Annotated in this window: 60 protein-coding genes and 6 pseudogenes (2 of these 66 only partly in view); 40 read left to right on the top strand and 26 right to left on the bottom strand. The window is 38.4% G+C overall.

Annotated features, from left to right (window positions below; genetic code table 11):
* A protein-coding gene (locus AC3WTJ_RS30585) for a dicarboxylate/amino acid:cation symporter (RefSeq protein WP_181646597.1) crosses the window boundary here: on the top strand, positions 1-73 show its end. 1283 nt of this gene lie to the left of the window's left edge; 73 of the gene's 1356 nt are visible here — the last part of the coding sequence; the start codon falls outside the window, past its left edge; it ends in the stop codon at positions 71-73.
* 70 nt (positions 74-143) lie between these two features.
* On the opposite strand, the pseudogene AC3WTJ_RS30580 reads toward AC3WTJ_RS30585, so the two are convergent.
* Positions 144-692, bottom strand: a pseudogene (locus AC3WTJ_RS30580) (aminoacetone oxidase family FAD-binding enzyme); the annotation flags it as partial.
* A 126-nt stretch (positions 693-818) separates the two neighbouring features.
* Between AC3WTJ_RS30580 and AC3WTJ_RS30575 the strand changes: the two are divergent.
* Genes AC3WTJ_RS30575 through AC3WTJ_RS30555 form a run of 5 tightly spaced genes read left to right on the top strand, consistent with a single transcriptional unit; the run spans position 819 to position 7919 of the window.
* The gene (locus tag AC3WTJ_RS30575; RefSeq protein ID WP_492524914.1) at positions 819-2306 is read left to right on the top strand and encodes a tyrosine-type recombinase/integrase; all 1488 of its coding nucleotides are present in this window, start codon (positions 819-821) and stop codon (positions 2304-2306) included.
* Between the two features lie 13 nt (positions 2307-2319).
* Positions 2320-4422 (top strand): site-specific integrase, encoded by a 2103-nt coding sequence (locus AC3WTJ_RS30570; protein WP_492524913.1) that lies wholly within the window; start codon positions 2320-2322, stop codon positions 4420-4422.
* Positions 4422-7292: a tyrosine-type recombinase/integrase gene (locus AC3WTJ_RS30565; RefSeq protein WP_492524912.1), complete on the top strand. Its 2871-nt coding sequence runs from the start codon at positions 4422-4424 to the stop codon at positions 7290-7292. Before AC3WTJ_RS30570 ends, AC3WTJ_RS30565 begins: the two co-directional genes overlap by 1 nt.
* Positions 7285-7725: a hypothetical protein gene (locus tag AC3WTJ_RS30560; RefSeq protein WP_492524911.1), complete on the top strand. Its 441-nt coding sequence runs from the start codon at positions 7285-7287 to the stop codon at positions 7723-7725. The genes AC3WTJ_RS30565 and AC3WTJ_RS30560 overlap by 8 nt, the downstream gene beginning before the upstream one ends.
* Before the next feature lie 23 nt (positions 7726-7748).
* Positions 7749-7919 (top strand): hypothetical protein, encoded by a 171-nt coding sequence (locus tag AC3WTJ_RS30555; RefSeq protein ID WP_492524910.1) that lies wholly within the window; start codon positions 7749-7751, stop codon positions 7917-7919.
* Between the two features lie 43 nt (positions 7920-7962).
* Here AC3WTJ_RS30555 and AC3WTJ_RS30550 read toward each other — a convergent pair whose 3' ends face one another.
* Together AC3WTJ_RS30550 and AC3WTJ_RS30545 are read right to left on the bottom strand one after the other, a co-directional pair.
* The gene (locus AC3WTJ_RS30550) at positions 7963-9228 is read right to left on the bottom strand and encodes a BaiN/RdsA family NAD(P)/FAD-dependent oxidoreductase (protein ID WP_492524909.1); all 1266 of its coding nucleotides are present in this window, start codon (positions 9226-9228) and stop codon (positions 7963-7965) included.
* A 75-nt stretch (positions 9229-9303) separates the two neighbouring features.
* Positions 9304-9639 (bottom strand): helix-turn-helix domain-containing protein, encoded by a 336-nt coding sequence (locus tag AC3WTJ_RS30545; protein ID WP_492524908.1) that lies wholly within the window; start codon positions 9637-9639, stop codon positions 9304-9306.
* 136 nt (positions 9640-9775) lie between these two features.
* Here AC3WTJ_RS30545 and AC3WTJ_RS30540 point away from each other — a divergent pair, with 136 nt between their 5' ends.
* Together AC3WTJ_RS30540 and AC3WTJ_RS30535 are read left to right on the top strand one after the other, a co-directional pair.
* Positions 9776-10771 carry a DGQHR domain-containing protein gene (locus AC3WTJ_RS30540; RefSeq protein WP_492524907.1) on the top strand — a complete coding sequence of 332 codons (996 nt, stop codon included), beginning with the start codon at positions 9776-9778 and terminating at the stop codon, positions 10769-10771.
* Between the two features lie 362 nt (positions 10772-11133).
* Complete coding sequence (locus tag AC3WTJ_RS30535) at positions 11134-13224, top strand: catalase (RefSeq protein WP_492524906.1); 2091 nt, start codon at positions 11134-11136, stop codon at positions 13222-13224.
* A gap of 102 nt (positions 13225-13326) precedes the next feature.
* On the opposite strand, the gene AC3WTJ_RS30530 is transcribed toward AC3WTJ_RS30535, so the two are convergent.
* The 6 genes and pseudogenes from AC3WTJ_RS30530 to AC3WTJ_RS30505 form a co-directional block, all read right to left on the bottom strand.
* Positions 13327-13500 (bottom strand): ATP-binding protein, encoded by a 174-nt coding sequence (locus AC3WTJ_RS30530; protein WP_492525055.1) that lies wholly within the window; start codon positions 13498-13500, stop codon positions 13327-13329.
* A gap of 366 nt (positions 13501-13866) precedes the next feature.
* Positions 13867-14112: pseudogene (locus AC3WTJ_RS30525) on the bottom strand (HAMP domain-containing protein); the annotation flags it as partial.
* A gap of 172 nt (positions 14113-14284) precedes the next feature.
* On the bottom strand, positions 14285-15001 hold the full coding sequence (locus AC3WTJ_RS30520) for a VIT1/CCC1 transporter family protein (RefSeq protein WP_492524905.1): 717 nt from the start codon (positions 14999-15001) through the stop codon (positions 14285-14287).
* A gap of 290 nt (positions 15002-15291) precedes the next feature.
* Positions 15292-15423: a cytochrome bd oxidase small subunit CydS family protein gene (gene cydS, locus AC3WTJ_RS30515; protein ID WP_492524904.1), complete on the bottom strand. Its 132-nt coding sequence runs from the start codon at positions 15421-15423 to the stop codon at positions 15292-15294.
* Between the two features lie 3 nt (positions 15424-15426).
* Entirely contained in the window at positions 15427-16455 is a 1029-nt protein-coding gene (locus AC3WTJ_RS30510; protein WP_492524903.1) for a cytochrome d ubiquinol oxidase subunit II, read from the bottom strand.
* Complete coding sequence (locus AC3WTJ_RS30505; RefSeq protein ID WP_492524902.1) at positions 16452-17792, bottom strand: cytochrome ubiquinol oxidase subunit I; 1341 nt, start codon at positions 17790-17792, stop codon at positions 16452-16454. Before AC3WTJ_RS30505 ends, AC3WTJ_RS30510 begins: the two co-directional genes overlap by 4 nt.
* Positions 17793-18089: 297 nt before the next feature.
* Between AC3WTJ_RS30505 and AC3WTJ_RS30500 the strand changes: the two genes are divergently transcribed.
* Entirely contained in the window at positions 18090-18464 is a 375-nt protein-coding gene (locus AC3WTJ_RS30500) for a DUF2512 family protein (RefSeq protein WP_492524901.1), read from the top strand.
* Positions 18465-18552: 88 nt separating this feature from the next.
* On the opposite strand, the gene AC3WTJ_RS30495 is transcribed toward AC3WTJ_RS30500, so the two are convergent.
* Positions 18553-18747 carry a YgaP family membrane protein gene (locus AC3WTJ_RS30495; protein ID WP_492524900.1) on the bottom strand — a complete coding sequence of 65 codons (195 nt, stop codon included), beginning with the start codon at positions 18745-18747 and terminating at the stop codon, positions 18553-18555.
* 571 nt (positions 18748-19318) lie between these two features.
* On the opposite strand from AC3WTJ_RS30495, the gene AC3WTJ_RS30490 reads away from it, so the two are divergent.
* Positions 19319-20005: a DUF421 domain-containing protein gene (locus AC3WTJ_RS30490; protein ID WP_492524899.1), complete on the top strand. Its 687-nt coding sequence runs from the start codon at positions 19319-19321 to the stop codon at positions 20003-20005.
* A gap of 95 nt (positions 20006-20100) precedes the next feature.
* Positions 20101-20235: pseudogene (locus AC3WTJ_RS30485) on the top strand (IS66 family transposase); the annotation flags it as partial.
* A 692-nt stretch (positions 20236-20927) separates the two neighbouring features.
* Here AC3WTJ_RS30485 and AC3WTJ_RS30480 read toward each other — a convergent pair.
* Positions 20928-21233, bottom strand: a pseudogene (locus tag AC3WTJ_RS30480) (prolipoprotein diacylglyceryl transferase family protein).
* 86 nt (positions 21234-21319) lie between these two features.
* Positions 21320-21466, bottom strand: a complete 147-nt coding sequence (locus tag AC3WTJ_RS30475) for a prolipoprotein diacylglyceryl transferase family protein (RefSeq protein ID WP_492524898.1) — start codon at positions 21464-21466, stop codon at positions 21320-21322.
* A gap of 638 nt (positions 21467-22104) precedes the next feature.
* On the opposite strand from AC3WTJ_RS30475, the gene AC3WTJ_RS30470 reads away from it, so the two are divergent.
* The 13 genes from AC3WTJ_RS30470 to AC3WTJ_RS30410 all read left to right on the top strand — a co-directional run bounded on the left by AC3WTJ_RS30470 (position 22105) and on the right by AC3WTJ_RS30410 (position 29100).
* Positions 22105-22884 carry a sulfite exporter TauE/SafE family protein gene (locus AC3WTJ_RS30470; protein ID WP_492524897.1) on the top strand — a complete coding sequence of 260 codons (780 nt, stop codon included), beginning with the start codon at positions 22105-22107 and terminating at the stop codon, positions 22882-22884.
* 25 nt (positions 22885-22909) lie between these two features.
* A complete protein-coding gene (locus tag AC3WTJ_RS30465; protein WP_492525054.1) occupies positions 22910-24046 on the top strand; it encodes an MBL fold metallo-hydrolase in 1137 nt (378 codons plus the stop codon).
* A gap of 25 nt (positions 24047-24071) precedes the next feature.
* Positions 24072-24386, top strand: coding sequence for a rhodanese-like domain-containing protein (locus AC3WTJ_RS30460; protein ID WP_492524896.1), 315 nt, complete (start codon positions 24072-24074; stop codon positions 24384-24386).
* Positions 24387-24414: 28 nt separating this feature from the next.
* Complete coding sequence (locus tag AC3WTJ_RS30455; RefSeq protein WP_492524895.1) at positions 24415-24987, top strand: sulfurtransferase TusA family protein; 573 nt, start codon at positions 24415-24417, stop codon at positions 24985-24987.
* Between the two features lie 29 nt (positions 24988-25016).
* Positions 25017-25415, top strand: coding sequence for a DsrE/DsrF/DrsH-like family protein (locus AC3WTJ_RS30450; protein ID WP_492524894.1), 399 nt, complete (start codon positions 25017-25019; stop codon positions 25413-25415).
* Positions 25416-25537: 122 nt separating this feature from the next.
* On the top strand, positions 25538-25762 hold the full coding sequence (locus AC3WTJ_RS30445; protein ID WP_127458009.1) for a sulfurtransferase TusA family protein: 225 nt from the start codon (positions 25538-25540) through the stop codon (positions 25760-25762).
* Between the two features lie 6 nt (positions 25763-25768).
* Positions 25769-26179, top strand: coding sequence for a DsrE/DsrF/DrsH-like family protein (locus tag AC3WTJ_RS30440; protein ID WP_492524893.1), 411 nt, complete (start codon positions 25769-25771; stop codon positions 26177-26179).
* A gap of 15 nt (positions 26180-26194) precedes the next feature.
* Positions 26195-26578, top strand: coding sequence for a peroxiredoxin family protein (locus AC3WTJ_RS30435; protein WP_127458011.1), 384 nt, complete (start codon positions 26195-26197; stop codon positions 26576-26578).
* 111 nt (positions 26579-26689) lie between these two features.
* Positions 26690-27100 (top strand): rhodanese-like domain-containing protein, encoded by a 411-nt coding sequence (locus tag AC3WTJ_RS30430; RefSeq protein ID WP_492524892.1) that lies wholly within the window; start codon positions 26690-26692, stop codon positions 27098-27100.
* 67 nt (positions 27101-27167) lie between these two features.
* Complete coding sequence (locus AC3WTJ_RS30425; protein ID WP_127458013.1) at positions 27168-27650, top strand: DsrE/DsrF/DrsH-like family protein; 483 nt, start codon at positions 27168-27170, stop codon at positions 27648-27650.
* Positions 27651-27689: 39 nt separating this feature from the next.
* Positions 27690-27950 carry a metal-sensitive transcriptional regulator gene (locus AC3WTJ_RS30420; protein WP_127458014.1) on the top strand — a complete coding sequence of 87 codons (261 nt, stop codon included), beginning with the start codon at positions 27690-27692 and terminating at the stop codon, positions 27948-27950.
* Between the two features lie 22 nt (positions 27951-27972).
* On the top strand, positions 27973-28359 hold the full coding sequence (locus AC3WTJ_RS30415) for a rhodanese-like domain-containing protein (RefSeq protein ID WP_492524891.1): 387 nt from the start codon (positions 27973-27975) through the stop codon (positions 28357-28359).
* 357 nt (positions 28360-28716) lie between these two features.
* Positions 28717-29100 carry a DUF302 domain-containing protein gene (locus AC3WTJ_RS30410; RefSeq protein ID WP_492524890.1) on the top strand — a complete coding sequence of 128 codons (384 nt, stop codon included), beginning with the start codon at positions 28717-28719 and terminating at the stop codon, positions 29098-29100.
* A gap of 68 nt (positions 29101-29168) precedes the next feature.
* On the opposite strand, the gene AC3WTJ_RS30405 is transcribed toward AC3WTJ_RS30410, so the two are convergent.
* Positions 29169-29471, bottom strand: a complete 303-nt coding sequence (locus AC3WTJ_RS30405) for a LysR substrate-binding domain-containing protein (RefSeq protein ID WP_492524889.1) — start codon at positions 29469-29471, stop codon at positions 29169-29171.
* Between the two features lie 100 nt (positions 29472-29571).
* Here AC3WTJ_RS30405 and AC3WTJ_RS30400 point away from each other — a divergent pair, with 100 nt between their 5' ends.
* The gene (locus AC3WTJ_RS30400) at positions 29572-29940 is read left to right on the top strand and encodes a YidH family protein (RefSeq protein WP_246069331.1); all 369 of its coding nucleotides are present in this window, start codon (positions 29572-29574) and stop codon (positions 29938-29940) included.
* A 184-nt stretch (positions 29941-30124) separates the two neighbouring features.
* Here AC3WTJ_RS30400 and lgt read toward each other — a convergent pair whose 3' ends face one another.
* Entirely contained in the window at positions 30125-30922 is a 798-nt protein-coding gene (gene lgt / locus AC3WTJ_RS30395) for a prolipoprotein diacylglyceryl transferase (RefSeq protein ID WP_492524888.1), read from the bottom strand.
* 241 nt (positions 30923-31163) lie between these two features.
* Here lgt and AC3WTJ_RS30390 point away from each other — a divergent pair, with 241 nt between their 5' ends.
* The gene (locus AC3WTJ_RS30390; RefSeq protein WP_492524887.1) at positions 31164-31640 is read left to right on the top strand and encodes a ferritin-like domain-containing protein; all 477 of its coding nucleotides are present in this window, start codon (positions 31164-31166) and stop codon (positions 31638-31640) included.
* 144 nt (positions 31641-31784) lie between these two features.
* On the opposite strand, the gene AC3WTJ_RS30385 is transcribed toward AC3WTJ_RS30390, so the two are convergent.
* The 6 genes and pseudogenes from AC3WTJ_RS30385 to AC3WTJ_RS30360 form a co-directional block, all read right to left on the bottom strand.
* On the bottom strand, positions 31785-32219 hold the full coding sequence (locus tag AC3WTJ_RS30385) for a protein-tyrosine phosphatase family protein (RefSeq protein ID WP_492524886.1): 435 nt from the start codon (positions 32217-32219) through the stop codon (positions 31785-31787).
* A gap of 10 nt (positions 32220-32229) precedes the next feature.
* Positions 32230-32693, bottom strand: a pseudogene (locus AC3WTJ_RS30380) (ArsI/CadI family heavy metal resistance metalloenzyme).
* Positions 32694-32706: 13 nt separating this feature from the next.
* Entirely contained in the window at positions 32707-33135 is a 429-nt protein-coding gene (gene arsC, locus AC3WTJ_RS30375; RefSeq protein WP_492524885.1) for an arsenate reductase (thioredoxin), read from the bottom strand.
* Positions 33136-33171: 36 nt separating this feature from the next.
* Positions 33172-34584, bottom strand: coding sequence for an arsenic transporter (locus tag AC3WTJ_RS30370; protein ID WP_492524884.1), 1413 nt, complete (start codon positions 34582-34584; stop codon positions 33172-33174).
* Positions 34585-34592: 8 nt separating this feature from the next.
* Positions 34593-34916: an ArsR/SmtB family transcription factor gene (locus tag AC3WTJ_RS30365; protein ID WP_492524883.1), complete on the bottom strand. Its 324-nt coding sequence runs from the start codon at positions 34914-34916 to the stop codon at positions 34593-34595.
* 14 nt (positions 34917-34930) lie between these two features.
* Complete coding sequence (locus AC3WTJ_RS30360) at positions 34931-35350, bottom strand: arsenate reductase ArsC (protein WP_492524882.1); 420 nt, start codon at positions 35348-35350, stop codon at positions 34931-34933.
* A gap of 177 nt (positions 35351-35527) precedes the next feature.
* On the opposite strand from AC3WTJ_RS30360, the gene AC3WTJ_RS30355 reads away from it, so the two are divergent.
* The 7 genes from AC3WTJ_RS30355 to AC3WTJ_RS30325 all read left to right on the top strand — a co-directional run bounded on the left by AC3WTJ_RS30355 (position 35528) and on the right by AC3WTJ_RS30325 (position 42492).
* Positions 35528-36670, top strand: coding sequence for an RES family NAD+ phosphorylase (locus AC3WTJ_RS30355; RefSeq protein ID WP_492524881.1), 1143 nt, complete (start codon positions 35528-35530; stop codon positions 36668-36670).
* Positions 36671-36890: 220 nt separating this feature from the next.
* The gene (locus AC3WTJ_RS30350; RefSeq protein ID WP_492524880.1) at positions 36891-37232 is read left to right on the top strand and encodes an ArsR/SmtB family transcription factor; all 342 of its coding nucleotides are present in this window, start codon (positions 36891-36893) and stop codon (positions 37230-37232) included.
* A gap of 72 nt (positions 37233-37304) precedes the next feature.
* Complete coding sequence (locus AC3WTJ_RS30345) at positions 37305-37487, top strand: hypothetical protein (protein WP_492524879.1); 183 nt, start codon at positions 37305-37307, stop codon at positions 37485-37487.
* Positions 37488-37561: 74 nt separating this feature from the next.
* The gene (locus tag AC3WTJ_RS30340; protein ID WP_492524878.1) at positions 37562-38950 is read left to right on the top strand and encodes an FAD-dependent oxidoreductase; all 1389 of its coding nucleotides are present in this window, start codon (positions 37562-37564) and stop codon (positions 38948-38950) included.
* A gap of 382 nt (positions 38951-39332) precedes the next feature.
* Positions 39333-40244 carry an MFS transporter gene (locus AC3WTJ_RS30335; protein WP_492525053.1) on the top strand — a complete coding sequence of 304 codons (912 nt, stop codon included), beginning with the start codon at positions 39333-39335 and terminating at the stop codon, positions 40242-40244.
* 674 nt (positions 40245-40918) lie between these two features.
* Positions 40919-41608 (top strand): hypothetical protein, encoded by a 690-nt coding sequence (locus tag AC3WTJ_RS30330; RefSeq protein ID WP_127458032.1) that lies wholly within the window; start codon positions 40919-40921, stop codon positions 41606-41608.
* Positions 41609-41709: 101 nt separating this feature from the next.
* A complete protein-coding gene (locus tag AC3WTJ_RS30325; RefSeq protein ID WP_492524877.1) occupies positions 41710-42492 on the top strand; it encodes a hypothetical protein in 783 nt (260 codons plus the stop codon).
* 122 nt (positions 42493-42614) lie between these two features.
* Here the strand turns inward: AC3WTJ_RS30325 and AC3WTJ_RS30320 are convergent, their stop codons facing one another.
* The 3 genes from AC3WTJ_RS30320 to AC3WTJ_RS30310 are packed head-to-tail and all read right to left on the bottom strand — an operon-like array spanning position 42615 to position 43836.
* Positions 42615-42848, bottom strand: coding sequence for a hypothetical protein (locus tag AC3WTJ_RS30320; RefSeq protein ID WP_492524876.1), 234 nt, complete (start codon positions 42846-42848; stop codon positions 42615-42617).
* 7 nt (positions 42849-42855) lie between these two features.
* Positions 42856-42981 (bottom strand): hypothetical protein, encoded by a 126-nt coding sequence (locus AC3WTJ_RS30315; protein WP_492524875.1) that lies wholly within the window; start codon positions 42979-42981, stop codon positions 42856-42858.
* A gap of 12 nt (positions 42982-42993) precedes the next feature.
* Positions 42994-43836 carry an ATP-dependent DNA ligase gene (locus AC3WTJ_RS30310; protein WP_492525052.1) on the bottom strand — a complete coding sequence of 281 codons (843 nt, stop codon included), beginning with the start codon at positions 43834-43836 and terminating at the stop codon, positions 42994-42996.
* Positions 43837-44195: 359 nt separating this feature from the next.
* Here AC3WTJ_RS30310 and AC3WTJ_RS30305 point away from each other — a divergent pair, with 359 nt between their 5' ends.
* The 3 genes from AC3WTJ_RS30305 to AC3WTJ_RS30295 are packed head-to-tail and all read left to right on the top strand — an operon-like array spanning position 44196 to position 46213.
* A complete protein-coding gene (locus AC3WTJ_RS30305) occupies positions 44196-44564 on the top strand; it encodes a YhjD family protein (protein ID WP_492524874.1) in 369 nt (122 codons plus the stop codon).
* On the top strand, positions 44565-45836 hold the full coding sequence (locus AC3WTJ_RS30300; protein WP_492524873.1) for a DNA polymerase IV: 1272 nt from the start codon (positions 44565-44567) through the stop codon (positions 45834-45836).
* Positions 45833-46213 carry a YolD-like family protein gene (locus tag AC3WTJ_RS30295; RefSeq protein ID WP_492524872.1) on the top strand — a complete coding sequence of 127 codons (381 nt, stop codon included), beginning with the start codon at positions 45833-45835 and terminating at the stop codon, positions 46211-46213. Before AC3WTJ_RS30300 ends, AC3WTJ_RS30295 begins: the two co-directional genes overlap by 4 nt.
* A gap of 382 nt (positions 46214-46595) precedes the next feature.
* Here the strand turns inward: AC3WTJ_RS30295 and AC3WTJ_RS30290 are convergent, their stop codons facing one another.
* On the bottom strand, positions 46596-47060 hold the full coding sequence (locus AC3WTJ_RS30290; protein WP_492524871.1) for a CBO0543 family protein: 465 nt from the start codon (positions 47058-47060) through the stop codon (positions 46596-46598).
* Positions 47061-47364: 304 nt separating this feature from the next.
* Here AC3WTJ_RS30290 and AC3WTJ_RS30285 point away from each other — a divergent pair, with 304 nt between their 5' ends.
* From AC3WTJ_RS30285 to AC3WTJ_RS30275, 3 genes are all read left to right on the top strand, one after another.
* On the top strand, positions 47365-49437 hold the full coding sequence (locus AC3WTJ_RS30285; protein ID WP_492524870.1) for an ATP-dependent nuclease: 2073 nt from the start codon (positions 47365-47367) through the stop codon (positions 49435-49437).
* Entirely contained in the window at positions 49430-51352 is a 1923-nt protein-coding gene (locus AC3WTJ_RS30280; protein WP_492524869.1) for a UvrD-helicase domain-containing protein, read from the top strand. The genes AC3WTJ_RS30285 and AC3WTJ_RS30280 overlap by 8 nt, the downstream gene beginning before the upstream one ends.
* 366 nt (positions 51353-51718) lie before the next feature.
* On the top strand, positions 51719-54796 hold the full coding sequence (locus AC3WTJ_RS30275; protein ID WP_492524868.1) for an NACHT domain-containing protein: 3078 nt from the start codon (positions 51719-51721) through the stop codon (positions 54794-54796).
* A gap of 468 nt (positions 54797-55264) precedes the next feature.
* Here the strand turns inward: AC3WTJ_RS30275 and AC3WTJ_RS30270 are convergent.
* Positions 55265-55981: pseudogene (locus tag AC3WTJ_RS30270) on the bottom strand (BaiN/RdsA family NAD(P)/FAD-dependent oxidoreductase); the annotation flags it as partial.
* A 156-nt stretch (positions 55982-56137) separates the two neighbouring features.
* The gene (locus tag AC3WTJ_RS30265; RefSeq protein WP_492524867.1) at positions 56138-57019 is read right to left on the bottom strand and encodes an FAD:protein FMN transferase; all 882 of its coding nucleotides are present in this window, start codon (positions 57017-57019) and stop codon (positions 56138-56140) included.
* 220 nt (positions 57020-57239) lie between these two features.
* Between AC3WTJ_RS30265 and AC3WTJ_RS30260 the strand changes: the two genes are divergently transcribed.
* Positions 57240-57671: the 5' portion of a response regulator transcription factor gene (locus AC3WTJ_RS30260; RefSeq protein ID WP_127458044.1), read on the top strand. 252 nt of this gene lie beyond the right edge of the window; only the first 432 of its 684 coding nucleotides appear in the window; it begins with the start codon at positions 57240-57242; its stop codon lies beyond the right edge, outside the window.

Genomic DNA, 57671 nt, shown 5'->3' with positions numbered 1-57671 from the left:
GTCCGAAGGCGAATTCGATCGCGCGGCATTTGACCGTGACGAGGAAGATGACCTTGAAGCAGTAACAGCTTAATCTCTTGTAAAATGAAGAAGGACCTGCATCCGTTGGATGCAGGTCCTTTTTAGTTGGAGTAGAGAGCAATCTACTGCTGCGCCGCGCTTTGACCGGCCATATAGCCGGTAGAGAAAGCAGCGGTGATATTATAACCACCTGTATAGCCGTGAATATCCAGGACCTCTCCGCAGAAGTAAAGGCCACTCACCAACTTCGACTCCATTGTGCTGGGATCGACTTCTTTGAGATGCACGCCGCCTCCCGTAACGAAGGCTTCTTCAATCGAAAGCGTGCCGTGAATATGTACGGGAAAAGCCTTCATAAGCTTGCACATGTCGAGCCATTTCTGCTTCGGGATGTTATCGTGCGTAAGCTGCTCGTCGAGACCGGATCGCTCCAGCACCATAGGAATCAGACGCTCGGACAGGAGAGGCTTCAGCACGTTCTTAATTGCTTTCTTGGCCTCAGCCTTCGTGAGCGCCATGCTTTCTTTGTACAGCTCATCCATGCTCAGGTCAGGGAAAAGATCCACGGTGAGAAGAACTTCCTTCCGCTCGGCTTTCGCCAGCTCTTTGACGACGAACTGGCTGCAGCGCAGGGCGATGGGGCCGGACAGCCCGAGGTGCGTGAACAGTAATCACCCCCAAATCTATTGAAATCAGTTTACTCTATGAATATACTGGTAAAAGATTAATAATTAATACAGTTAAATTTAGTAGGGGAATTGAAAGTATAGATTCTATTATGGGAAAGGTGGGAGACCTTGGGGTATCAACAACTTCTTAAAATAGTAAATATAATGGACAATAAAATAAGGTTAGAAAGTTTTGCTAGGATATATACAGAAAAAAAGTTGGAAGGATCACATTATGCTAGTTTTCTTTCAGATAAGAATATTGTCTCCATCTCAAGACCTGATCATACTACGGTTCACGATGCTACTTCATTTCTTATATCAAGGAAAAGCAGTGGTAAGGCAATTAATACAGTAAGAAGTGAAGCGAACGACTTAAAAAAATTCTTAGATTTCATGTTGATTTGGGAGATTCAATTATTAGAGTCGGATTTATTAGTTGTTTTAGAAGGATTTACAGACTATTTGCAGCTAATTCGGACTGATGTTGGCATTGAGGATGCATTAGAATGGGTAATGCTAAGAGCTATTCCCTTAAATACCTGGGGCAGATCGGAGGGAAAAGTCACTGGTATTGAAAGAGATGAATTTGGTAAGTTACAACGTTCTGAGATTAGTAGTTACTCAAGTACGACTATAAATAAGATTGTTCGAACTACAGTGCAATATATTCAATTCCTGAAAAGAAAATCGTTGTACTACGCTTCGCTTCAAATTAACGAATTGCCACATAAGAGTAAAAAATTAAGAGGTTTTATATCAAGTATAGCTGGTGATAAACAAGTTTCAACAATTGATATCTCAACAATAACTAGAGATGTAGGAGTTAAAACCAAATACTATGGATTAAAAAGCTTAAAAGTAGATTCAATTTTTACATTGGAACAAACAGAACAATTTATAGAAGCTGCAAGTAGTTATCAGGATAAACTTCTTTTTAATATTTTACGCTTCTTAGGCCCTAGATCAAGCGAAGCAGCAGGTATCTGGATAGATCCTACTTCCATTCCAAACAATTTACTAAAGCTGGATTACCATAAGGCTAAACGGCTAATTAAACAAGGTATAAAAGGTGATATTGACTTTTACGAAAAAGATAATAAAGGATTCTGGGTTTGCAAGATAAGGGATAGGGATAATCCTGATTTTAGAGCAGGGCATAAAAGGGATGGGGAGTATAGAGAAATACCATGGCTATTTTCTCAAGAGGTTTTCTTAAATTTACTTTACGAAGCATTAAGGGAGCGTCAAATCTTGATGCGAAACATTGAAGTGGATCATGGATTTTTATTTGTAACCAGAAATAGAAAAAATAAGGGACAACCCATAACTGGAAAAGCTGTAGCAAAGAAATATGAAAATATAATTAGACAACTTCTACGAGAAAGAAGTGTAGATCTCTCTGAGTATAGTCCTCACACATTTAGGCATTTTTATGCTACCTACCTATTGAAAAAACTGAATATTCAAATAGATGATGTTAGTAGATGGTTAGGACATAGAAGTACGGAAACCACTCGTATAACTTATTCTCATTGGATGCCTAATACGATTAATTCAGTAAATGATTTAATAGCGCAAGATATATTAGAGACTTTCAAAACAACAAAACAATAAGGGAAAGTGCATAATGAGTTATCAATGGTTAGCCTGGGAAGATTTTTCAAAGCTTTATTTAGATGCATTTACTAATGTAAACAGATATCCTGATGGGGTACGAAGAAATTATATTAAAAGTAATTTGAAGCATTTGAAAATAATCGTGGAACAACTTCATAGTAAATTCAATGATGGGAAACAATGGTTAGAAGCGAGTCATGACGATAAGAGAGGTTTTAGAGAAGTTCATTTCACTGAAATGTGCTATATAATTCCATGGTACCTAACCATTTATCCTGAGCACAAGGATGAGATCGATCATGAAATGATGTTGAAATATTTCCAATCAGATAATACTTCTTCGCAAATACAGTATCATTGGTCCAAATTATTTGGTTTAATAACAGATCATGAAGATCAGATGATTTCTGAAACGGCTTCGTTTAAGCGCACTGGATTTAGGAAGTTTCTAGCCATACATACTATAATTACAAATAAGCCATTCCATACTTTTAACGACGATGATAGCAGATTCGCAACTACGATAAGTTATCCCAACGTAAATCGTTATAACCCTAAGGTGCTACAGGACCTACGTATAAAATTGGGGTATTCTAATGTTGTAATTTCGCAAAAAAAACAAACTAACTGGGATAAGCTATTTAATCACGTAAACCCTGTATGGGCAGATCTTGTTTCAAATTATTATAATTATCTGCAAGTCGCTGATGCTGGTGATAATTACTTAACCAGAATGAGTAATATTTTTAGCGAGTTATTTAATTATCTAGATGAAGAAAATAAAAATGATTGTACATCTTTTGATATAAGTGATTTCAGAAAATTAACCACTAAGTTTAAGCGTGGGCGTAAGAAAGAGATAGGTACAACATATCAAATAAGTAAAGTAATTCATTTAAGAAAGTTTTTTGAATGGGGAGTAGGGGCATTCCCTATATTTTTCCCAACTCATTTAAATTTTCCAGATGAGGAGTGGGCTAGTTTATCAAAAAAAGCTTCAAAGGAATATATAAATAATGAAGGATTTGCTCCTTCTTCTGATGAAATTGCAAAGAAAATGGTAGAGGGTATATATAATTATGTTCCTGAAAATGAAAGTGAGGAATTATGTAGATGGTTTTGGATGATAGTTGCTAGTTCTCCTCCAAGATTTAGTTTTGTAATGAATCTAGAAAGCAAACATGCATTGAGGCCGTTACCTAACCAACCTGAAGCTTTTGGATTATATTCGCAAGACGAAGATAAAGCAGGCAATAAGTATGGGCAATTTCCCATTCTTGATCCGCTTGGTTATGAAGCCATCACTGAATTACAGAAACGGGCGGACATACTCCAACTAAAACCAATATGGAATAAAAAATACAATAGAGAATTTATACACTTATTTCAGTTCAATCAATCACCATGGATGCTTTCAGATTCGGCTGTTCGACGTTTTTTCGATAAGGTGAAATTTGAGGTACTAAATGAAAATGAACTTTCTGAGCGAATAAGTGCTCACGGGTACAGGACTTTTTTATTAACTCATATAGCAATGAAAACCGGTAGTCTCGAGGCTGTTCGCATTGCTGCAGGACATAGAAATGAAGAAATGACAAGGCTTTATTTAAAGAGCAGGGTTTCGAGGAATGCTTTACTTCATCGTGTGCTTTCAAAATATGAGCAAGGTGAGGTGAGTGGTAAATTCTATGTAAGGTTGCTTCAGTTTCTCACATCTGAGGATCCACCAATCGAAGATGTTATGAAAGCGTTCACAACAGAAATGGCATTAGATGAATTTCTGCTTAAATATGGGAAACGAGTGGAAATGGGTTTTTGTTTAAGTCAAGAATCTTGTGATAACTGGTATAAATGCTGGGGGTGTCAGCATTTTTTAATGCGCCGCGAGGAAATACAAGATGCAATAGTGGTTCTAGTTAAACAAATTATTAACATGAGGGCAATGATTAAGCATAGTACTAATTACACGGCCAATAACTCCATAGCTGCTGGTCAAATGAGAACAATTTCTCTAATAATAAAGAGGTTAACTGAGCTTGGACTTACGGAGGAGAAGATAGACGAAATGGTTTTAGAAAACTTAAATAAATATAAAATAAAGGAAGCTAAATAATGAGTTCATTGGCAACAGTTGAAAGTATTCCGAAAAAAACATGTGAAGTGGGAGTTGATAGACACTTTACAAAAATTGAGTGGGAATTAATCTGCCCTAACTCCTGGAGTAGTATAGAATACCTTACAAAAGTTCCATTACATAAATTTATTAGTCTTACTTTGTATAAATCACTAAAACAACCTGGAAGACTCTATGTTAATTATTTATTGCTGTATCAACGAGTCGTGTGGTCATTGGATGATGCATTATCGGTTAGATTTTTCTCTCTTCCTTTAGAACAGATTCATAATTTTTCTTGGATGGAGGAGAAGGTTGAAAAGCATTATGAGGCACTAGACATTAAGAATGAGCATAAAAAAAGGAAATTTAAGTTTGATATAATGAGATTGACCTTTTGTATGTGGGCTGCTGGGTATGGGCTCCTTATGAGGGAAGGCAGGGAATATGTTGATCATGATTTCCTCAAGATCTTAAAAACAAATGTTGAGAAAAGACGTCATTCCCGTAAGAGTGGAGTTTTAAAAAAATTAAGCATAATTTTAGAAAAAGAACCAGAATCCCCTGTGACAAGTCCAATCATCACATGTGAAGTGGGAGTTGATAGACATTTTACAAAAATGGAGTGGGAATTAATCTGCTCTAACTCCTGGAGTAGAATAGAATATCTTACAAAAGTTCCATTACATGAATTTACTAACAATACCTTTTATAAATTACTAAGAGAACCTGAGAAACGTTATGTTAATTATTTATTACTGTATCAACGAATCGTATTGTCATTGGATGATGCGTTTTCATTTAGGTTTTTTAACTTACCTTTACAAGATATTCCTAATTTTATTTGGATAAGCAATAAGGTTGAGCAGCATTTTGAGTCATTATTTCAACTAGATATAAATAATGAATTTAAAAAGAAACAATTTGAAAATGATATTATGAATCTGACCCTATGTATTTGGGCTGCTGGGTACGGGCTAAATATAAATGAAGGCAGAAAACATGTCGATGATGAATTACTAGTTATCATTTATGAGAAGAGTAATGACGGCCACAGGAAAAGTACAATAAAAAAACTAAGCACAATTCTAGAAAAGGAAAAAGAATCACCTATAAGGAACAGGATAAATACAAGAAGAGTTCCAAAATCAAAAGTAGAGCTTGAAAAGGACGGTTGGAATATTATATTTAGTGAATATGATTCAGAATTGGCAAGAAGTTTTTATGAATTCATATTTAATTATAGGTTAATTTGCGTGAAGGATTTGGATGTAAAAGTAGCCCCTCAAATGGTTAATCAGGCAAAAGTAAGGACAGCATTAAGGCCAATAACAATATCTAGCTGGGCGAGTGAGTCTGCTATGATAAGAGGGTATTTAAAATTTTTTAATAGTTTTGGAGTAAATTCACCTTCAGAATTAATTTCAGGGGGGATAGAGAAAATACTAATTCATGCTAGTCGTAAATGGACTCGCCAAAAAAGAATTAATATTCGATATATACTAAAACAATGGTTACTATTTTACATAAATAAATATGATCTGAATTTAGTTGTTAACACAATAATTCCACACTCGATGAGAAGGAAAACAATGCAGTTTGGAAAGATATTAAACTTAGGTAATGCTTACACGTTAATCGAAGCCCTTTTAGATGAGCAATCACCTTTCGTTAATGAGAATGATGTTCTAGAGTTTCGTTGTAGAAGAGTATGTCTTATCCAATTAGCAACGGGATCTAGGGTCACAGCAATATGTTTATTATTAAAAGATTGCATAACAACAGACCATTATGGAAACAAATGGTTGCATTTGCATAAAACAAAAAACGGTAAGCCCCAGGTAGTTAAAGCTACTGAAGATGTTCAAAATTGGGTTGAGCAATCCGCTAAGTTTGCCCCAAAAGACAAGGTATTCTCATCTAAAAACGATAGGTACTACGGTGATGGATTAACCGAATACAGATTATTCGCAAATACATCCGATGTAGCTACTTTAACAAGTAACCAAATAGGTAAATTCTTAATTAAGATTCAAAAAAAACTTTGGCCTGATATGCCTAAAGACGAGTATTTCACCTCTCATGACTTTAGGCGAATGCATGCTATTTATATGGTTATGAAAAAGAAAAGCAAACATGAGATACAAGATCAACTAGGTCATAGTAGTTCCAAATCATTAATCCCTTATATAGCAACATCTTCACCTGAGGTTCAACAATATTATAGTGAGATTTATAAAGAGGGTATTTGGGGTAACGTTGTAAATAAACTAGAGGAACCAACTGACCTTGAACTCGATCCACTCCTTGAGCAAGCGGCAACAGTCATGCAAGCAGAAAATAAAGAACAATTTATATCTTCACTAATTGAGAAATTTAAGCATGAAGAAACTGAATTTGGTTTTACTACTGATGCGTTTATGCCAATAAATAATGTTTCAGCTGGGTTTCCGAGATTCACCCATAACTGTGTGGCACACGAAATGCTCAATTGTGGTCATACAGAACTTCATTGTTTCAAATGCGATTACTACAAGCCTGATGATGATAAATATAACGAACATATTGCTGAAATATTTAGGTTTATGTTGTTGGCATTGCGCGGGGAAGAAATGGCGAAGTCCAAACGTGACTCGATTCAAAAAGAACTAGTCAGTATACGCTCACATGACATTATAGAGTTGATTGACGAATCTTTTCCTAAGTTATTGGAGAAGAAGTTTTCAATTACCCCTAGAGAGATTCCAAAACTGAAAAAAGGTTTATGGGACAAGGCTAAGAGTTACTGGAAAAAATATAAGCAAACCAAGCCAATATTAACTTTTGAAGAAGCACTTCAATACTTGAAAGAAGGAAATTGGAATGGGTAGGAAAAGAAGCTTTACAATAAGTGAATTGAAATATGAAGCAGGGCAAGTTAAGAGGCATATTATTAACGAGTGCAAAAAGGGTAGATTATCAAAATTAGTGAAAAAGGACGTATTTCTACTCATAGCAAATCGTCCTAAAATCAATTTGAAAAGTGACCGTACTCTATGGGAGGGCGAAGTTTGGACTTACCTTGACGAGTGGTATTCGAAGTTAGAAAAAGAAGTAGAAGAAATTAAGATTTTTCTAGATCAACAAGGTGATGTGGAAGAAACCTCAGTTAATCATAAAGATTTAGCTGATCTTATGGATAAGAATCGCAAACAACGGGACTTAATCTCTGAGTACAAAAAAGCCCTACATGCATTAAGAGAAGAGAATGAAAAATTAAGGATATTAGTAATTGAGAAGCATGGCACTATAGATCTGGCATGACGGGAGAGTTAGGGGATGATGAATTGAATGAACAGGATGGATATGTAAAACAGTTGTGTGATGGAATTTCAGAGATGGAAGCTGCAGTTGAGAGGCTGCGTAAAGAGATTCAGGAGTTACAAACGGAGCGAGATGCTTTACTAAATGGAAATCTAACTTTATACGAACAACGATGCAAATTGCCTGATTTTTAAAATGAGCCCCTTCTCTTCTAAGAAGAGCAAGGGGCTCATTTGTTCATTGAGATAATGACATTGCTACATTTTTACCTGCAGTATAGCCTGAAGAAAAAGCAGCCGTAATGTTGTATCCACCGGTATATCCATGAATATCAAGAACTTCACCACAAAAGTATAATCCATTCATAAGCTTGGATTGCATTGTTTTAGGGTCGATTTCTTTTAGATTAACACCGCCGCCTGTCACGAAGGCTTCTTCAATCGAGAGAGTACCTGATATTCTGATTGGAAAGGCTTTAATTAATTTGCTCAATGCCATCCAATTTTGTTTAGGTATATTATCATGTGTTAGTTGTTCATCAAGTTCAGCCTTCTGTAGAAGCAATGGGATGACCCGTTCATTCAGATATCCTCTGAGAACGTTTTTAATGGCCTTCTTAGGCTCGTTCTTAGTTAAAGCGAGGGTTTCATCATATACCTCGCCAAGCGCTTTATTTGGCTGGAAATCAACTGTGAGGATAGTCTCTTTTTGCCCACTTTTGGCTAATTCCTTTACAACGAATTGACTACATCGTAATGCGATGGGTCCTGAAATACCAAAATGGGTGAACAGCATGTCACCACTGTGAGAAATTATAGGCTTACCTTTGCTATTCCATACCGTCAATGCTACATCTCTAAGTGAAAGCCCCTGTAATTCGCGACTTTTAATAAAAGAATCATTAGAAGTTAATGGGACTTCTGTAGGGAAAAGATCAGTAATGGAATGACCTGCATCTTTAGCCCATAGATAACCGTCTCCAGTAGAACCCGTATGTGGGACGGACTTGCCGCCGGAAGCTACAATCACATTCTTGCTACGAATGATTTCTCCAGATTTTAAACGTACCCCAGAGACTGAGCCATTATTATAATTAATGTTATCTACAGGACTATTAATCCTTATATCTACACCTTGTTTGCGGACTTGACTTACAAGTGCGTCCACAACCGTTTTAGCTTTATCACTAACAGGGAACATGCGACCGTTGTCTTCTTCTTTAAGACGAATTCCGAGGTTTTCAAAAAACTCAATGATATCCTTGTTACTAAAATTATTAAATGCACTATGTAAAAAGCGACCATTGCCAGGGATATGTTTGATTAATTCATCTGTTTCTTTATTATTTGTTACATTACATCTACCGCCACCAGAAATCCCAAGTTTACGCCCCAATTTATCTCCCTTATCCAGGAGAAGAACTTTAGCTCCATTTAAGCTGGCTGCTATACTTGCCATTAAACCGGCAGATCCTCCACCGACTACAATTACATCGTATGCCATACAAAACTCCTTGATTCATTTTTGCAAATTGTATCATTAATTAGAACGAAACCCAAACGGGATACGTATGCAAGGCTATTTAAACAACAAAATATCCTTAATAATTCTGTATATAGTCTTCAACTCATCTATTTTTAGATTAACCAAAAGAAGTTCTATTTTATTAAGGATTTCACTTTTTTCTTTATTCGTTCTTTCTTCCACTACCTCAAATAATTGATAGGGATAAATTTTCAATACTTCAGATATTTTTTGTATCGTTTCAAGCGTTATATTTACTTCTCCTCGTTCTATCTTACCGAGATAGGATTGATCAATGTTTAGAAGTGCCCCAAGTTCTTCTTGTGATAGTTGCGCAGCTTTTCTGTAGAATCTAACTCTTTTTCCAACACTAGCAAAGAACTTCGACATATGCTCACCTCTCTATTAACAGAGTAGGTAAGTCCATATAAAGTATGAAGTACAATATACTACTTAATACCATTTGAAAATAGGTGTTATATAACCTAAAATAAGATTACACTAATGTATTAAGGAGAATAACACCATGAGCAATTTAATGAGCCATCACGTTATTGAAAACGTGATTCAATATAAAATGCGTGGAAAAGTTGCTTATCTAGGTAACTTATCTACGACATCTGCCTTACAACTCACTTATGTGAAGCCGTATGATCACCCTTCAGGTAAAGGATATCAACGTCCCGTTGACATTAAAAGATGTAATGATTTTGCCATGTATCTTTCAAAAGGTGATAATGCGTTGTTTACTCCAATTTTGTTAAATGCGGAGTCAAAGTGGGAGTTTTCAACTTATGATAAAAGTAGGCCGTCCTATGGAAGGTTAATTTGCAAGGAGAAGGCTTCCTTAATGGATGGCCAACATAGACTAGGTGGAATTAAACGGTATGCACAGGATACCAATTCAGAAATCAATGTCCCTTTCTTGGCATTTCACTATCTCGATGAAGATGAAGAAATTCAGCTATTTGATACAATAAATACAAAGGCAAAAGGAATCGGCATTTCTCTAAGTAGATATTTACGCAGATATTCGGATGATTTTAGTTGGATAGCTACCGAACTTATTGTTCGAAGTGATAGTCCTTTTCATTACATTGGGACGATCACTGGTAAAAGGAGTTCTGGTAGACATGTTACCTTGCAGAATCTATATAAAATATTAGAGTTTATTTTGAAGGCAAATCATGTGGCGAGTTTATCTAAAGATGAAAAACTTATGATCGTTTTGGTGTATTTTAATGCTTTTAAAGAGCATTTCAATATGGAATGGTTAGATTATAAGGAATATAGAATAACTCATATCGTTTGCTTAAATGCTCTTGCAATGGCGGGGGCTGTTATTTTTGCAAAGTGTGTTTCTGAAGAAAAGAAACAAATTGATTATAAACGTATGGCGAGTTATGTGAAGAAACTTAAAACTATTGATTGGTCCAGTTACGGCCCATTTAAGTATATTAAGGGAATAAGTGGGTCCCGAACGTTAGCGGCAGAATTGGTATCACAGATGTTAACGGAATAATTCCTGTACAGGATGAGAAATGCGGGTCCTAATCGTTGCAAGACTTACCGAAATTGGTGGAGGTTATCTCGTTTTTTTATGTATCACATTCATTATAAAATAGCGCAGCAAACCAGCTTAACGATTCAAGAAATTGGCTTGGCTTACTGCTCGAAAGGTTCGATACGCTCCCGCCATTAGAGCGATGGTAGGAAATGTCGCGAGAAAAACGTACGCAGCTGGAAGAGAAAAAGAATAAAATTAACTCCATGATACAAATAGAATCTTTAGTTTAGGACCATCTGCTTCTTATATCCATAAAAGGATAAACTAGGATGGGACTGCGGATACTATGCCTAATCTTGAAGTAGGAGGGGTTATATGTGAACGATAAAGATACCGTAAAGCAAAAGCAGTTGGATACCTATCGTGTTACGGATAAAGGTGAGGCTCTAACAACGAATCAGGGATTGCGAGTCGAGGATGACGAACACTCTCTTAAAGTTAGTCCGCGCGGACCGACCATAATGGAGGATTTTCACTTTCGGGAGAAAATGACTCATTTCGATCATGAGCGTATACCTGAACGTGTCGTACATGCGAGAGGTTTCGGCGCCCATGGCGAATTTGAGTTGTACGAATCACTCGCTGAGTACACAAAGGCGAAGTTTTTAACCGATACTTCGATACGGACGCCTTTGTTTGTTCGATTCTCCACCGTGGCAGGATCAAGGGGCTCAAGCGATACAGTACGAGACGTACGTGGTTTTGCAGTTAAGTTCTATACAGAGGAAGGAAACTACGATCTCGTCGGAAACAATATGCCTGTGTTCTTTATACAAGATGCAGTTAAGTTTCCCGACTTCATACATGCTGTTAAGCCTGAGCCGCCCAACGAGATTCCACAAGCTTCGTCGGCACATGATACGTTTTGGGATTTCGTAAGTACGAATACTGAATCTGCTCATATGATCATGTGGATAATGTCAGGACGAGCGCTTCCTCGTAGTTTTCGTATGATGGAAGGATTCGGCGTTCATACGTTCCGATTCATTAATGAGCATGGCAAGTCACATTTTGTTAAGTTCCACTGGAAGCCGAAACTGGGCGTACACTCGCTGGTATGGGATGAGACGCAAAAGGTAGCTGGCAAAGACCCGGACTTCAATCGCCGCGATCTGTGGAATGCGATCGAGCAGGGGAACTATCCTGAATTCGAGCTAGGCGTTCAAATCTTGAAAGAGGAAGATGAATTCAACTTCGACTTTGATATACTGGATGCCACGAAACTATGGCCCGAAGAGATTTTGCCGGTGCGAATTGTTGGGAAAATGACTCTGAATCGGAACACGGATAATTTCTTCGCAGAGACAGAACAGGTAGCCTTCCATGTCGGTAATCTTGTACCGGGCATCGATTTCACGAATGATCCATTGCTGCAAGGAAGGCTATTCTCTTATACCGACACGCAATTGCTTCGCCTCGGTGGACCGAATTTTTCGGAAATTCCGATTAATCGTCCGATCGCACCAGTACATAACAATCAACGGGATGGCATGCATCGCATGACAATTAATCAGGGGCAGACGAGCTATCATAAAAACAGCTTGGCGAACAATGATCCTGCGCAAGTACCGCCAAGTGAAGGTGGTTATCGCCATTACGAGGAGAAGGTGGAAGGTCGGAAGATTAAGGCTAGAAGCAATAGCTTTGAAGATCATTTTAGCCAAGCTTCGATGTTCTGGCATAGCATGTCTCCGATCGAGCAAAGTCAGATCGTAGACGCATTCCGGTTCGAGCTAGGCAAAGTAATGTCTAAAGAGATTAGGCAGCGTGTGGTGGATGTGTTCAGCCAGGTGGCAGAGGATCTTGCGGAGCAAATAGCCGAAGGCATCGGTGCAACGTCTACAAAGGGCGTCGCTGTGACGCCGACCGCCATATCTCCTGCGCTCAGCATGATGACCAAGGCGAAGACAGCTGCTACACGTAAGGTGGCGGTGATGCTCGGAACGGGCTATCACGCGGCAGAGGTACAAGCACTGCTAAAAGAGTTGACCGCATCGAAAATAACGGCAGAGATTGTGAGTAAAACAATTGCTCCAGTAAAAGGTGCTGACGGTACGCTTATCGAACCTCAGCAATCGCTGCTAACGGCTGCTTCCGTGTTGTATGACGCCGTCTATGTTTCCGGCGGAGCTCAAGGTGTGGACGAGTTGCTTAGCGATATTGCATCAACGGGATTTGTTCGTGAAGCATTTCAGCATTATAAGGCTATAGCCGCTGTAGGCGACGGTGTTCGTCTGCTTATTTCGGCAGGGGCCGTACAGGCTGTAGGAGAGAAAGATACTCAGTTGAATGGCGTTTTGATCACCGATGAACAAAGTACAGACAAAGCATTCTACAAGTCATTTATAGATGCAATTGCCCAGCATCGGCATTGGGATCGAATTATTCAGCCGTACCCGATAAAGTAGAATTAATCCAAGAAGCCCACACCTTTTATGTATAGGTGTAGGCTTCTTTAACAGCAGCTAATCAGCTACTGTTTTTTTGAAGCAAGGGCAAGAAGGGTTTCTCTAGGAAATAATGACCTCAGTTCCGCAATTCCTATCGCAATTCATTTGGAGGGTCCCGTGGTGCAGATTCAAGATAGCTTTCGCAATGGCAAGATCTAAACCAGAATCGGAAGCGCCTGTTTGCCGGCTTCTAGATAGGTTAACACGATAAAACCGTTCGAAGGTGAAGGGCAGTTCTTCTAAAGGGAATACCTATACCATCATCAACAATTCGGATACTTAGGTGTGAAGCCAGGTCTTCAAGGTGAATATCAATTCTTTGGTTAGCATATTTCAATGTATTATCCCAGCGTAATTAAAAGTACCTTTTTAATTTGTACTCGATCAGCACCTATTAGAAGGCCTTACTAGAACAAGGGTTTCTTTGTTAGAGAGTGGCTCAGAAGCTACATAGTCTCTTTACTAGCTACACTAGATCAATGACGCTTATGGAAAGTTTCGTGTTGTGTTCTACTTCAGCCCATTCGAGTAATTGATATGTCACTTGCTTTATTCGGTTACACTCTGCAAGAACAGTATCAAGAGCTTACATTTGAAAGTCTATGTTTTCGAATCCCCATCTTCGTATACGTGATGTGTAACTTTCAATGATGGTAAGCGAAGTCTTGAATTCATGTGAAGTATCGGTAATAAAGTGCGCTGTGTTTCCGCATACTTTGTCTCAATACGTTCCATCATATGATTAAATGTTTCAGAAAGCTGATAAAGCTCATCCTTCGACTTTTGATTCAAAGGCAAGTTTTCTAAGGTGCTGCTGATTGCGATTAACTTATTTAATTGGTTATTGAAGTAACGGAGAACTAAAGCACAATAATAAACAGGCTGCCACTATGCTGGCAGCCTGTTCAAGTAACGGGCAGAAGAGCACAAGATTCGAGTCGCAGGATTATGCACCGACAGGTCTAGAATTGGTTCAAAGCATCCCTCAGATACTTCCATAATTTCTCCTTTAGTAAAACTAAGAAATAAGTTTAGCTATTAGAAAAGCAAAGCCTGCCGCTACCCCCCCTACTAATGTTGTTTGCCAGGCACTTTTGATTGGTTTGGATCCGGTGAATTTCCCCTTTATAAAGCCAAATATAAATAGAGCAATTAGTGTGACAAAACACGAAACGATCAGTGCAGATTGCGGATTTTGAATGAATATATAAGGAGATAAAGGAATGATGCCGCCTACAATGTATGACAATCCGATCGATAATGAACTATTTCGAGCTCTTTTAGGCTCGGGTTCCTCCAGTCCCAGTTCGTGTTTCATCATGAAATTAACCCATACTTCCGAATCTTCGCTAATTGCTTTTACGACAGCGATAACTGTTGGCTCAGGAAGGTTCAATTCGCGCAAGATGACTGCTACCTCTTCCCGTTCCCGTTCGGGTAAATCAATAATTTCTCTTCGTTCACGTTCCAATTCAGATAAATAATGTTCCCGATCCGTACGCGCAGCAAGATATCCACCTAGTCCCATTGCAATAGATCCTGCCGATATTTCTGCCACTCCCGCAATAACAACTAGACTTGTGTTAGAAATGGTTCCGGATAATCCGGCAGCAAGGGCAAATGGGACGGTCAATCCATCCGCCACCCCGATCACAATATCCCGAATAAGGTCTGAAGCCAAAAAGTGTTTTTCTTCATGCCTCTCTTTTTGTATAACATTTTCTTGTTGTTGCATGAAGTTTCTCCCTTCGTATAGACGCATTTGTAAACTTTGTTGTGCTAACGCAGAACGAATCAATAAAAAATAGTCTAGGACTTTATTTTCTCGTCCGATGCTGTCGCTGTTTCTTTTTATTGAGTAAGTCTAAAACTCATTTTACGAAGTCCGCCAATTTCGTATTTCTAAAACCCGTGTGGGATCAGCAACTCCAGTCTAAAACTTTATTTTCAACGAACACTTTAGATGCAAAGATACAGGAGGCGGGAATTATAAGTGGACGATGTCTGATATCCGACTTTCTTTGTCTAAACACTTCTTTCCTCATAATTTTCGTCACCTCTAACTCTTTCTTTACCCATCCTACCCCAGCCAAAAACGACCGTAAGAGAGGCTATAACAATAATTGGCGGCAAAATCATTATTAATAGGAATTCCAACTTCTATTCTCCTTTCGGGTGCATCTGACCCCGCACATATCTGATATTAAATAAAAACAGTTTCATTAAAAGAAAGAGTGAAGGAATTAGCAGCAATAGTCCGGTCAAAAATGCAATAATTAAGGCTACTGCCATGGACTGATTAGTAAAATGTTCATACATAGATAAGTACGGGTAAAGGAGATATGGTAAGTGAGATGCCCCATAACCGTAAAAAGCAAATGCAAATTGAACCATCACGAAAATAAAGGACAACCCATAATTCTTTTTCTTCCAAACGAAATAAACAGCTGCAATAAAGAAGAAAAACGAACATGCAAACATCCAGTATAACTCCGTGATAAGCTGATAATGTTCGGGGTTATGCAAGTTAATCGAGTAAAAAACGATTAAACTGCATATGATCGTCGGTGCGCTCCAAATTAATGCCCATCTACGTACAATTTCCAGAGCTGGAAGGTCATTTGCTTTGGCCGCGTAAAATGTTAAAAACATAGCAGAAATATAAAGAACACTAACAATAGCAAGTAAAACAACGGACCATGAGTAAAGACTGAAAAACAGCTTGGTGTATTGAAATAAGACCTTACCATTCTGAATTTCAATAAAACCACCTTCTGAAATTGTAAGTACTGTTGATAATGAAGCAGGAATCAGAAGTCCAGTCGCACCATATAAGAATGCATAAATTTCTCGACTCTTTATGCCATATGTATTAAACGCATAGTAGGAACCACGTATAGCAAGAAGTATAATGGCTACGCTACCAGGAACTAATAAGGCTGTTCCATAGTAATATGCGGTATCTGGGAAAAAGCCTACGACCCCGACAATAAAAAAAATGAGAAAAACGTTAGTTACCTCCCACACAGGAGATAAATATCGTTTAATGATATTCTGTATCACGTGTTCCTTTTTTGTTCTGTAACTGTAATAACTAAAAAATCCAGCCCCAAAATCAATAGATGCTACAATTAAATACCCGTACAAAAAAGTCCATAGGACTGTAATTCCCACCACTTCCAAATTCACTTGAGAGCACTCTCCTTATTTTGCAACATAAGCTCGTCTTCAGGCGTATTATTTTTAAACATTTTTACTAAAACACGTAAACATGAAATCCCCAAAATCACGTACAAGGCGAGGAACACGACAAAAAGTAAGCCAACATGTTCAGAAGTCGTAGCACCCTGCTGCGTCTTCATATACCCACGCAAAATCCAGGGCTGTCTGCCTACCTCGGCATATATCCATCCATATTCAATGGCAAACATAGCGAGTGGAGCTCCGATGACAATCGCGGTAAGGAGCAGTTTGTTGTATGGATTCCCTTTTCGAAACCAAAAAGCAAGAATAAACAATAAAGGTATACTGGTTAGATATCCACCAATACCAACCATGGCATCAAAAGTGTAATGAATCCAAAGCGGAGGGATTTCATCCGCAGGAAAATCATTTAATCCCTTTACTTCGCTCTTAGGATTTCCATGAGCAAGCACACTTAATGCAAATGGGATTTTCCATCCATATTTAACTTCGTGTGTTTCGGTTAAAATACCACCTACAATTAAAGGTGCATGTGACATCGTTTCAAAATGCCATTCCCCAGCTGCCAGCTTTTCAGGCTGATATTTCGCCAGGTATTTACCAGACAAATCACCAATTAAGAAAGTGGCTATTGCAAAAACAAATGCTGCGAAAAGAGTCATGTTCAAAACTTTCTTATAGTAAATATGCCGTTTTCCCTTTAATAGGGCGTATGCCGCGCTCCCTGCAATAATAAAAGCAGACGTAAGATAAGCTGAAACCAATACATGGGAGACTTTAGTTGGACTTGCAGGAGTAAACATAGCCTTAAGAGGCTGTACGTTACCTATAATCCCATCAACAATTTCAAATCCTTGCGGAGCATTCATAAAGGAATTAACAAGGGTAATAAAAAGTGCAGAACATGACGCACCAATGACTACAGGAACAATAAACAAAAAATGAATTTTCGGTTTAAATCGATCCCATGTATACATATAAATACCAAGAAAAATGGCCTCGAAGAAAAAGGCGAATATTTCCATAAACATAGGTAAACCGATAGCTTGTCCAGCTATCCTCATGAAATTGGGCCACAAAAGGTTAATTTGTAGACCAAGAGCCGTCCCAGAAACAACCCCAACGGCTACTGTAATGACATATCCACGTGTCCACCTTCGTGCCATCAAGGTATAATGGGGGTCATTTCGACATATACCCATCCATTCCGCCAAGGCAATAAGAACAGGAATTCCGACTCCGATGGTTGCGAAAATAATATGAAATACAAAAGTCAAAGACATTAGTCCACGGCTGTAAATAACCGGATCATTAGCAAACATGAATTCAACAACTCCTTCAAATCATAGCGGTAATCTTCTTCATCTATGTACTAAAACAGATGGTGAGAAATTGATAATAGTAAGATAACTGCAATGACCAAACACAGAAAAATCAACTTTTTTTCCTGCTTTTGATAACGTTCCACAACAATCCCCTTTCAAAATTCGCATGTTCTTTAGTATCATCGAATTCATGAAAAATATGTACAAATTACCAATTAATATTACGTGCACAAAAGGGTAATAGTAAATAGTAAGAAACCGGAGTACATTCTTGTTGAAATAAAGGAAAAGATAATGCTGCGAATGCTTGGAAAGTTGTTTTTAAAGTTACTGTTAAATGGAATTTTTATAGTCCCTCTTTTGCTGTATTTAACGCAAGCAACTCTTATAGAGGCATTCTTTGCGACTTATACTTTTTCTCTAATGTCTTATGTTGCAATTGATCAATTGTTTTTAAGAGTCACCAACAATGCGGTAGCTACAATAGCAGATGTGGGAATGGCCTTTGTATTCTTTTGGCTAGTAGAGAAATTCTTCTTCAATTGGTCCATAAACTTTATGAATGTGGCGATAGTTGCTTTGGTTTTTGGCATCATAGAGTTCTTTATGCATAGCTATTTTCAGAAGGACAGGGGCAGACTTGATCGACATAGTTTTAAAGATAGCTAACTCTCAGTAATGTCTTGGTCCAATAAAATGGAAAGCAGAAGGAAAACTCAGATTCTGAGATTCCTTCTGCTTTTTTTAACAGTTTGTTTCAAGACTTACTATTAACTTTACAATTCGATATTCCCAAAACAGCATTCAGTGGACAATAACGAGTCGTTCCCGTAATAATTGGCGCTATTCCAATTAAGCCCCACCAACTTTTGTAATATAACCCAGCAAGAACAACGGCAGAACCAATTGTAATTCTTATAACTTGCTCCGTTTTTCCAACGTTACATTGCATGATAAAACCTCCGAAGTATGGTTAATGCTGTTACGTTCACAGCACATTGAATATGTTGTCCTTTTTAAGACAAACAATCACTCAAATGAGTTTGTAATTTCATGGGTTGACACAAATGAAAATCTTCTGATTGATGTAGGTGAGGCAGGCGAAGTAAATCAAGGCTACATCCTAGGTGAGTAAATACACTTGTTATTCCAAATGAAACAAAGAGTTTGCGAAATTCAAAAAAATGATCGTGTATATCTATCAATGTCAAAGTGGAATAAGCAGCAAGTATTTTTAAAAAATGGTTTTAACAATAGGGCGGAATTATGTACTGGAAAGAGAAGTTAATCAAATAATCGATAAATCATTAGCCTCCATGGGATAATGATTTTTTGTTTTACATGAGTTTGAAATTCTACGAATGATAGCCAATAAGAGTGCATTGTCCGCTATTAGGGTCTAACAGATATTTAAATACCACAACTTCGAGGTTTACATCTATAATAACCACCTTTTTCATACAATGGTGTAATAAGCACCTTATATGTTGGCAATAATATTACATAAAATGGTGGTGGATATAATGTCATTTGTTGAAGTTCTAATTCGCTCAATTCTTTCATTTATTGGAATATTATTTTTTGCTCGTATTATAGGAAAAAAACTAATCTCTCGTTTAACCTTTTTTGATTTCGTCGCTGGAGTGACATTTGGTTCTTTTGGCGGCCATCTTATTTACAACAAAAGTGTACCATTATTCGTTGGAATAATCGGTTTAACTATGTTTTCTGCACTAGTTATTATCTCTGACTACATTTCACTAAAAAGCATCATGGGAAGAAAAATATTGGAGGGTGAACCACAATTAGTTATCAAAGAAGGTCAAATATTGTTGGGGAACATGAAAAAATCCCGCTTAACTGTCAATGAACTCCTGATGCTTTTAAGAAAAAAAGATGTATTCTATATTGACGAAGTAGAATTTGCATATATTGAAACAGATGGAACTTTATCAATTATGAAAAAAACAAACAACATTTCGATAACACGAGAAGATCTAAAAGTACAAAGTCAATCACGTGGCATTCCTCAATCATGTATTATTGATGGAAAGATTATTGAAGAGAACTTACAAAAAATCCAGAAAGACACACAATGGATGATTAAATTTCTAAAGAAAGCCAATATTCAGCTTGAGCAAGTTTTATTAGTTCAAATTGATCAAAACGATCGGGTGTTTTTGAGTTTAAAAACGAACAATCATCTGTAAGTTATGATGAACGTGAGACAGCCCCCGTATTTGCTTGAAATCGCAGGCTCAAGCAGCAAAGGTCCCGAACGCTGCTGAAAAGTTTGCCCGGATAGGCGATTGCCTACAGTCTGAACCAGTGGGAGAAATTGACCGTGTTTCTGAATGGACGGTTGGAGATTGACAACAATTGTAGCGTGCGGTTGATCAAGCCGTTTGTGATCGGGAGAAAGAACTGGCTATTCACTTCCTGCTTTTTAAGAGGAGAAAAACTTTATGTATATAGGTTAATGCAGTCCAGACAGTAATAACTAAAATTCCTCTTAAGTACTCGTCCTGATAAATGAAATTAGTAATCGTTATCCCCAAAAAGACAATTGAGAGTAGATCAAACGTATCAAGTTCCGATACTCTGCACTTCTTCCAAAGCGAATAAACCGCAAATAAACAGAAACAAAAGAATATCTGCATCCACACAATGTTTGTAATTATGATCACTCCTCTAAAACTATTTTAGATCTGTTCACATGTCATCCTTGCCTCTTTTACAAATACCATACAGATCATACAGAATCAATTTGCGCACTCGATATTCCTCCCCACGGGGAATATGGGAAAGAGATATTAATACCCGTACTAAGTAAGCACCCTGAATTGTTGGCTTTAAAAAACCAAAAAAACAAATCGAATTTTCTTGATTAAGCGTTGAACATAGTTCATATCGAGTGATAACAAATAAAACCATAATCCCTATCCATGAAGTAAAAACAAATACAACACCAAACAAGGTTCGCTTGGGTCAATATGGGAGTTAAAGGCTTTTAGCCAGCCACCATGTTATTTTCATTTTTTCACTTTTACTTATTACACTGATACCGAGTCCTTCTGAGTCGGATATTTCAAGTGAAGATAAAGGCTGCTACTATACAAATCACAATAATGCTTACAGAGGTCCATTGAGCAGTAGTCCATCCCAACATACATTTTGGTGATCCCCTCGAAGCATTTCTAGTAGAAATCGTCCTATATTGTATAAAGTGTTTGTAACAAGGAATAAATATCCTCGTTTCAATCTTCTCTGTAAGAGCATCATAACAATTGCAAAGATGATAACATCTATTTGTCCTTCCCAAACTTCAGCGGGGTATAAAGGTTGATCTCCATAAGTTGCTCATGCATTTGTACCTTCTGGGTATAAAATGCCCCAATTTGCTCCAGTTGGATCTCCAAAAGCGTCGCCATTCATCAGGTTGGCATCCCTACCAATACTTTGCCCAAGAGTTAGGCCTGGCGCGCATAAATCGGCAACTTACCAAAAAGAAATTTTGTGTTTTCTTACGTACCAAATTCCAACATACCACCCTGGGTCGATAATCCGCCATGCCATATTGCGATTATTTCTTTTGGATGTTGGGAATAGTATGCCCAATCAAACAAAAAAACTTGCCAAAATCGCGAACCAATTATGGCTCCGATAAACATTGGAACTGCTAAACTTAATAGATGTTCGGCATAAACCTAATTATCGTAAGAGGTTTAATAACAAATTGGGAAGTCATGTAGAGAATACTATTGAAGAAGCATTTAAATTGTTGTAGAGGCTAACTATTTATTACTGTTGGTTTTGAGTAGATGGTCCTATATAGAAAAAAGGAAAGTGCGGACCAACTTTTGTTGATGCTTTTTTACTGTAATAATTCCTAGTTGGCTTGTTTTTTAGGTGTGGCGTATAGTTTGTGGATTTATAAAATTAATTATTTCACTGTGTGAGGTTAGAAAGGAAATGCACCCTAAATGCAGGAATTGCAAGTACAATATCCACATTTGCAATTGGGGTTGACGAAAAATAAAAAATTTATTATAGTGTTTATATACCCCAACGGGTATGGGTATTTATCGGAAGAGGGGTGACTAATGGCACTAGTTCATGCCACAGATTATTATTACACTCCATGAAGCTAATTCTTTCTGCAAACTTACTCAAGCTCAATGGGTGACTATGCAAAAAAACAAATTGAGAAATGGCAATTTTTTTTGCTCAAAAATATACCCTATGGGGTATATGATATTCGGTCATTTGAGCATGATAAACAGGAAATATTGTAGAAAGGCAGGAGTTTATGGATATAACGTGGATATTAACCATTTTCGTGATTGGCTTCCTTGGCTCATTTATCTCGGGTATGGTGGGTATCGGTGGATCAATCATCAACTACCCGATGCTGCTATTTATCCCTCCGGCATTAGGCTTCGCAGCTTTTTCCGCTCAGGAGGTATCAGCTATCAGTGCGGTTCAGGTATTCTTTGCAAGCTTGATGGGGATGCTTGTTTTCCGCAAAGGAGGACTTCTACACAAACAATTGGTTGCCTACATGGGAATTTCCATCATCATCGGTAGCTTTTTGGGAAGCTTTGTTTCAAATTCCTTGCCAAGCGCAGTTATCAATATGGTTTATGCGGTATTAGCACTAATTGCGGCAATCATGATGTTTTTACCTAAAAAAGGCAGTGATGCTCAAGATGTTAGTAAAGTTAAGTTTAACAAGCCCTTAGCTGTTATTCTTGCATTAATTATAGGAACCGTGTCAGGGATTGTGGGCGCCGCTGGTGCGTTCATTACCGTGCCAGTTATGCTGGTGGTACTTAAGATTCCAACAAGAATAGCGATAGCATCTTCCTTAGCTATTACTTTTATATCATCCATTGGTTCAACCACAGGTAAGCTGATGGGAGGGCACATGCTATTAATTCCCTCTATTGTACTTGTGTCTGCTAGCTTGATTGCTTCGCCCATAGGAGCCAAGTTAAGTAAAAAAATCAACACCAAAATGCTTCAATGGATTTTGGCGCTGCTCATAACAGCAACTGTGGTTAAAATTTGGATTTCAATCTTATTTTAGGAGGAAAATAAACATGGTAAATCAAATTCAATTGCAAGGAATGAGCGCGGCAGAATTAGCGAAAAAGGTTTTAAATAACGAGCCGATTTTTATCTTAGATGTGCGTAATGAAAGCGACTTTAATGATTGGAAGATTGAAGGTAAAAATGTTCATGTATTTAACACGCCATATTTTGACTTGATCGATGGGGTAGAGGCTGTGATAGATCAAATTCCAGATGATAAGGAAATCTTGGTCGTTTGTGCCAAAGAGGGCTCATCGAAATTTGTTGCGGAACAATTGATCGAACAAGGTAAACAACATATATCTTACCTGGTTGGAGGCATGAAATCCTGGAGTGAGCATTTAGAGCCTGTTAAAATCGGTGATTTAAAAGATGGAGGAGAAATTTTTCAATTTGTCCGGATAGGTAAAGGCTGCTTGTCCTACATGGTGACCTCGAACGGTGAAGCTGCCGTCATTGACGGTGTTCGAATGACAGAGGTTTTTGAAAACTTTGCAAAAGATAAAAACGTAACCATTAAACATACGATTGATACGCATCTTCATGCTGATCACATCTCCGGCGGGCGGCAATTAGCTGAAAAAACAGGAGGCACGTATTGGTTGCCGCCCAAAGATGCAGATGAAGTGGTGTTTCACTTTGAGAAGCTTGAAGAAGGAAACAGTCTTGTCGTAGGCGATACCGAAATTAAAATACAGCCTATTTATTCCCCGGGGCATACGATCGGGAGCACATCTTTAATCGTTGACAATCAATTCTTACTGTCTGGTGACATTTTATTTGTAAAGTCAATTGGTCGCCCTGACTTGGCGGGTAAAGCGGAGGATTGGGTAACAGACCTTAGAACAACGTTGTATGAACGCTATAAGCAGTTATCAGATGACTTAATCGTGCTTCCAGCCCATTTTGGCAAGGTAACAGAGCTAGGCGAAGGGGGCAAGGTGTCTGCCCGTCTCGGCGATCTGTATAAGGAAAATCCAGGCTTGAAAATAGAAGATGAGTCGGCATTCCGTCGAACTGTTACAGAGAATTTGCCGCCACAGCCTAATGCTTACCAAGAAATACGGCAGACCAATATGGGCAAAATTACGCCAACTGACGAGGAACAAAGAGAGATGGAGATTGGACCCAACCGTTGTGCGGTTCATGATGCTTAAACAGTAAATGATATGGAGGAGGTGCATGACCATGTATAAAGAGCAAATGCCGGAAGAAGTTTTAGCAAGAATCAACAGGAAGGAAAATTTAGTTATTCTTGATGTGCGGGAACATGATGAGTGGGAGTCCGGTCACATTCCAGGTGCCAAACATATTCCGTTAGGGCAAATCGCAAGAGCCCTCAACGAAATCGACAAGAAGCAAGAAACGGTCGTCGTCTGCCGTAGCGGTAACCGAAGTGGGCAAGCGTGTGATTTCCTCTCTTCAATGGGCTATACCGTGCTCAATATGCCAGGCGGCATGTCGAAGTGGACTGGGAAAATAGCTTACGGTAAATAAGCATTTTATATAAACGGAGGTTATGTTCATGACAACACTACAAGTGAATCGCCTATTAGAATGTGAAGGGCTTGCTTGTCCGCTGCCCGTAGTTCGAACCAAAAAGGCAATGGATGAGATGAACGCAGGCGAAGTATTGGAAGTGCGTGCAACAGATAAAGGGTCGATTGCCGACCTTAAGAGTTGGTCCAGCCGTACAGGACATCAGTACCTAGGGTTAAAAGAAGAAAACGGCGTGTTTCACCACTTTATTCGCAAAGCTGAATTAGCGGATACGAAAGCAGAAAAAAAATACCCGCATACCGCTACAAATGAAGAAGTTCACAAAAAAATTTCTTCAGGAGAAGCAATCCAAATCATTGATGTGCGGGAACCCGCTGAATATGCGTTTGGACGTATCCCAGGAGCCATTTCGATTCCTTTAGGCCAGTTTGAAGAAAAATTAACCGAGCTTGATCCGAGCAAAGATTATTATGTTGTATGCCGCACCGGAAATAGAAGTGATATGGCCTGCCAAATCCTAGCTGACAAGGGATTCCAGAATGTTAAAAATGTAACTCCTGGTATGACTGAGTGGAGTTATGATCAAGAGCAAGATTAAAAATAATAATAAAAAGGAGACGAATAAATATGTCAAATAAAAAAGTAGCACTTATTGCATCAACGGGTGGTCTGGAGACGGCATATAAAGTTTTGAATATCGCCACAGCGGCGGCAGCATTGGATGCGGAGGTAGCCATTTTCTTTACTTTCGAAGGCTTGTCCATTATTCATAAGGAATCGGAACACATACTACAGCTTAAGCCAGGTAATGAAGGACTGGTGGAGGGCTTTAAGAAGGCAAATGTACCATCTGTGAAAGATCTCATTGATATCGCCAAAGAATCGGGCGTACGTCTAATCGGTTGTCAGATGACGATTGATGTAATGGGGTTGGAAAAGGAACATTTTATCGAAGGAGTTGAACTCGGGGGAGCTGCGACATTCCTAGACTTTGCGTTTGATGCTCAAGTGAGCTTGAACTTCTAGGAGATAATTATCGCGCTATTAATCGAGGTGAAATCATGTCGAACCTTAATTTGCAGTAGAACTAAGATCGAATGGTTGTGAGTTTCATCATCTTGAATGAATAGAAAAGGAGAGATCATATAATGTCAAATTTAGTTGTAGATGCAAAAGGACTTGCTTGTCCTATGCCGATTGTTAAAGCGAAAAAAGGGATTGATTCGCTGGAACCTGGACAAATTATGGAGTTGCAAACAACCGATAAAGGTTCTATGAAGGATTTTCAGGCTTGGGTAAACCAAACCAAACATGAACTCATTGAATCCAAAGAAGACAATGGCGTATTCACCTTTATTGTTAAAAAGGGATAAAGAAAGTTGAAAAAAGCTACCACTTTAATCAGTGGTAGCTTTTTAAAAATCTCAAGAAATGAGGTTATGGTCATGAACAGAAGTCGAATGATCTACTTTGTTACATTGAGCTCAAACGCATCAATCGTTTTGAGGCAAGCTGTTGATCAATCTTCACAAAATGAAGTCTTTATTTTTTTTGATTTAGATGGCTCCAGGGTTTTGGATAAACGTTATCTTCATGAACTTAAAGAAAAAGAGGCAATTGATTTTAGCGACTTGCTGCATAAAGCATTAGATAAAGGAGTCAAGCTGTACGGATGTCAGATGAACATTATGTTTCAAAATGGTTTGGAGTGTATAGACGGAGTAGAACTCGCTGGTGTTGCTACATTTCTAGATCTAGCCTATGACGCGGATGCCGTTTTAAGTTACTAGAGGGAGTGGAATGAAATGGATCCTAAAAAAGTAATTGTTTTCGCACTGCATGACGAATTAGAGTCCGTATATCCACCTTTGAATATATCTATAGGTGCTGCGGCAACAGGTGCTGATGTCCTTTTAGCCTTCTCTAGAAGTGGTGTAAATATTTTGGATCACCATTATATCCCCATACCTTCAAGGGGCAAAGAATATCTAGCCAATGCTATACACGATTTTAAGGCTTCTTCTATTGGAGATCTTTTATCGATAGCTGTTAATTTAGGAGTTCGTTTTGTTGTTCCAGATAGTGACGCTCCAGATAGTAAGATTGTATCTGAGCTGCCTTTTGAAAAAGTACCTTTAAAATGGCTGTTAAACGAAGCTGCTACCGCAAATTTATTTGTACACTTTTAGATTTGTTCCTTTTCCAAAATTGCCACAATTCGTTCGTTGCATATATACCCTGTAGGGTATAATATTTATTTTGTGATTACGAACTAGGAAATTGAATAGGAGGGTTGCTGCTTGATTAAATACTTTATATTTTCGGTCCTCTTCGTTTATTTCATTCAACGTATCAGACCTGTAAAAGGTTTGAAAAAAATAATAGCATCATCTTTTTCTTATCTTATTAAGGACAAACCAGCTCATTTAAAATTACTTGATGTAAGAGATCAGTTTGATTTCTATGCCGGTCATATTGAAGGAGCACTTAATATCTCTCTTGGAAGATTGCCTTATGTTAAAACGTCGGAAATACATGTTGATGATGAAATCATAATAATTGCGGACTCGAATAACCACTGCAAGAGAGCAGCAAGAGCTCTGAAAAAAAGTGGATATCACCATCTAACATATCTAGAGGACGGTATGTCAGCTTATCAAAGATTTCAGGAGAATCATCAGAACTATAGTAAGCTTCAAACATGTGTGTAAATGTAAAATTTTTTTGATTTATATAATACCCATACTAGTATGAGTAACAGATGAGAGGATGATTTTCATGTTAGAAAACAAAGAAAAGTCGACGATTGTACTTTTTAGTGGTGAATTGGATAAGGCTATTGCAGCATTTATTATTGCAAACGGTGCAGCTGCTTATGACCATGAAGTAACAATCTTCTTTACCTTTTGGGGACTTAATGCGCTCCGTAAGGATGAATCAGTTCTTATCAAAAAAGGATGGTTGGAGTCCATGTTCGCCAAAATGATGCCGCGTGGTGCGAACAAGCTAGGATTATCCAAAATGAATTTCGGGGGACTAGGTCCCCAAATGATCAAGCATGTTATGAAAAAGCATAATGCTCTAACATTGCCGCAACTAATTGAATTAGCTCAAGAGCAAGGGGTTAAAATGGTAGCATGTACGATGACGATGGACCTGCTAGGATTGCAAAAGGAAGAGCTTCTCGATGGTATCGAGTATGCTGGGGTTGCTGCTTATTTAGGTGACGCGGCAGATGCAAAAGTGAATTTATTTATTTAAACTTATTACTGCTTATATAAATGAGAGGGAGGTCATTCTATGCAATATGATGATGATGTAAAAAAAAGATTAAAGAGAGTAGAAGGTCAAATTCGAGGTGTTTTAAAGATGATGGAGGAAGAGCAGTCTTGTAAGGATGTTGTAAGCCAATTATCCGCCGTAAGAAGTGCTGCTGATAAAGCAATTGCCTATATCGTTGCCGTAAATTTGGAACATTGCATTCTAGAAGAAAAAGAAGCAGGAAGAGATTCGAGTAAAATGGTCAAACAAGCAATCGATTTGTTAGTGAAAAGCCGCTAAGCACCAAGAAAAGAGGTCTGAAATGAATTATAATTCCATTATTAACATCGTAATGATTGTTCTCCTCGTCTGGTTTGTTTATTCCAGATTTGGCGGGGTAAAAGGTCTTAAGAATTTAAAGCCCGATCAATTTCAGGATGAGTTGAAGGAAAACCGTAATAGAATATTAATTGATGTCCGTGAACCCGGTGAATTAAAACAAGGTTATATTCCGGGAGCGATAAACATTCCCTTATCTCGAATAAAACGAAGAGTTAGGGAGATCCCAGCAAATAAAAATGTTTACTTGTATTGCCGAAGTGGTATGAGAAGCAAACAAGCAGCGCGAATACTTCAAAAGAATGGCTTCCGAGAGCTTTCACACTTGCAAGGCGGGATTATGTCTTGGAGAGGGAAACTAACAAAATGAATAAAAAATCATTAGCTCATGGAGATGATGCTAATGATTTTTTTGTGCTCTACATATATTTCAACCGTTTGCAAATACTTATGTTGTTACAACGTTATAATGCTCTACATAGCCCTCTAAGGATGGTATGAATTCCTTTTCGTAATGATCTTTTGGGCAGGACTTAATAATATGCGAAAGTAATGCATTTGATTTATGGGTGAGAAGTGTATCTTTGCAAATAGGGCACTTTTCTTGAGTGAGCTTATTTATAAATCCCATCCAGCATACCTCCTAATTCCGATTAGTATACTATGAATTATATTATGGAGTTGGATTAATTGTAAATAAAGAATTTGAAAGGGAGTTAAAACAAATATGTTTCATTACACCGTTGAAACAAAACAGACAGTAGAACAAGTCATTGAAAGTCTCGAACTTAATTTAAAGGAAGAAAAATTCGGTGTTCTATGGCACTTAAATATGCAGGAGAAGTTAAAGGAAAAAGGAGTTGAGTTCAATCAAAAATACCACATTCTTGAAGTCTGCAATCCTGTTGAGGCGAAACGTGTCCTTAGTGAAAATGCAATTGTTGGGTATTTTTTGCCATGTAAAATAACCGTATACGAGAATGAAGGAAAAACAAAAATTGGATTTCCCAAACCAACAGCATTAATTGGAATGATCGATAGCGAAAAGCTTCAAAGCATTGCGGAGGATGTTGAAAAACGATTAATTTCTTGTATTGATAAAACCATATAGTCTAAGTGGCCAAAGAGACCGATAATGTAGTGTCGGTCTTTTTGCAATATTATTTATTAATTTGTAGATTAAAGTATGAATATTTGAATAGCCATTGAACAAGAAAAATCTTTATTTTGAATAATCCAGAAATCGTGTTCTGTTAACTTGGGGCTGAGAGGGATAGCCGTAATCTCTCCAGCTTCTAACTCTTTGCGAACAATCCAGCGTGACTGATTGGAGATTCCCAAGCCAGCAGAAACGGCTTCTTTAACTCCTTGACTCATATGACTATTTAATTCGTAAACCGTTTGTATGGATGAACAAATCGATTTAAGACCGAGTACCAGACCATGTTCCCTGAGAATCCAGGTGGTCCGTATTGCTTTCAATACTAGGCTATCTCCTGATTGCTCTGTTTGGATTAGAGTAACAATATTGGTTTGAGCCTTTTATAATACTTTGGAGATAGTATAAACGAGGAGGATACATTTGGAGGAAGGGAACACACACGAATCGAAATTTGTCCAACAGCACCTTGCAAATGAGCGAACGTTTCTCGCTTGGGTCAGAACAGGAATCGCTGCCGTTGGAATTGGTTTTTTGGCTTCGGGAATCGTATTTCGAGCTACCCAATATTCCTATTATATTCATAAAATCGCTTCAATCGTAGGAATAAGCTCAGTTACTCTTGGCGTACTTGTTATTGTGTTAGCTACGCTAGATTATTTTTCTAAACGAAAAGGAATAAACAATGAGAGCTTTCGCTCGTCAAAAATAATTGTTGTGTTCATTTTTCTTTCTCTTATATTAATTGGTTTGATGTTGGTTTTACTTATTGTTCTAATAAACCCTTTGTAGGAGATTGCTTTGCAAGAGGGAAGGAATAAATAATCAAACCTTCAGATCACCTTCTCTGGTGATATGGACTATATTTTTTAGTTTAGTGATTTGTTTGTTTTGATTTTAGCTTTGGTCTTATTTGTTATTTTAAAAGTAAAAAAAAGAGTCCCACCAACATACATGAGTCTCGTTATTTAAAATGCTAGTTTGGTAAATCAGCCTCAGAGCGCTTTTTATCATTGTAGTGAAGATAAATACCAGCAAGGATACATAAAATAATGACACCTACAGCTGTCCACTGTGCGGTTGTCCATTGAAATAAATATTTTGGAGTATCTCCTCTAAGCATTTCTAACATAAATCTACCGGCGTTATAGATTGCGTTTGTGATTAAAAATAAGTATCCCCGTTTCATTTTTCGCTGAAGAAGAATCATGATAAGGGCAAAAATAATAATGTCCATTTGTCCTTCCCATACTTCTGCAGGGTAAAGAGGCTTATCCCCGTATGTATCCCTAGCGATAGTGCCTTCAGGATAAAGAATTCCCCAGTTTCCACCCGTGGGATCTCCGAAGGCATCACCATTCATCAGATTTGCATCTCTTCCGATACTTTGCCCTAATATTAATCCGGGAGCACACAAGTCAGCTAATTCCCAAAAAGATATTTTATGCTTTCTAACATACCAAATAGCGACTATAACTGCTCCGACAATTCCCCCTTGGATCGAAAGGCCGCCATGCCAAATGGCAATAATCTCTCCAAGATGCTGGGAGTAATAACCCCAATCAAATAAGAAAACTTGCCAAAATCTTGATCCCACAATCGCACCAATCATCATAGGAATCAACAAATTTGTAAGATGGTTTGCGAGTTCATGCTTCTTTTGCAATTTTGCTAAAGTAAGCGTTACCCCATAGCCCAAAATTATGGCGAGAACAAACAGAATGCTATAAGACCGAATCGGAAACGAACCTATGAAAGCTAAATATTGAAGCACTTTGGTAGCTCCTTTGCATTATGGTGCAATAATTATAACACTATTTATAACCTTGTCCTAAACAATATTAAGGCGGATTTCTTGTTACTATTTGTGTGTGCCTACACTAACGTACTTTGAATCGGTGATTCTGAAGGATTTTGTGACTTTCAAAGAAGGTTAACTTAATTATTTTGAACGGAATGGTGGTGGGTGAATATTCTAATGTGTAGATTACGCCATAAAGGAGAAGTGTTAAAACATGTATTACAACTTACAAGCGCCCACTTACGTCCCGTTTCAAGGTTATCTGGGGCATTTCGCACGTAGTGAAGATATGGTACTGAAAGTAATTCTTCAATCCATTTCTGGAGAAAGAAATGATGAGCTCTTCTATCAAGAGTTAATACAGCTTGCGCCTACTGAGAAAGAAAAGGAAGTAATTAGAGGGATTAGAGATGACGAGAGAAAGCATAATCAAATGTTTCGAAATATTTATACTCAACTTACGGGTACACCACCTACTGGGATAGAAGCAACGGAGCCCATTGAACATGTGAGCAATTACTTAAGCGGTATTGAGAGCGCATTGTTTGGTGAATTAAAGGCTTTTGAAAAATATCGCACTCTATATTTAAATATTCGTCCCCTATACCGCGATATGATCTTTGAGATCATGACGGATGAGATTAAGCATGCTAGTTACTATAACTGGCTATATGCCAAAAATAACAGATAGCATTAGCCTTGCACTTTGTAGTACGCCAAAAAATAATATTCTTCACATTGATACACTCTTATAAGAGGACGCACTTTCTTAAGTAAATCAGTAAAATAATTTAGGCTCCCATTAGCACAAATAGTGTCAGGGGGCCAAATAATATTACTTGTTAAATAATTTCTCAAGCACCTCACGTTGAGGCTGCCTAATACTAACAACTGGGCGAATGCTTTTGGCCAATTTTTCAGCATCTTCGATCTTTTCGCTTTTACCTAAAGCAATCAAAGTGCCAATTGCCACAGCGCCAGTACGACCCTTTCCACCACCGCAATGGAATCCAACCTTTTTACCGCTCTCATACGCCTCTACAACGTGATTTATAGCTTGTTGGAATAGTTGGTCTTGTGGACCTTCCGCATTGTCACCAAGCGGCACCTGAAGCCATTCTACGCCATCTGTAGGATAGGCACAGTCCGTAGCTTCACCACGCAAATCGACTACAACCTCAACGTTCTCGTTTTTAATCATAGCTTCTACGTCTGCAGCTCCGCCAAAAAATATTTTGTCATCAACAAGTGCTTGATAATTTTTCTCCATAATGATCTCCTTATTTTTTCTTAAAGGTTGTGAATTCAATTGTTACAGGCGAGGACTGTGCGGGGGGAGGTGCACAACATAGTGACATATCCTGCAATTCCCCTGCAGTTTCAAATTCGGAATCTTCTTTGGTGTAAAAGATTTCCACGCATTGCCATCAGGATCGTAAACCCAGACTTTATCCTGAACTGCATAACAGCAAGTTGTGTTCATTTCATCGATCAGAAGAAGTCCACTTTGTCTTAAACGCTCCCCCATGGCCAGAACCTCTTCTGTATTATCCACTTGAAATCCCAAATGATTAAGGACTCCTTTTTTCTCAAAAGGTCGAACATTTAGGGAAAAGTGAAGGGTAGGATCATCAAATTCAAACTTAGCGTAGTTGTCTTTTACTTTGGTAGGCTCTGTACCAAAGAAAGCACGGTAAAAATCAAGCGACTTCTGAAGCTCAGAACAGTTAACCGCAACGTGCATTCATTTGATCATCTTACTTGCCTTCTTTCACGAATTGTTCGATCCGGCTTTTAATAGAATCACGAACTTCACGGAATTTAGCTGTAATTTCTTCTTCCGTCCCAGTTGCTTTGGCAGGGTCATCAAAGCCCCAGTGCCATCTGTTAGCCTTATCATTACGGACAACAGGGCAGTGTTCGTCAGCATGACCACACAATGTAATAATGTAATCAGCGCGGCCTAGAATCTCGATATCAATCACATCAGAAGTATGGTTTGAGATGTCGATACCGTCTTCTTTCATTGTTGTAACTGCACGGGGATTTAACCCGTGGGCTTCCAAACCAGCACTTTTTACCTCGTATTTATCCCCGCCTAATGCTTTCAAATATCCATCAGCGATTTGGCTGCGGCAAGAGTTTCCAGTACAAAGAAAATAAACTATCGGTTTTTTGTTCTCCATGGTTTCATTTCTCCTTTTATATGGGATTATCTAGGCTTAAGCACCTTTTTGCCCTGTCTTAATTTGTTTTGCACCAAAAAAAGATTTTTTGATCAGTGCGGCGAGTACCAGAATTACTGCAATCGCAACAATTAGCAACCAAATATTCACGCTTGTTGTATTTATAACGTGAAGCCATAAATAAAGCCCAGTAAGGGTAATTAGAAGCGTTGGGGCAGTAAGGATGATACCTGTCTTAAAATAATTGCCCCATGTTATTTTTACACCTTTCGTAGATAGAACATGAAGCCATAAAAGGGTTGCGAGTGAACCGATCGGTGTTATCTTAGGTCCAAGATCGCTTCCAACAACATTGGCGTAAATCAGTGCTTCTCGTATAATACCGTCTGTATTTGTACCTTTAATGGCAAGAGCATCAATCATAACCGTCGGCATGTTATTCATAATGGAGGACAAAATAGCCGACAAGAAGCCCATTCCTACTGTTGCAACAAATAATCCTTGTCCTGCTAAGTTCTCAACCACCGTTCCTAGGGCATTGGTGAGACCGACGTTTTTAAGACCATAAACGACGACATACATGCCGATAGAGAATATGACAACAGCCCAAGGAGCATCTTTAATCACCCGTTTTGTTTCGATTACTTTGCTGGATCTAGCCATTAAAATGAAGATCAGTGCTACGACGCCTGCAATGATGGAAACAGGAATATTAATGAATCCGCTGCTTACATACGCGACGAGAAGGATAGCCAGGATAACCCATGACATTTTGAAAAGCTTAAGATCTTTGATCGCATGTGAAGGTTGCTTTAATTGTTTCATATCGTAACTCGTTGGGATGTCCTTATTGAAGAAAACGTACAAGACTACCAAACTTGCTGCTAATGAAAACAGGCTCGTGACAATCATGCGGCTTGCATAGGTGACAAAGTCGATACCGAAGAAGTCCGCAGAGACTATGTTCACTAAGTTGCTGACAATCAAAGGCAAAGAAGTTGTATCTGCAATGAAACCACTTGCCATGATGAAAGGCAAAATCATTTTATCGGGCAGCTTCAACGCTCGAACCATCGCCAATACAATTGGCGTTAGAATTAACGCTGCGCCATCATTTGCGAAAAAGGCAGCCACTGCCGCGCCTAATAAAATGACGTATATAAACATGAGCCGTCCGTTTCCTTTTGCAATCCTTGCCATATGCAAGGCAGCCCATTCAAAAAAACCGATATTGTCTAAGATTAAGGAAATGAGAATAATTGCAACAAAAGCGAGCGTGGCATTCCAAACGATGGATGTAACTGTCAATACATCGTGGAGAGATACGACTTGGAAGATAAGAGCTAGGATAGCGCCAGCAGAAGCAGACCATCCAATGTTGAGGCCCTTAGGCTGCCAAATAACAAAAGTTAATGTAATAAGAAAAATAAGTACCGCAATGTAAGTCATGGTTCCTCCTAATCACAACAATTTAGATCTTCACAAGATATGGCATCCACTTTTTCTTTTTGGGATGGCAGGTGTTGAAAAAACTCATTCAGATAGGGTTTATCCTCAATATTTAAAGAATAAAAAACCCATTGGCTCTTTTTGGCCTCTTTTACTAAACCGCCAGCCTTCAGTTTTCGCATATGCTGACTTACATTGGGCTGACTGGTTTGTAAGAGTTCAACAAGTTCATATACACATAGCTCACGTTCTTTGAGCAGAGAGAGAATCGTCAATCTCATTTTGTCTCCTAGCAGCTTAAACACTTCAGATAATTGTTCAATTTCGGACAAAATTACACGCTCCTTTAGATCGGTACATTCAAGCCTTTTAAGAGTTCAATCACTTTCGTTTGTATTGTGTCACGTGTTTGTCGAACTGACTGGATATCATTTGTAAGTAATGGATCCTCAATATCCCAATCGACGCTCGTGATGCCAAAGGGGACAATGGGACAACGTTCTGTAACTTGCTGGCAGAGCTTAACAATCACATTCGACGCGATAAAATACTTCATATCGATTTTATTAGAAGTATTCCCTGATAACTCAATCCCAACTTCCCTCATGACTTCTAAAGTTAAAGGATGAATATCATGTGGCTCTAGCCCTGCACTTTCGACGATAACGTTTTCCCCACCGTAATGTTTAGCAAATGCTTCTGCTATTTGACTTCGGCAACGATTTTGAATACATAAAAAGTAAATTCGAACTGGTTTCTTCATCATTATCTCAGCTCCAATATTATTTGTAGATGATTATATAATTATTCAGTTATATATAAAAGTTAAGGTTTTGTAAATTCAATATATAAACATAACTTTTCATGCGTATTGGAATATTGATTGCGATATTATCTATTAAATTTTACTATTACCTATATACGTTACTGGAGGTTGATTTTTATGTCAGTTTGTTGTGTAAAGTGTTTTCAAGATAATTTCATACGAAATAAAATATTTGGATACAAAACACGTGGCGATTGTAGTTATTGCGGTAATAAATCACAAAGTGTTATTCCAGTATATGAGTTAACTTCAGATTTCGAGGTGTTTTTTAATATTTATGATAGATCACAGAAAGGTGGGCATTGGGAAAGTTATATTCCTTCAAATGCTATCTTTGGAATAGACGATGTTGAAGATATAATTTTTAGTGATCTAAAGCCTTTACATCAACACATACAAAATGACTGGTCAGTATTTTCCGGAATTTTGCCAGAGGGGATTAGAATACAATTGTTATCCGATATTTATAGTTTTTCAAAGATAACGACTGATTGGAATCTCGGAGTAAAGTGTTCGAGTGTTACAACTAAAGAATGCGCACGATTCTACGATAATATTATTACGGATGACGATAAACGTTCACTTTGGGGTATTTTTTGTAAGGAAATCAAAACTCAAAATCGTTTTATTTTGAAATCCACGCCTATTAAGGAAATTATTGATCTGCTTGATACGAAACGAGTCAAACTTAATGTTGGAGAACACTTTTTTAGAGCACGAGTTGGATTTGATGTAGATAATAATAAAAACCCAATATCTTATCCTAAGGAAAAATTGGGTATGGCCCCAGCAAAACTAGTTTCAGATGGTAGAGCAAACCCTCGTGGAATCTCGTATCTTTATACTGCATCTGATATTGATACAGCGGTTTCAGAAGTACGTCCTTGGAAAAGTGCACTCGTCAGTGTAGCGACATTTAAACTTAATAAGGAATTGGAAATAGTCGATCTAACACTATCCGAAATAGAGTCTCCTTTTCAAACTGTTGATCTCCGTGATGCTATCCAATTACAACAATTACTCGAGGCAATAAGCATGGAATTTTCGAAACCGGTTGGCCCATCGGATTCCGGGATTGATTATCTTCCTACACAATATATAGCTGAGCTAATTAAGTCTAATAGATTTGCCGGTTTCAAATTTAAAAGCTCAATTGCAAATGGTAATAACTATGTTTTCTTTGGGAATGAAGCATTAGAAATTATTGAAACCTCTCTTCATAGGGTGAATGAAATACAGATTAGTCAATCACCGGTATAACGGAACGAATCACAATTACGGTAATTACAGGATAGCAAGAAACATTGATAAAATCAGCTGCTGCGAAGCAGCAGTGTTTTGTTTTGGAAATTGATGTGGGGTCTGAGAACAAAATATACTATTAATCAAATTATTTTGTATAAATCATTGCAATCCAATGTTCATTGGCATATATTAGTATTAATCAAAAATTTTTGATAAATGAATCGAGTGAGAACAAATGAAAACCATAATACCTATTCAAGAAGTAAAAACAAATACAACACCAAATGACTCATTTTTCACTTCATATGAGTCAAAATTTAAAGCCTTAGCTGATAGCAAGCGACTGCAGATTATGTATGAGCTAACCCAACGTGGTAAAACATGCGTTTGTGACCTATGTGATACCTTCGATATGGCTCAATCCAAACTGTCGTACCACTTAAAGATCTTATTAGATGCAAACCTAATTTCAAAAGAAGTCATTGGTACTTGGAGTTATTATGAGATTAATCAATCTGAAGTAAATGGAATATTGTCTGAGCAGCTTTGCTGCGTTTTTAGACCAAGCGGAAAGTAATTTTTTTAGGTTAATAATCAATTTTTTTTGATTAATATATCAATATTATTTGATTAAAGGAGGTGTTTTGCAATGTTACTTCACGATGTGAATCCGCAGCTTATGTATGTATCTCAGTTAGGTAACCAAGTTGACCAACTGGAGTTGAAAGAGCCTCAAAGTAATAAAACAAATATTATTAGCATCGATAAAATTACTAACTTATTCAAAACAAAACAATCTCAAGTCGCTTGCTGTGCACCAGTTTGCTGCTAAGAAACAACAATATTGAGTCCTTTGAAAGTAGTGTCCGTCATAAATATTAAAATATATTAATTGGAGGTTTCTCAATGTCTGAAAATAACTTGCTTTCTCTAACAAAACTACCTGTAGCTATTATCGGTGCCGGTCCTGTTGGGCTCGCCGCGGCAGCGCATTTAGCAACTCGCGGGGAGCCTTTCGTACTGTTTGAAGCTGGGAACGAGGTTGCTTCGAATATTGCCACATGGTCTCATGTGAGACTCTTTTCTCCATGGGAATTTAATATCGACAAAGCTGCTCGCCAGTTACTCTCCTCAAACGGCTGGAAAGCTCCAAATAACTCAGATGTTCCTTCTGGCTTTGAGATGATTGAAAACTATTTCAAACCCTTGGCTAACCTGCCTGAAATTAAACCTTACCTTCACTTCAGTGCAAAAGTGGTTGCTGCAAGTCGCAAGGGTCTTAACAAGGTAAAAACATTAGGCCGCGACGAGCTTCCTTTCGTCTTGCATGTTGAGAAAAATGGTAAACGAATGGTTGTTGAAGCCAAAGCTGTTATTGATGCCACGGGTACTTGGACGAACCCAAATCCCGTGCTATCAGAAGGAGTTTGGACGACCGAGGAGACTTCTTTAGGCAACCATATTTTCTACGGGATACCAGATGTTCTTGGCAAGCACAAAGAGCGTTATGTTGGCAAAAAGGTGCTAGTGGTGGGAAGTGGTCACTCCGCCATTAATGCGCTTTTGGAGCTTGGAGTACTCAAAGATCAAGTACAAGAAACTGAGATTGTTTGGGTACTCCGGAAGTCTAAGCTTAAAGATGTTTATGGCGGGCAAGAGCAAGATCAACTGGCAGCTAGAGGAGAACTTGGTACGCGTATAGGAAAACTTGTCGAATCAGGAAAAATAAAAGTTTTGACTCCATTTTATATTCAAGACTTAACAAACAATGGCGAGAAAATTCAAGTCACGGGCTCCTTTGAGAACGAGTTGATTTCTATTGATGGCATTGATGAGATTGTTTCAAATACCGGTTCCCGTCCGGATCTATCTTTTTTAAGAGAAGTCCGCGTCATTACGGATCCCAGTCTGGAGAGTACGTTGGAATTGGCACCTCTCATCGACCCTAATGTGCATAGCTGCGGCACAGTAAGACCACACGGGGAGAAAGAGTTAAGACAACCTGAAAAAAACTTCTATATCGTGGGTTCCAAAAGCTATGGTAGAGCGCCTACTTTCTTGATGGCCACAGGATATGAACAAGTTAGGTCCGTTGTAGCAGCTCTGGTCGGCGATTACGCGGCAGCTGAGAGAGTGGAACTTGAACTTCCTGAAACAGGTGTGTGCAGCATTCAGACTAATTCTTGCTGCGATTCGGAACAAAGTAACCCATCCCTTGTCAAACCAGAAGCAGTGAGTTCTTGCTGTTCAACAACCACCAAGCCGGTAGTGTCGAAGTCTTCCTGCTGCAGCTAAATTCTATAGGGCATTGTCCTTGAGGCAGTGCCCTTTCTTGAGGGAAGGGAGAAGTCTGTATCAGAGACCGGGAGAAAGAGAAGGCAAATATAAAACCCGTAATTATCCTTGCACTTATGACGGCCGTATCTCTTTTTGGGGATTCGATGCTATATGTTATTTTGCCGATCCATTGGAAAGAGGTTGGACTAACTTCACTTATTGAAGTTGGTATCCTACTGTCGGCAAATCGATTTATCAGGCTCCCCCTTGGGCCCTTCATAGGATGGTTGTACAAGAGAATTAGCATCAGAATTGGCATCTTTTTGGCTGTTCTTATAGCCGGCATAACCACGTTACTATACGGATGGGTTGATGGGTTTTACACTTGGCTTATTCTGAGGTGCATTTGGGTGTGGCTTGGTCTTTATTCCGGTTAGGATCTTATTTTATGATTCTTGAGCTGTCCGATGACCAAAATAGAGGCTATTTCATGGGGACCTACAATGGACTTTATCGTATAGGCAGTTTAGTAGGAATGCTTGCTGGCGCTCTTTGCGTCGAGTTATTCGGATTAAAGGCCGTTGCTACGACCTTCGGAGTCTTGGCTCTTCTAGTGCTTCCTGCTGCATATAAATTTGTTCCCCTAGCCAAAAATGAAATTCAATTAGAGAATACTTCTGTGCAAAAGTGGAGGATATTAAGAAATTCTTCACTTCAAGGGACTTTAATTTCTGTTTTTCTCATAGCTATGTGTCTCGAGGGGATGCTCACAGCAACTTTGAGTCACCTGATTGATGTTCACCAGAAGACATCTTGGATGATTTTTGAATTGGCTGTAGGGGCAGCTACCATTGCCGGTGCTCTCCAAGCTATCCGATGGCTGTTAGGTTCATTCATGTCTCCATGGTTCGGAAGGCTCACCAATTCGAGGTGGGGGCGGCGACCATTTCTTATCGGAACGCTTGCTTTAGCCTCAGTTTTTATGGCGATTTCGGATTTTAAAATTCCATTTGGAATTTGGTTATTAGATCTACTTGCACTTCTCATTGTTTCAAACATGTTAACCACTATCATCGATGCTTTGATTTCAGATATTGCGAATGGGACTTCACGTGCTTTTATCGTGACTACATATGTAGTGGTAACCGATGTAGGGGCATCACTGGGACCGAAGTTTGGTTATATATCTGAATATTATATTGGTCTTAGCATGACGTATTGGCTTTCTGCCGCTCTTCTTCTTACGTTAAGCACTACTTGGCTCGTAACAGGTAAAGTAAAAATGAGAAAAAACGCATTCATTAGTCGATAGTTGAAAAGTTCAATTATTTTCCTCCACAGATATGTGTACAATTAGCAGACAAATACAGTAATTGGCCGAATTAGATATGGTTATTAGAAACCCCTGATCCAAAAGATCGAAGGTATGTAGTGCTCTCATTGAGCGCGGAAGGTGAAGAAGTTAACGAATATATTTGCTTAGTCTATATTATTAAAATGCTAGACAGTATAGAAGTTAATATTCGAATAAATAAGCCCGCGGGGTATCCCCCGGGCTTATTGTATTTTTATTAACCTTGAGGAGAATATCATAATATTTCCAGTCTCGCTGCCGAAGAACACCGTCGATATCCTGCAGAAATGATAAGTGTGAAGTGATATAATTTAAAAAAATTGACAAAATACTTTGATAATTTAACACTAGTGTAAAAATTTAGGGGATAATATTTAAAATCAAATAATATTTTGGCGAATATTGTCAGGTATGATTAAAAGTTTCTAAAGTCATTGTTATTATACAAAAAAATTACATATACTGGTACCTGTCGGTAATTAACCGACGGTTTAATAGATTGCATGCAAATCATAAACTACTTTAGTTAAACTACCAGGGTCGCGAACTTGGTAGAAAAAATGTTTTTCGTTTCATTTTTATAATACGAGAATAACAAAACTATTATGGAAGAAAAGGTGATTTTTTTGAAAATGTTCAAAGTAATCGTTTCCACTGCACTTGCACTTGTAATTTCTATTCCATCAATAGCTTCCGCTGAACAAACTAAGGCGGTAAATAAAGATATTCAAGTGAATTTTGCAAATAACGTTACAAATAATTTATCAAAAGAAGATATTTCAAAAATCACTTCTCAACTAAGTCCAACTGCTACGAGTATAACAATAGTGGAATCTGCTCCTATTAATACCGTAAATAATGGGGGAATCTCACCATTAGGAAATCAATGCATGGAAGGTGCGGTATTTCAAAATGCTTCGCAAATAGGATCCTATCAGTTCAAGAAAAAGGGTACCGATGGCGACGGCACGCGCTATATTAATAAAACAGGTTCCAATATTTCATTTACCTCGACATTTTCAACTAGCTTCACAATGGGAGGGGAAATAAATGGTGAGGCAAAGTGGGGATGGGGACCGATTGAAGCAAAAGCAGGTTTTAAAATAAGCGGATCATATACTTGGAGTACATCCGAAGCCTCCACTGTTACTGTTAGACCGCATTATCAAGGATGGAATGAGTATGGTACACTGAACGATACTTGGACAGGATATTATGCGTATCTTAATACAGATTGCACTACAAGTAATGGAGTTTACATCACAGCTACCGGTCCACGTCAAAAAGCAGTGGTCGCAAATGAAATTTGGGCTAATTATTAAGCAGCGTTATACTAGTTGATAGAGAGCTATCCCTATAACAATAATAGGGGTAGCCTGTCTTTATACAAGAGCTAATAAAACTCTATGTTAGTGGTGAAAATGTGAAAATAAAAAACATTGCCTCTAGTCTTTCTATAGTTGTCATGAGCCTTTTTATATTGTTACAAGGATGTGACTCAAACAGAACTAACCTTTCTCAAACAAATAGTCCTGTTCCCAGCAGTAAAAATACAGATATAGGCAAAAATTCAAGCATTACTCTAAAAGAGATTATTGGAAATGAAGCAAGTCGTGAGCAAAAACAAACTCCCGATGAAGCGGTTATTAACCAGATACAATGGAAAATGTCAAATGACAAAATAATCTCAGCATCAAAGCAAAATATCATTGGGAGCTCAACGTTTGGAAAGAATAGTTTAGTTATAACCAAACTACCTGAGACAACTCTTCAATGGTATAATTTTGTGATACTTACGAATAAAGATCAGAAGTGGGACTTGTCAGGTGTAATTGATATGCCAATTGCTAAAACACTAAATAATGATAAGCGTGGACTTGCACTACCAATGGAAGAATTCGCTACTGCATCACTTGCTAGAGGCGGATCTGCTAAAAATGATATCTGGGCTTTTGCAAATGATAATAAATATGTTGTAATTGGAAAGTATCCCAGAGAGTCTATAGAGCCTGATAGCGGAACTGATAATTTAATTTTAGGTGAGCGTAAAGCATGGATAAAGACCGAAGTTAAGAATTCGTTTATCTTCTATTTCGATAAAGAATATCTTGTTTGGATTAGTGGAAATTTGACTAAAGATGAGATGATAAATTTAGTTAATTCTTTCCCCCCTGTTGAAACTGAGAAATTTCCAATAGCAAATTAGAAAAACCCCAACTAACTTCGGCTCAAGAAATGAAGTACTTGGGGTTATGGTAATATAAGCTTTTACCAAAGCATTGAACAAAGTTAAAGCCCGAGGAGAAGGTTTCCCCGGGCTTTTAATTATTATTCTATAACCTCAGAACAATACGCAAACACCCTCGACATGACTTCTCTTTCAAAATTATCTTTCACATAAAAACAATGACGTTTCCAGTCTAGAAGACGAAGAGCTCCGTCAATATCCCCTGCAATTGCATCATTAAACGCAGCATCAACTTGTTCCAAAGAAGGGACTCTTTGATGTTTACGGTGAAATCCAATAATTTTCGATAATTCACTACTCTTGAACTTCATCAATTAAGAATTATACCTCCATGTTTGTATCAAAAACAACAATGCGGTCATTTGCATCATAATCCATATCATTCACTTCTAAATGACTCAGCGTTTTCTCTTCGCCTGTCATTTTATGTCTTACTCTGTATTCCATAAATGCCATCTCCTAAATTACAAATTCCTCAAAGACTGGAAGCCGCATAGATCCAGAACTGTACCAATCCCTATATTTAACTCTGCAGCGCACCACAGGCTTGATATATACATAATCTTTGCTCTCACCACATTTAAAAGAATGGAAAACTGGCAGCATTGATTCACGAGCAGACTGGGTTATTCCAAGATCCATAGTGCCAATTTGACGGATACGTTGCCCTTCCTGATAACCAAGCAGCCAAGAACTTTGGTTCTTGCTATAACCGGTTATGTAAACCTCCGCAATTTGGTAGTTAATAACCTTTTGCCATGACCAGGAGCGTACACCTTTTTCGTATTTCGATTCTTTTTTCTTAATCACAATACCTTCAAGTCCATGCTGGCATACGATTTTAAAGAAATCCTTTGCGCTGCCTTTAATCGGCCGAACAATTCGATAATGTTCAGTTTCCTGTAGTGTCTCTTCAAGCAGCTGCTTGCGTCGCTCTAATGACAATCCAGTCACGTCTAAGCCATGGTGATACAAGATGTCGAAAGCCATGAATACAACTGGTTTACGCTTCTTACTAGATCGGAAACCTGCATTTGTTTCCTCGAAGTCCGCTCTACCCAACTCATCAAGGACAACAATCTCTCCATCGAGAATAGTCCCCTTCGGGATCGGAGGGTCGTGAAGCTCTGGATATTTTGCTGTTGCATTTGTGTTCTTTGTGTATAAGTTAAGCTCCTCCATGTTTGATACAATCAACCTAATGCCGTCCCACTTCAGTTCGGCAAATGTGGAAATACCATCAAACGGTTCATTGTTTCTAGCATATTGGAGAAGCATTGGAGGAATAAACATTTTCTTCATCACCCATAATAATGGTACACCTTAGAGCTATCTGTGACTAATGGAATTAGAAGGAAGCAAGGAGCAAAGTAAATGAAGAAATTAATTACCCCAAGTTCCTTTGTTTGTTTGAGTATAGCAACTGCTATCTCATTTCCAATGTATTACGTGCTTAGAAGAAGATGAAATATGCCGAGCACGAATTGTGTTCTTAGATTGGGCTTTTTTAAGCCAACTCGACAATAAAATGTGATGAATTTTTCCCCACTGGCTCTAATAGCTGGTGGGTATTTTTGTATTAATAAAAATCTCTTGCATAGCGAATACGTGTTCGGTATATAATAAAATGCAAACAAATGTTCTTATTTTGGGGTGATTAAATGAGTGTCATGACAAATGTTGAGACTGACGAGGATGTTCAATTAATCAAAGAATTTACTCTGCTTCCTATATTGCTTGATATGTTAGCAAGGGATTCAGAAGTGCTCAAGATTCACAAAGGTAAAATTATTTACAGTCATATTCTCTTTTATTTAAAAGAGGTTGAGAACGCCATTTATCCTGAAATTCAAAATATTAAAAGTACGATGAAGAATCGTGACATCAAAGTGTTGAACACATCAACGACGGCTCTAGGAATTAATGTTGAATATAAAGTTCGGGGATACGTCCACCATTTTACAATGCTAAGGAGCTTGATCAAGGCTGAACTTATGACAACATTAATGAGAATGCGGAGGTCGTTGTAAATGGTAATGAGAACGGATCGTACGATCTACCTCTCGGATTGCCAATCTTTTTATGCAAGCGTCGAAAAGGCTTCTCATCCAGGCTTAGATAACCTCCCGGTTGTCGTGGCTGGGGATCCGGCCAGAAGATCGGGTATTATTTTGGCTGCCTGCCCAATAGCCAAGAGCTTTGGAATTAGTACAGCACAGAGGCTTGGAGAAGCACTACAGTTATGTCCGAATGTGATTGTAATGCGGCCGCACATGCAACGCTATATTGATGTATCACTTGCGATTACGGATATTTACAAGGAGTACACAGACCTTGTGGAAGTATTTTCGATTGATGAGCAGTTTCTGGACGTGACAGGCTCGCTAAATCATTTTCGCTGTAATCCAGAAGAACTGGCAGCAATGATTCAAAAGAAGGTCGCGGCATCAACGAACATACGAATTCGTGTTGGCATCGGTCCTACTAAAATTCTTCATAAACAAGCAACGGACAACTTCGCAAAGAAAAATCAGAATGGTATTTTTACACTTGGTAAAGAGGATGTAGAACGTTTCTTATGGCCTTTAAGTGTAGATAAGATGTATGGAGTTGGGTCGCGCATGACGAGACATTTTGTTAATCTTGGCATGACCACAATCGGTCACGTTGCAAGGACACCATTGCATGTTCTCAAACAGAAGTTCCGTGCACGATTTGGTAAACAGTCAGACATTCAAGCGGAGGTCATGTGGCGTACAGCTAATGGTCTCGATGATAGTCCAGTCACGCCAGGAACGTTCAATGTAGCTCCGAAATCAATTGGTCACGGAATGACCTTGCCAAGAGATTATACGACGGCAGAAGAAGTAGATATTGTGCTTTTGGAATTAACTGAAGAAGTTTGCCGTGATGCGCGAAAGAAGGGTTATACGAGCGGAACCATTCATGTATTCTGTATGTGCTCACCGTACAATGCTCCTACCGGATTTAGTCAGCAGAGAAAAATGCCTTTTGCCACGAACAATACATTAAAAGTATTCGGATCAGTCCGTGAGATATTTCATCATAATTGGAATGGTCATCCGGTACGCAAAGTTGGTGTCACACTAGGGTCTCTTGATGACGAGGAAGTCACACAGCTGGACCTTTTCGAGGACGTGACGAAACTGCGTAAGCTAGATGGTGTATTGGATGGTATCAAGGATCGGTTTGGTAACACGGCCATTATTAGGGCTTCGAGTTTAATGAAAGCGGGTCTAGCAGCGGATAGAGCAGGCAAAATTGGAGGCCACTATAAATGAGTAAAAAATTAGAACTTAACGGACTTTGGGAGTCTAGCCGCATGATGCTTCCGCAGCATAAAGAAGCCGCGCTTAGAAATCGAAAAGAAAATCAACGAATGTCACGACCAATACGAGATGAGCAAGAAATTCAAAATATTTCATCAGTGCTGAGTTTGTCGCAGATGTATAAAAAACCACTTGTACTAACATTGTATGAAGAGTTTAATACTCGATCAGTTACCGGCATCGTAACGCGTAGTAAGCATGGTGAATTTCGATTAGACATAGTGGAAGCTCTTAGCGGAGCAGGGGATTGGGAATGGATCGCCTATAGAGATGTTCTTAAAGCTGAATTATGCGATGAATGGACAGAGGATGGAATGGTCGACCCATAAACAGATAAATTATTTAAGAGGGGTGACTGCTGAAAAGCCATAATCTTAATAATGAAGAATGATATCAGTCATCTATGGTACGGTTCTCCTGTACTGTCTGTATCGGCAAGTTTTAGGGACATCCTTGGGTGGATGGCCCATTTTTAAGTTCACATCATTCAACTATTGTCTCGTCATAATCTGCTTTAGGAGACAAGGTCATCATATCGTCTGGTAAAAGAGGGCTATGGCTCCAGAACCAAATGTCTTGTTTTCGATAAGTTTAAGATTGATCTTCTCCTTGAGACGTTGAAATAACGGCAGCCAATCCTGTCCTCATGGTCGGCTGCCGCGCTATCTTTAATCGACTATCGTTACTCGTGAAATAACGAACTATGATAAATTATTTATCACCAATTAACCATTGATAAATTCTCGAATGAAAAATTAAAAATACATAATAAATAAACAGGTACATAACAAATGAGTAAAATAAATTCCAATTATTATGCCATCTGATACCGACTTTTAGGGATAACCATTCAAAGGCTGTAGAAAATACCGCTATCCCAAAAAGATAAAGAATTTTTCTCCACTTTTTAGATTGGTACAGGTACATATTCAAAATTATAGTCGCTACTGCTGGATAAATTCCCAAATACACTAATAAGGCACTATATTCTACTTTATCGACGTCAAAAAATCCCCATGGTTTATAACGAAATCTGGCGTACACATCAACTACAGCGCAAACAATCAGAGCAAAATTTACAGTTGTATAAATTTCAGAAATCTTTAATCGTTTATGCATTGTTATTGCAACTGAATTAATAATTAATATTGAGAAAACAAGTACCAGCCACTTCATAACCCCTGTTCAAGCAATCAAATTATTCGTTTTACAGGGACTCTAACGGGAGCGATAGTTCAAAAGTCGCTGGCAACTAGGCACACGGATCGGCTGCTATTGCCCACTGTGTTTTGAGAAGAAAGGTTGAAAGACGTCTAGACACCCTGGCGAGCACTAGTCAATTTTGTATAACTATTTATGCGAAATTATTGCAACAGTCTGTTTATATCAGATGCTGATATATTTATATAGAAATTTCATGACAAATCCCATAAAATAACAAATGGAGTTCTAACAAATCATAAAAGGATGACTGATTAGAGTGTATCTTAGTGAACTGAAGATATGGGGATTTAGAAAGTATGGACTCAAAGGGGAAAACTGTGAACTTCCTGGTCTAGTTGTTCATTTCAATAATAGCTTTAATCTCCTAATAGGTGAAAATGACGCTGGAAAGACTGCTATTATAGACGCAATTAAACTTACACTAGGTACTTCAAGTGATGATGCTTCTAAAATTTCAGAAAAAGATTTTCATGTGCTTTCAACTGGTGATGTGTTAAAAGATATTAAAATCGAATGTACATTTACTGATTTAAGTGAAGATGAAGCAGGACAATTTCTTGAGTGGCTCTCTTTCGATGAACAAGGGGCATATCAACTTCAAGTGAGATTTCTAGCAAAATGGACCAATGACGTTATAACAGGAGAAAGAATAGAGAGAGTAGTTAAAGCAGGTCCTGAAAACAGTGCTTTACGATTAGAGGGAAGAGCACGAGAAATTATCCGCGCAACTTATCTCAAACCGTTACGCGATGCTGAAAATGAACTAAAACCAGGTATGCGTTCTCGTTTAGCTCAAATCCTTAAGAATCATCCTGCATTTTTAAATAGTAATCCGAGTGAACAACATGTACTCGAACAAGTATTTAAGAGAGCAAATGATGAAATTGAGGTTTTTTTTGAAAAACCTTACGACGGAGAAGCCACCATAAAATCTGAATTACAATATTACCTTGACCAGTTTTTTCACATTTACAAAGAGGATGAACCTAATAAAAATCCTCAGTTTAAGATAACTCAAGTTAAATTAAATGAGATTCTAAAAAGATTGAGTTTGAGCTTAGATGACACCTCTTCTGGTCTTGGAAGCTTAAACCTCTTGTTTATCGCTACCGAATTATTGTTAATTACTGATGTTGTCAATTTCGGGGCTAATATTACATTAATTGAAGAGATTGAAGCTCATCTTCATCCTCAAGCACAGTTGAGATTAATAAAGTACTTGCAGAGTAGAAATTATGAAAATACTAATGGGCAGTTTATTCTTTCGACCCATAGTACAACTTTAGCTGCATCTACAGCCCTCAAACACATTATACTAGTTCAAAGCGACGTTGCTTATCCGATGAGTTCTGAAAATACTCAATTGGACGAAGGGGATTATCGATTTTTGGAAAGGTTTCTGGATTCTACAAAAGCCAACCTTTTCTTTGCTAAAGGTGTAATATTTGTAGAAGGTGACGCGGAAAATTTATTGTTACCGACCTTCGCAGAGTTGTTGGACAGGCCTTTACATAGGTACGGTGTAACAATCGTGAATGTGGGGAATACAGCCTTTAGTCGTTACGCAAAAATCTTTGGTAGATCAGAACAGTGGTTGGCTAAGTACCCTTCATTAAATATGCCTGTCTCTATTATTACGGATGTTGATGTCCGCCCATATGAATATTATGTCGATAAAGAAACAACTGGCACTGTCTATGCATTCCAAACTGAAGACCAGTTGCTAGAAGTTTCTAGACTCGTAGACTTAGATGTAGATGATTTGCGTCATTTAGAGAGCGTTGCATTCCTTACGAAAAAGGAAATGAAAGAAGCATTGAGTTTATTGAATGATGATATTTCGCAATCTGTATACAAACAAATCTATGAGATTACAAACAACACTATTACAGATGAACTCATCGAACAACTAAAGGAGAAGAAATCAAAAGCAATAAACAGTAATCTTCAAATAGAAAATTCCAATATAAAAGTTTTTGTGGCGCCGAACTGGACGTTAGAATATGAAATAGCTTTAAGTGCAATATGGAAATATGCTGCGAAATCTATACACAATGTTAAGTTTAAGGATCCTACGAGTGAAGTGAATATTAGGAAGCTAGATAGACAATTTCATGAGTTAGAAGGACAGGATATTCGGGCAAGAGCATACGCCTTGTATAAACCTCTACTTGATAAAAAGGTTTCTAAAGCTTCGGTAGCTCAGGAGCTAGCTGATCTATTACATGCTAATAAGTCTGATATTGCGGATATAATTTGTGGGGAGCCGTATTTGGAATATCTTAGGGAAGCTATCTTTCATGTAACGGGAGGAAATCCGAGTGTTTGAAATTAGTCAAGACGAAATCCAACAAATTGAACGGCTTCTCCTACCCCACGGTTGTAATTTTACTGAAGAACAAGTTAGAGTGTTGTGTTTGAATAATTCTTTTGATGTTGTCGCCTGTCCCGGTAGTGGGAAAACCGCTGTGTTGATTGCTAAAATAGCTATATTATTGAAAAAGATGTCAGACTCATCCAAAGGTATCTGTGTTATTACTCATACAAATGTTGGGGTAGAAGAAATTCTTAGGGAACTACAACGTGCCAATATTAATAATTTGTCTCACCCGCATTTTATAGGTACCATTCACGACTTTCTGAACACTTTCTTTGCAATGAGGGCATATAATCTGTATTTCAATAATAGTAAAAGAGTTAACATCTTAGATGATGATGACTACCAAAGATTATTTTCTAGACAATTTAAGCGAGTTTTACCGTGGTGGACTGTTAGAATTCCCATGGCTAGGAATCGTAAAGTCAATTTTGATAATAATGGTTCAGTAAATTTAATCGATTCAGACGGAAGTCAGCGTGATAACGCTATTGCTCAATCGATTAACGTCATGTTAGTAAATGGTTTTCTTCGTCATACCGACACTCTTACTTTATCTGAATGGTACATTAAAAACCATTTAGAGGATTTGCAGAAGGCTTTTAGAAGCAGGTTTCAGTTTTTGTTTATCGATGAAACTCAAGATACTAGTATTCAACAGTATGACTTGGTTTGTTCTATATTTAACTGCGAGATAGAACCTAAGGAGACCAATGTTATCATTCAAAGATTTGGTGATCCTTATCAAGCATTATATAACCTCTATAATGATGAAGATGACGCTTGGGTTCCTCGGGATGAGGATAGTATTCAAATAGCCACTAGTAATCGCTTTGGTGAAACTATTGCAACAGTATTAAGAACCACATGCATTAAGCCTTACACTATATTACAAGGGAATCCAGGAGTGAATTCTTATAAACCATATATGTTTATCTTCAATGAAAGAAATAAACAGAAGCTTTTAGAGACATATGCTGAGGTTATTTTAGATCTCGAAAAAACGGATGATTCTTTTAAAAACAGCAGCAAAAGAGTCTACGCTGTATGTAAAAATCATGATGATCTAATTAATTTTAGCTCGGATTATACAAAGAAAACCATTTCTAGTGGCATTGACTCTTCGGTTAAGCAATGCCATGATGAAATATTTAAACTGATAATAAAGATACTGAGACATTTTGATGTATCTTCAAAAGATAAAAAGGGATATTATACAGTTGATTCTTTAAAAGAATACCTGAGTGAATATCATGACTTAGAGTATATTCAACTCCGTAAAAATATTACCGCTTGGGTCAGAAGGCTGCATCCTTCTTCAGAAGAACAGTTCAATGATGTTGCTCGAGATATTAAATTAATCATTGAGGAACTTATTATAACTATTTGGAAAGTTACACTAGGCAATGATGTACCGGATGATGAATTTAGTTCCGTTGGGAAGAAATTTATAGATATCCTAGATAAGAAAAAGCAAAATGAAAAAGGTAACCCAAATGTTATTAATCATGAAGGGGTAATTATAAACTTAGATTCAATTCATGCTGTTAAAGGCGAGACACATCGAGCCACTCTTATTATTGAATCGACCAGTTTTCTGGAAGATGATATTCAAAATAAATATGGTTCAGACTTGTGTAGTATCTTTGGTTTCCTTATGGGCGAGCATGATGCAGAAATAGCTAGTAACGAACAAATAAAAAAGTACCTGAAGTTAGCTTATGTTGGTTTAAGTAGGCCAACCCATTTTGTTGGGATTGCAATCAATGAAGTTCAAATAAGTAAACTCGGAGATTTGAATCAAATATTAAATCGTGCCTCAGATACTGGTTGGAACATAGTCGTACTACCTAACATAGCAGAATGATATTACCTCTATATCTGGTGTAGCCACAAATTGAATAATAGATTGTTTTTTAAGTATATAATTTCAATTTCTAGGTCTTGCTGTGGGGTTCCTATAATAACATCGAGCTTAACATTACCAAGAAATAGTGTAATATACTGATCATTATAATCACAAAATTTTCAAGGCAAAAATTAAAAGGTATGAACCCGGTGCGATACCGAACTCATGCCCAATAAGTTGTTTTAATTCTCTCTGGGTACATTCTTGAATGAAATGTTCCATTAAATATAATCTACTTTAAAATATGATAATGTGCTATCTATAAATAGTTAAAAGTTGGAATTTTATATATGGAGTAAGAAAGGAATTAAGGAGCGTATTAACATGAATTATATAAACGAGGAACTTATTGAAGAAGAGTTGGCTTTAGTCGAAGCAAGGAAGCCACAAAAATTTTCAAACAAAGATTATCCTTTTCAGCAGTTAACCGAAAAAGATTTTGAACTCCTGTTGTATTCTTCTTTCCGTAAAAACGGTCAGAGACTCTTGGAATTCGAAGATTGTCACTTAGTGGCCGGCACAGGTGACCAAGGAAGGGATATCATCTTGGTACAGAAAGGAAAGACAGTTGGCGTCATTCAATGTAAGAGATATCAATCTATGATCACTAAACCGCAGGCTGCAAAGGAGATTATCAAGTTTGTACTAAACGCACTTCAGCAACCTAGAATCTATAGCTTTAACAACTTGACTTACTTCTTTGCCGTGTCCAAGGGGTTCAATGGTGCAGCCTCATCGCTTTTGGAGCATTTTTCTAGTCAGATTGAACAAGAAGTTAATATTAATAAATGGATTCGCGAGGTTCAAGGTGAGTTTAAAAAAACAAATCTAAATTCTTCTATAGATTTAAACCAAATCCTCGAAGCTCTAAAACACATGAAGGTTCGGAAACTACTCCCTTTTGATATAGGTGAGTTGATGGATAAGGATATAATCAGTTCTTTTTTTGCAGTGGACAAGGTAATTGATATTACAACTTTCCAGAAGATGCTAAGCAAGCCCGAAATCGACTTGAGAGACTTCATGAAACAATACCGTGAAAGTCAACGAAATAACTTTTCAAGAATTAACTTCTTTGGTTTGGCCATTACGACTAAGCCGCGTGAAGTACCCTTTGAGAAACTTTTTGTTACACCAACTATCCAAAAACGAGGTGAGTCACATTCGAGTTATTTCATCTCGTATAATTATAAAGAAAATGAAAATACAAAGTCTATAGGTACAGATATTAAATCATTTTTGAATAGAGATACTATAGAGTTTAGTTCAATATTAAACTCCCATCCAACAGGAGTTGGTAAAACTGAATTTTATAGTAATTTTCTTAAAGAAATATTAATAGATCGATACACCGATCAGACGTCTTTCTTCGAAAACTCTTATAAAATGCCTGCTAAACGAGCTATACTTCACGTAGAAGAAATCTTGAATTCTAGAAAGAATGTCGTTGTCCTTGGAAAACCAGGTGCGGGGAAATCATCTTTGGTAAAGTACCTTATGATTCAAATGCTTTCTGAGCCTCATCATAGCAAAGGCATTCCATTTCGTGTAGAACTTCAAAAATATAATATGGAGAAGCAGCTAAATTCAATTGGGTTAATTGACTACATTTTCAATCAATTGCGGTCGGAACATCAGATTCACAAAATAAGAAAAGATGACATAGTCGAAATCTTCTCACATCAGAAAGTGGTTATTTTTTTCGACGGTATGGATGAGGTGCTGGATGTTCAAGAGCGAATTTGTGTTCGAAATGACATAGAAAACATCGCCATTCAATATAAGAACTTAAAATGTGTGGTTACAAGTCGGTTTGAGTCGTATGATGAGGTGAATTTTGAAGAACAACAATTTGAAGTGTTTGAAGTGAACGATTTCGATGATAAACAGGTTAAAGAATACGTCCAGAAATGGTACGGAATCGAGGAAACCAATTCCGTATTGCGCAGAAAGGAAGTGACAGCATGTCTGAATGAATTGCAAAATATTGAAGATGAATTGAAGCGTAACCCGCTCTTGCTCACTCTAATATTAATATTGTACCGAAACGAATTAGAGCTTCCAACCTCCAAACTGGATGTTTATGAAGGTTGCACATTCACCCTAGTAGATACCCGTGATACAAAAGAGAAAAAGCTAGGTACGGACTTGCCAATTTCTAATAAAATAGCAACTTTTTCATCTCTTGCCTATTGGCAATATAACAAATTGATGGACAAAGAAGAGCCTCCTATAACCCATATGTCAGCGCTGCTACATGTGAGAAACTACCTTCTTGAGAAGGGTGAATTTGAATTTGAGCACGAAGCGAACGATGTCGCAAAAAACTTTTTGGATTTTGCCTTTATTCGGTCCATCTATGTGGAGAATAATTTCACACATAAGACTTTCTTGGAATATTTCACTGCTTATTATTTATTCAGCAATTTATTTTCTAAGGGCAAAATGGATCAATTAAATGAATTTATTGACGACAACATCGAGTCCTCTTCTTGGCATGTTGTTATTGAACTGCTAATTTGCAAAATTGATAAGGCTCAGGGGGATTTTTCAGTCATCGACGGAATCGTAGATCGACAGCTGTCTGCAAACAAAGAAGAATCGGTTTTATTCTTCCTATCTATTTTGAAATATTTGCAAAATATCAGCCCGCGGATGATCAATCGTTTGTTTGAATTAAGCATTGCTGCTACAATCCAAGATATTCAAAACTCGAATAATGCAATTGCCCGTTCGATGAACATTCAACTAATGGAGTTATCAAAAAATGAGAGATTCTCAAGAAAGTTGATTAAGAAACTTGACGAATATGAAGAAAGCATATCCTCAAAAATTCAAGATAACAATTATAATGCTTTCCTATTCGAGAACGGTGTTGTTACGTCTCGATATGTCCGGATTGTTACAGATCCAAAAATGGCTATGAAAGAAGATCCATTTCTCTTCACACTCTTTGCCATACCGCAGATGACAAATGTGGATGCCTATGAAACGCTCTTGAAGGAATATATTGTGGCATACAACGACAGGGCTCTTGTGATGACTCACCAGACCAGATACGGTAGCAACATATTCATGGGTTCGAGTAGCTTCCAGTGGCTTTCAAGCTTTCTATTCTCAAAGGATTACGAGCGTTTTGTCGAGACATTTCGCAAATTGGTTAAAAATGGAATTAGTAAGTTGAGAATTATAAAAGGGATCAACCAGGACAATGGTTCAATCCTAGTCCCTTATGAGACACTTCTCTCATTCTTGGATATTGAAACAAGCCTGGCCCGAAAAGAAATCATTCTAACAGCATTGAGAAAGTATTATAGTTACGATATTGGAAATAAGAAGGAAAGAGAACCCTTTTACAAAGGAGTCGTTAACTCTAAGCGGAGATTTCCCTTGCCTAAGTAGCAAAGTAACAAAAATAGAAGAAGAGTTGCACGGAAAAGTGAACGTTATATGGGGCAGAGATTTTGTTGAGGAAAGAATTATTCAAGAAATCTTAGAATTAATGACAGCAGTTTATGATCAACAACAAGTATCAAAATTTCTCATAACCTTGCCCGAAGAACTAAAACATAAATTAATGCACAACCAGAGTATTAATGTTTAAATACATATATCCCTTGCAGTGCAACCGCAGAGGATATATTACTTTTAGTTATTTCCTCCCGATTTTACGGATATTTCAATCGTCAGCAAAAATCTTCCCTTTAAGATACGTAATATAAATTCGTTATTACAAATATCCATTTTGTCCTCAAAATCTCCGAAATCCTATGCGAGCAAGCATTGGTGTAAAATAAAAATAAATTTCCCCTTAAAAGTGCTGATTTAAATGAGAAATCTACTCTATGCACTTATGCATGTGGGTGATTCAAAAAGCATGTCCCCCCTGTGGGAGATGACAGCCTTTCCTTTGGCGTTCCACACGGACAGTGTCACGTCGCGCAAAGAAAGCCCCTGCAGCTCGCGGCTGCGTATCCAACCTTCCTTCGAGGTCAGCGGGACCTCAGTTGGAAAAAGCTGCGTGATCGTATGCCCGCCGGCTTCCGCCCACGCATATCCGTCTCCCGTGGAGCCGGTATGCGGAACGGAGCATCCGCCCGAGGCGATGATGACAGCGCGGCTGTCCATCTTCTCGCCGGAGTGGAGCTGGACGCCTTGGACGCCGCCGTCCTGGAACAGGACCCTTTTGACCGGACTGTTCGTCCGGATCTCAACACCCTGCTTGCGAACTTGTCCGATCAACGCGTCTACGACGGTTTTGGCCTTGTCGCTGACGGGAAACATACGCCCGTTATCCTCTTCTTTCAGACGAATCCCAATATTTTCAAAAAACTCGATAATGTGCTTGTTGCCGAACTGCGTCAAAGCACTGTATAGGAAGCGCCCGTTGCCCGGGATATGCCGAATAAGCTCATCCATGTCTTTGTTATTCGTAACGTTGCACCTGCCGCCCCCGGAGATGCCAAGCTTACGGCCGAGCTTATCCCCTTTGTCGAGGAGGAGAACCTTGGCGCCTTGGCGGCTTGCGGCAATACTGGCCATCAAGCCAGCAGAACCTCCGCCGATGACAATGACATCATACTTCATACGATACCTCTAGTTCATTTTTGAAAAATTGTATCATGTTTTCGTTCTTACTAACAACCTGTGGATAACTTGTTGATAAAATAACCATCCTTGTGGGTAAACCATCCAAAATATGTGGATAATGTGCGCAAGTATGTGGATAAAGGTTCCAGTGGTTTAAGATACCTTATCCTGAAAGTGATAATGGTCGATTCGCATATCCAGCCATCTTCGTTGGAGAGAGGCTTTTTTCCCGAAATAGTGAAGCTCCTGTTCCGCGGTAATCACAACCGCTTCACACACGGAGGTGCGCTTGGCCAGCAGCGCCAGCCCTTCATGAACACCAAGTCTTGCAAGCGTCCTGGCCCATACTTGGCATTCCACAAGATCTTCACCGGCAACCGTGCACTGCACGACATCATGCACCGAGCCGGCACTCGGATCTTCGAATTGGCTATATGTCGAAAGGGAACCTTCAGGTAAAGCGATGGCACCTAGCTTGGTGTTGGCATGCCAGGGGTTCTGAATGCCGATAATCCAAGGATCAATGCCCTGCGAGCTTCGACCCCATACCGTGATTTCTCCTCCGGCGAGGATTAACCCTTGCTCCAGGGAAAGCTGTTTCTGCATATATTCAGCTAATCGTTTGACTGCCCAACTCTGCTCAAGTCCTCTCAAATGAATGTTGGCATTATGGGGGAGCTTAATCGATTTCATGGAGGGATCTACTTCCCATTCCAAAAGGGCGGCGGCCTGCACGCCTTCGGATTGAAGTGGATTATAATAGCCATCGGTTACAGCTTGGTACATTTCGGCTAAAAAGAGTACCTCCAGCATGGTGTTAGAAACCATGCAATTTTCCCCGGCTAATGTATTTAATAGAGAAATTTCACTGTCGGCAAGAGCCGGGCTGAAACGCTTGTCGACATTGCGAAACCAATCATCAGTTAATTGCGTTATGAGTGTGCGCTCTTTATCTTCACAGCGGAGGAATAATTCGATCTCAGCCTTGAGCGATTGGAAATGGAACGAATGGAAGGAAGGGGCAAATGGCTCCATAAGTGTTTCCTCTTTTCTTTGGTGTCCTTATGATGTTGGTCTAATTATAGAAGCATTACCTGAGATTCAATTGATAGTTAGCTGAAAAATTACTGAAAAGTGATAGCATTCAGCAACCTTTCAGCTTTTGCTCAGGTTGCTTTTAGGCAGGATATGGGATACTGACTATAGAAAATGTCTGTAAAGCCTGTATTGAATTGAACCCGGGAGGAACGACCCCATGCGCCAGTTAAAAGGAATCAAAATTCTGCTCGTAGACGACGAGCCTCATATTTTGGAATTTTTAGAATTAGGCCTGACGAATGAAGGCTTCGAGGTGATGACCGCAACGGATGGCCTTTCCGCCATCACGACATGCAATAAATTTCAGCCGCATATTGCGATATTGGATGTGATGATGCCGGGGATGGACGGATTCGAGGTTTGCCGTATGATCAAAAAGACGGAAAACATCGCCGTCATCATGCTGACAGCCAAGGACGAAATCGATGACCGGGTCAAGGGGCTTACGATCGGTGCGGACGATTATATGGTCAAACCGTTCAGTTTTGAAGAGCTGCTTGCCCGCATTTATGCGCGGATACGCAATCATTTTCCAAACTTGTTTGGTGAGGTTGTGATTGGACCGCTTCGCATGGATGACCGTCGGAAA

The organism is Paenibacillus sp. FW101-FHT12H11 (genome assembly GCF_058790355.1).
Note: the sequence above shows the minus strand (reverse complement) of the source record. Positions and strands in the feature narration are given on the sequence as shown.

Coding starts and splice junctions, on each gene's coding strand:
- AC3WTJ_RS30295 (WP_492524872.1), top strand. CDS start 45,833: ATGAGTAAAAAATTAGAACTTAACGGACTTTGGGAGTCTAGCCGCATG.
- AC3WTJ_RS30435 (WP_127458011.1), top strand. CDS start 26,195: ATGGATCCTAAAAAAGTAATTGTTTTCGCACTGCATGACGAATTAGAG.
- AC3WTJ_RS30460 (WP_492524896.1), top strand. CDS start 24,072: ATGACCATGTATAAAGAGCAAATGCCGGAAGAAGTTTTAGCAAGAATC.
- AC3WTJ_RS30425 (WP_127458013.1), top strand. CDS start 27,168: ATGTTAGAAAACAAAGAAAAGTCGACGATTGTACTTTTTAGTGGTGAA.
- AC3WTJ_RS30340 (WP_492524878.1), top strand. CDS start 37,562: ATGTCTGAAAATAACTTGCTTTCTCTAACAAAACTACCTGTAGCTATT.
- AC3WTJ_RS30500 (WP_492524901.1), top strand. CDS start 18,090: ATGCTGCGAATGCTTGGAAAGTTGTTTTTAAAGTTACTGTTAAATGGA.
- AC3WTJ_RS30545 (WP_492524908.1), bottom strand. CDS start 9,639: ATGTCGAAGTTCTTTGCTAGTGTTGGAAAAAGAGTTAGATTCTACAGA.
- AC3WTJ_RS30415 (WP_492524891.1), top strand. CDS start 27,973: ATGAATTATAATTCCATTATTAACATCGTAATGATTGTTCTCCTCGTC.
- AC3WTJ_RS30490 (WP_492524899.1), top strand. CDS start 19,319: ATGTCATTTGTTGAAGTTCTAATTCGCTCAATTCTTTCATTTATTGGA.
- AC3WTJ_RS30495 (WP_492524900.1), bottom strand. CDS start 18,747: ATGCAATGTAACGTTGGAAAAACGGAGCAAGTTATAAGAATTACAATT.
- AC3WTJ_RS30565 (WP_492524912.1), top strand. CDS start 4,422: ATGAGTTCATTGGCAACAGTTGAAAGTATTCCGAAAAAAACATGTGAA.
- AC3WTJ_RS30290 (WP_492524871.1), bottom strand. CDS start 47,060: ATGAAGTGGCTGGTACTTGTTTTCTCAATATTAATTATTAATTCAGTT.
- AC3WTJ_RS30300 (WP_492524873.1), top strand. CDS start 44,565: ATGGTAATGAGAACGGATCGTACGATCTACCTCTCGGATTGCCAATCT.
- AC3WTJ_RS30475 (WP_492524898.1), bottom strand. CDS start 21,466: ATGTTTATCGGAGCCATAATTGGTTCGCGATTTTGGCAAGTTTTTTTG.
- AC3WTJ_RS30540 (WP_492524907.1), top strand. CDS start 9,776: ATGAGCAATTTAATGAGCCATCACGTTATTGAAAACGTGATTCAATAT.
- AC3WTJ_RS30315 (WP_492524875.1), bottom strand. CDS start 42,981: ATGGAATACAGAGTAAGACATAAAATGACAGGCGAAGAGAAAACGCTG.
- AC3WTJ_RS30305 (WP_492524874.1), top strand. CDS start 44,196: ATGAGTGTCATGACAAATGTTGAGACTGACGAGGATGTTCAATTAATC.
- AC3WTJ_RS30360 (WP_492524882.1), bottom strand. CDS start 35,350: ATGATGAAGAAACCAGTTCGAATTTACTTTTTATGTATTCAAAATCGT.
- AC3WTJ_RS30470 (WP_492524897.1), top strand. CDS start 22,105: ATGGATATAACGTGGATATTAACCATTTTCGTGATTGGCTTCCTTGGC.
- AC3WTJ_RS30445 (WP_127458009.1), top strand. CDS start 25,538: ATGTCAAATTTAGTTGTAGATGCAAAAGGACTTGCTTGTCCTATGCCG.
- AC3WTJ_RS30420 (WP_127458014.1), top strand. CDS start 27,690: ATGCAATATGATGATGATGTAAAAAAAAGATTAAAGAGAGTAGAAGGT.
- AC3WTJ_RS30310 (WP_492525052.1), bottom strand. CDS start 43,836: ATGAAGAAAATGTTTATTCCTCCAATGCTTCTCCAATATGCTAGAAAC.
- AC3WTJ_RS30370 (WP_492524884.1), bottom strand. CDS start 34,584: ATGACTTACATTGCGGTACTTATTTTTCTTATTACATTAACTTTTGTT.
- AC3WTJ_RS30275 (WP_492524868.1), top strand. CDS start 51,719: ATGAATTATATAAACGAGGAACTTATTGAAGAAGAGTTGGCTTTAGTC.
- AC3WTJ_RS30345 (WP_492524879.1), top strand. CDS start 37,305: ATGTTACTTCACGATGTGAATCCGCAGCTTATGTATGTATCTCAGTTA.
- AC3WTJ_RS30520 (WP_492524905.1), bottom strand. CDS start 15,001: ATGCAACAACAAGAAAATGTTATACAAAAAGAGAGGCATGAAGAAAAA.
- AC3WTJ_RS30505 (WP_492524902.1), bottom strand. CDS start 17,792: ATGTTTGCTAATGATCCGGTTATTTACAGCCGTGGACTAATGTCTTTG.
- AC3WTJ_RS30385 (WP_492524886.1), bottom strand. CDS start 32,219: ATGGAGAAAAATTATCAAGCACTTGTTGATGACAAAATATTTTTTGGC.
- AC3WTJ_RS30570 (WP_492524913.1), top strand. CDS start 2,320: ATGAGTTATCAATGGTTAGCCTGGGAAGATTTTTCAAAGCTTTATTTA.
- AC3WTJ_RS30450 (WP_492524894.1), top strand. CDS start 25,017: ATGTCAAATAAAAAAGTAGCACTTATTGCATCAACGGGTGGTCTGGAG.
- AC3WTJ_RS30560 (WP_492524911.1), top strand. CDS start 7,285: ATGGGTAGGAAAAGAAGCTTTACAATAAGTGAATTGAAATATGAAGCA.
- AC3WTJ_RS30390 (WP_492524887.1), top strand. CDS start 31,164: ATGTATTACAACTTACAAGCGCCCACTTACGTCCCGTTTCAAGGTTAT.
- AC3WTJ_RS30350 (WP_492524880.1), top strand. CDS start 36,891: ATGAAAACCATAATACCTATTCAAGAAGTAAAAACAAATACAACACCA.
- AC3WTJ_RS30550 (WP_492524909.1), bottom strand. CDS start 9,228: ATGGCATACGATGTAATTGTAGTCGGTGGAGGATCTGCCGGTTTAATG.
- AC3WTJ_RS30355 (WP_492524881.1), top strand. CDS start 35,528: ATGTCAGTTTGTTGTGTAAAGTGTTTTCAAGATAATTTCATACGAAAT.
- AC3WTJ_RS30455 (WP_492524895.1), top strand. CDS start 24,415: ATGACAACACTACAAGTGAATCGCCTATTAGAATGTGAAGGGCTTGCT.
- AC3WTJ_RS30265 (WP_492524867.1), bottom strand. CDS start 57,019: ATGGAGCCATTTGCCCCTTCCTTCCATTCGTTCCATTTCCAATCGCTC.
- arsC (WP_492524885.1), bottom strand. CDS start 33,135: ATGGAGAACAAAAAACCGATAGTTTATTTTCTTTGTACTGGAAACTCT.
- AC3WTJ_RS30330 (WP_127458032.1), top strand. CDS start 40,919: ATGTTCAAAGTAATCGTTTCCACTGCACTTGCACTTGTAATTTCTATT.
- AC3WTJ_RS30410 (WP_492524890.1), top strand. CDS start 28,717: ATGTTTCATTACACCGTTGAAACAAAACAGACAGTAGAACAAGTCATT.